General features: G+C 65.3%; 44 protein-coding genes (1 of these 44 running past the window's edge). 24 read left to right on the top strand and 20 right to left on the bottom strand.

What is annotated here, in order from left to right:
• Positions 1 to 652, bottom strand: the 5' portion of a protein-coding gene (locus CH266_RS14960; protein ID WP_094715606.1) for a septum formation family protein. It extends 431 nt beyond the left edge of the window; the window shows 652 of its 1,083 coding nt (coding positions 1-652); its start codon is at positions 650 to 652; its stop codon lies off the left edge, out of view.
• Between the two features lie 34 nt (positions 653 to 686).
• On the opposite strand from CH266_RS14960, the gene CH266_RS14955 reads away from it, so the two are divergent.
• Positions 687 to 1,079 (top strand): ankyrin repeat domain-containing protein, encoded by a 393-nt coding sequence (locus CH266_RS14955; RefSeq protein ID WP_032366735.1) that lies wholly within the window; start codon positions 687 to 689, stop codon positions 1,077 to 1,079.
• 11 nt (positions 1,080 to 1,090) lie between these two features.
• Positions 1,091 to 2,344 (top strand): serine--tRNA ligase, encoded by a 1,254-nt coding sequence (gene serS / locus CH266_RS14950; protein WP_094715605.1) that lies wholly within the window; start codon positions 1,091 to 1,093, stop codon positions 2,342 to 2,344.
• Positions 2,345 to 2,351: 7 nt separating this feature from the next.
• On the opposite strand, the gene CH266_RS14945 is transcribed toward serS, so the two are convergent.
• Positions 2,352 to 3,236 (bottom strand): hypothetical protein, encoded by an 885-nt coding sequence (locus CH266_RS14945; RefSeq protein ID WP_094715604.1) that lies wholly within the window; start codon positions 3,234 to 3,236, stop codon positions 2,352 to 2,354.
• A 100-nt stretch (positions 3,237 to 3,336) separates the two neighbouring features.
• On the opposite strand from CH266_RS14945, the gene CH266_RS14940 reads away from it, so the two are divergent.
• Both CH266_RS14940 and CH266_RS14935 read left to right on the top strand, forming a co-directional pair.
• A complete protein-coding gene (locus CH266_RS14940; RefSeq protein ID WP_032371702.1) occupies positions 3,337 to 4,077 on the top strand; it encodes a lysophospholipid acyltransferase family protein in 741 nt (246 codons plus the stop codon).
• 9 nt (positions 4,078 to 4,086) lie between these two features.
• Complete coding sequence (locus CH266_RS14935; RefSeq protein ID WP_094715603.1) at positions 4,087 to 4,572, top strand: GNAT family N-acetyltransferase; 486 nt, start codon at positions 4,087 to 4,089, stop codon at positions 4,570 to 4,572.
• Positions 4,573 to 4,597: 25 nt separating this feature from the next.
• Here the strand turns inward: CH266_RS14935 and CH266_RS14930 are convergent, their stop codons facing one another.
• Both CH266_RS14930 and CH266_RS14925 read right to left on the bottom strand, forming a co-directional pair.
• On the bottom strand, positions 4,598 to 6,013 hold the full coding sequence (locus CH266_RS14930) for a sensor histidine kinase (protein ID WP_255175920.1): 1,416 nt from the start codon (positions 6,011 to 6,013) through the stop codon (positions 4,598 to 4,600).
• Complete coding sequence (locus CH266_RS14925) at positions 6,010 to 6,693, bottom strand: response regulator transcription factor (protein WP_094715601.1); 684 nt, start codon at positions 6,691 to 6,693, stop codon at positions 6,010 to 6,012. Before CH266_RS14925 ends, CH266_RS14930 begins: the two co-directional genes overlap by 4 nt.
• Positions 6,694 to 6,820: 127 nt before the next feature.
• Here CH266_RS14925 and CH266_RS14920 point away from each other — a divergent pair, with 127 nt between their 5' ends.
• On the top strand, positions 6,821 to 7,414 hold the full coding sequence (locus CH266_RS14920; protein WP_141214536.1) for a hypothetical protein: 594 nt from the start codon (positions 6,821 to 6,823) through the stop codon (positions 7,412 to 7,414).
• Between the two features lie 80 nt (positions 7,415 to 7,494).
• Here CH266_RS14920 and CH266_RS14915 read toward each other — a convergent pair whose 3' ends face one another.
• From CH266_RS14915 to CH266_RS14890, 6 genes are all read right to left on the bottom strand, one after another.
• A complete protein-coding gene (locus CH266_RS14915) occupies positions 7,495 to 8,844 on the bottom strand; it encodes an HNH endonuclease signature motif containing protein (RefSeq protein ID WP_094715599.1) in 1,350 nt (449 codons plus the stop codon).
• Positions 8,845 to 9,153: 309 nt separating this feature from the next.
• Entirely contained in the window at positions 9,154 to 9,747 is a 594-nt protein-coding gene (locus tag CH266_RS14910; RefSeq protein ID WP_094715631.1) for a DinB family protein, read from the bottom strand.
• Between the two features lie 5 nt (positions 9,748 to 9,752).
• The gene (locus tag CH266_RS14905; RefSeq protein WP_027494825.1) at positions 9,753 to 10,496 is read right to left on the bottom strand and encodes a CPBP family intramembrane glutamic endopeptidase; all 744 of its coding nucleotides are present in this window, start codon (positions 10,494 to 10,496) and stop codon (positions 9,753 to 9,755) included.
• Between the two features lie 19 nt (positions 10,497 to 10,515).
• Positions 10,516 to 11,814, bottom strand: coding sequence for a YhgE/Pip domain-containing protein (locus CH266_RS14900; RefSeq protein ID WP_371828185.1), 1,299 nt, complete (start codon positions 11,812 to 11,814; stop codon positions 10,516 to 10,518).
• 147 nt (positions 11,815 to 11,961) lie between these two features.
• Positions 11,962 to 12,474, bottom strand: coding sequence for a peptide-methionine (S)-S-oxide reductase MsrA (msrA, locus tag CH266_RS14895; RefSeq protein WP_094715598.1), 513 nt, complete (start codon positions 12,472 to 12,474; stop codon positions 11,962 to 11,964).
• A gap of 55 nt (positions 12,475 to 12,529) precedes the next feature.
• Complete coding sequence (locus CH266_RS14890; protein ID WP_094715597.1) at positions 12,530 to 13,561, bottom strand: NADP-dependent oxidoreductase; 1,032 nt, start codon at positions 13,559 to 13,561, stop codon at positions 12,530 to 12,532.
• A 75-nt stretch (positions 13,562 to 13,636) separates the two neighbouring features.
• Here CH266_RS14890 and CH266_RS14885 point away from each other — a divergent pair, with 75 nt between their 5' ends.
• Positions 13,637 to 14,473, top strand: a complete 837-nt coding sequence (locus CH266_RS14885) for a Cof-type HAD-IIB family hydrolase (protein ID WP_027494821.1) — start codon at positions 13,637 to 13,639, stop codon at positions 14,471 to 14,473.
• Between the two features lie 78 nt (positions 14,474 to 14,551).
• Here the strand turns inward: CH266_RS14885 and CH266_RS14880 are convergent, their stop codons facing one another.
• Positions 14,552 to 16,738, bottom strand: a complete 2,187-nt coding sequence (locus CH266_RS14880; protein WP_094715596.1) for an N-acetylmuramoyl-L-alanine amidase — start codon at positions 16,736 to 16,738, stop codon at positions 14,552 to 14,554.
• 181 nt (positions 16,739 to 16,919) lie between these two features.
• On the opposite strand from CH266_RS14880, the gene cobM reads away from it, so the two are divergent.
• The 16 genes from cobM to CH266_RS14800 all read left to right on the top strand — a co-directional run bounded on the left by cobM (position 16,920) and on the right by CH266_RS14800 (position 41,153).
• Positions 16,920 to 17,663, top strand: coding sequence for a precorrin-4 C(11)-methyltransferase (gene cobM / locus CH266_RS14875; RefSeq protein WP_094715595.1), 744 nt, complete (start codon positions 16,920 to 16,922; stop codon positions 17,661 to 17,663).
• Complete coding sequence (gene cobF, locus CH266_RS14870; RefSeq protein ID WP_176457102.1) at positions 17,660 to 18,409, top strand: precorrin-6A synthase (deacetylating); 750 nt, start codon at positions 17,660 to 17,662, stop codon at positions 18,407 to 18,409. The genes cobM and cobF overlap by 4 nt, the downstream gene beginning before the upstream one ends.
• Before the next feature lie 67 nt (positions 18,410 to 18,476).
• The gene (gene glf, locus CH266_RS14865; protein ID WP_032366753.1) at positions 18,477 to 19,706 is read left to right on the top strand and encodes a UDP-galactopyranose mutase; all 1,230 of its coding nucleotides are present in this window, start codon (positions 18,477 to 18,479) and stop codon (positions 19,704 to 19,706) included.
• Entirely contained in the window at positions 19,703 to 21,610 is a 1,908-nt protein-coding gene (locus CH266_RS14860; RefSeq protein ID WP_094715594.1) for a glycosyltransferase, read from the top strand. The genes glf and CH266_RS14860 overlap by 4 nt, the downstream gene beginning before the upstream one ends.
• Positions 21,588 to 22,124, top strand: a complete 537-nt coding sequence (locus tag CH266_RS14855; RefSeq protein WP_176457101.1) for a phosphatase PAP2 family protein — start codon at positions 21,588 to 21,590, stop codon at positions 22,122 to 22,124. The genes CH266_RS14860 and CH266_RS14855 overlap by 23 nt, the downstream gene beginning before the upstream one ends.
• Positions 22,121 to 23,026, top strand: a complete 906-nt coding sequence (locus CH266_RS14850; protein WP_027494814.1) for a decaprenyl-phosphate phosphoribosyltransferase — start codon at positions 22,121 to 22,123, stop codon at positions 23,024 to 23,026. The genes CH266_RS14855 and CH266_RS14850 overlap by 4 nt, the downstream gene beginning before the upstream one ends.
• Positions 23,004 to 24,869 carry a flagellar motor control protein ZomB gene (zomB, locus tag CH266_RS14845; RefSeq protein ID WP_441347059.1) on the top strand — a complete coding sequence of 622 codons (1,866 nt, stop codon included), beginning with the start codon at positions 23,004 to 23,006 and terminating at the stop codon, positions 24,867 to 24,869. The genes CH266_RS14850 and zomB overlap by 23 nt, the downstream gene beginning before the upstream one ends.
• 213 nt (positions 24,870 to 25,082) lie before the next feature.
• Complete coding sequence (locus CH266_RS14840; RefSeq protein WP_174557192.1) at positions 25,083 to 26,093, top strand: alpha/beta hydrolase; 1,011 nt, start codon at positions 25,083 to 25,085, stop codon at positions 26,091 to 26,093.
• Positions 26,094 to 26,424: 331 nt separating this feature from the next.
• A complete protein-coding gene (locus CH266_RS14835; protein WP_027494811.1) occupies positions 26,425 to 27,438 on the top strand; it encodes an alpha/beta hydrolase in 1,014 nt (337 codons plus the stop codon).
• A 219-nt stretch (positions 27,439 to 27,657) separates the two neighbouring features.
• Positions 27,658 to 29,559, top strand: a complete 1,902-nt coding sequence (locus CH266_RS14830) for an alpha/beta hydrolase-fold protein (protein ID WP_052053692.1) — start codon at positions 27,658 to 27,660, stop codon at positions 29,557 to 29,559.
• A gap of 83 nt (positions 29,560 to 29,642) precedes the next feature.
• Positions 29,643 to 30,194: a DUF732 domain-containing protein gene (locus tag CH266_RS14825; protein ID WP_094715593.1), complete on the top strand. Its 552-nt coding sequence runs from the start codon at positions 29,643 to 29,645 to the stop codon at positions 30,192 to 30,194.
• 9 nt (positions 30,195 to 30,203) lie between these two features.
• Positions 30,204 to 31,157 carry a cutinase family protein gene (locus CH266_RS14820; protein WP_027494808.1) on the top strand — a complete coding sequence of 318 codons (954 nt, stop codon included), beginning with the start codon at positions 30,204 to 30,206 and terminating at the stop codon, positions 31,155 to 31,157.
• A 289-nt stretch (positions 31,158 to 31,446) separates the two neighbouring features.
• Positions 31,447 to 32,445 carry an LLM class F420-dependent oxidoreductase gene (locus CH266_RS14815; RefSeq protein ID WP_027494807.1) on the top strand — a complete coding sequence of 333 codons (999 nt, stop codon included), beginning with the start codon at positions 31,447 to 31,449 and terminating at the stop codon, positions 32,443 to 32,445.
• A gap of 179 nt (positions 32,446 to 32,624) precedes the next feature.
• Positions 32,625 to 34,523, top strand: coding sequence for a long-chain-fatty-acid--AMP ligase FadD32 (gene fadD32 / locus CH266_RS14810; protein ID WP_027494806.1), 1,899 nt, complete (start codon positions 32,625 to 32,627; stop codon positions 34,521 to 34,523).
• Between the two features lie 42 nt (positions 34,524 to 34,565).
• The gene (gene pks13 / locus CH266_RS14805) at positions 34,566 to 39,605 is read left to right on the top strand and encodes a polyketide synthase Pks13 (protein WP_094715592.1); all 5,040 of its coding nucleotides are present in this window, start codon (positions 34,566 to 34,568) and stop codon (positions 39,603 to 39,605) included.
• A 3-nt stretch (positions 39,606 to 39,608) separates the two neighbouring features.
• Entirely contained in the window at positions 39,609 to 41,153 is a 1,545-nt protein-coding gene (locus tag CH266_RS14800; protein ID WP_027494804.1) for an acyl-CoA carboxylase subunit beta, read from the top strand.
• A 163-nt stretch (positions 41,154 to 41,316) separates the two neighbouring features.
• Here CH266_RS14800 and CH266_RS14795 read toward each other — a convergent pair whose 3' ends face one another.
• The 5 genes from CH266_RS14795 to CH266_RS14775 all read right to left on the bottom strand — a co-directional run bounded on the left by CH266_RS14795 (position 41,317) and on the right by CH266_RS14775 (position 51,743).
• Entirely contained in the window at positions 41,317 to 42,288 is a 972-nt protein-coding gene (locus CH266_RS14795) for a hypothetical protein (RefSeq protein ID WP_032371690.1), read from the bottom strand.
• Between the two features lie 316 nt (positions 42,289 to 42,604).
• Positions 42,605 to 45,922 carry an arabinosyltransferase domain-containing protein gene (locus tag CH266_RS14790; RefSeq protein ID WP_094715591.1) on the bottom strand — a complete coding sequence of 1,106 codons (3,318 nt, stop codon included), beginning with the start codon at positions 45,920 to 45,922 and terminating at the stop codon, positions 42,605 to 42,607.
• A gap of 75 nt (positions 45,923 to 45,997) precedes the next feature.
• A complete protein-coding gene (locus CH266_RS14785; protein WP_255175919.1) occupies positions 45,998 to 49,168 on the bottom strand; it encodes an arabinosyltransferase domain-containing protein in 3,171 nt (1,056 codons plus the stop codon).
• A gap of 10 nt (positions 49,169 to 49,178) precedes the next feature.
• Entirely contained in the window at positions 49,179 to 50,948 is a 1,770-nt protein-coding gene (locus CH266_RS14780; protein WP_094715589.1) for a glycosyl transferase, read from the bottom strand.
• Between the two features lie 96 nt (positions 50,949 to 51,044).
• Positions 51,045 to 51,743, bottom strand: a complete 699-nt coding sequence (locus CH266_RS14775; protein ID WP_048319170.1) for a nitroreductase — start codon at positions 51,741 to 51,743, stop codon at positions 51,045 to 51,047.
• Between the two features lie 79 nt (positions 51,744 to 51,822).
• Between CH266_RS14775 and CH266_RS14770 the strand changes: the two genes are divergently transcribed.
• Positions 51,823 to 52,275, top strand: coding sequence for a winged helix-turn-helix transcriptional regulator (locus CH266_RS14770; protein WP_094715588.1), 453 nt, complete (start codon positions 51,823 to 51,825; stop codon positions 52,273 to 52,275).
• A gap of 42 nt (positions 52,276 to 52,317) precedes the next feature.
• Here the strand turns inward: CH266_RS14770 and CH266_RS14765 are convergent, their stop codons facing one another.
• From CH266_RS14765 to CH266_RS14755, 3 genes are read right to left on the bottom strand one after another with little or no spacing between them, the layout of a single operon-like run.
• Complete coding sequence (locus CH266_RS14765) at positions 52,318 to 54,276, bottom strand: galactan 5-O-arabinofuranosyltransferase (RefSeq protein ID WP_094715587.1); 1,959 nt, start codon at positions 54,274 to 54,276, stop codon at positions 52,318 to 52,320.
• A 5-nt stretch (positions 54,277 to 54,281) separates the two neighbouring features.
• Positions 54,282 to 55,046 carry a decaprenylphospho-beta-D-erythro-pentofuranosid-2-ulose 2-reductase gene (locus CH266_RS14760; RefSeq protein WP_027494796.1) on the bottom strand — a complete coding sequence of 255 codons (765 nt, stop codon included), beginning with the start codon at positions 55,044 to 55,046 and terminating at the stop codon, positions 54,282 to 54,284.
• Positions 55,043 to 56,494 carry an FAD-binding oxidoreductase gene (locus CH266_RS14755; RefSeq protein ID WP_027494795.1) on the bottom strand — a complete coding sequence of 484 codons (1,452 nt, stop codon included), beginning with the start codon at positions 56,492 to 56,494 and terminating at the stop codon, positions 55,043 to 55,045. Before CH266_RS14755 ends, CH266_RS14760 begins: the two co-directional genes overlap by 4 nt.
• A 47-nt stretch (positions 56,495 to 56,541) precedes the next feature.
• Between CH266_RS14755 and CH266_RS14750 the strand changes: the two genes are divergently transcribed.
• Positions 56,542 to 57,060 carry a GtrA family protein gene (locus tag CH266_RS14750; RefSeq protein WP_080729430.1) on the top strand — a complete coding sequence of 173 codons (519 nt, stop codon included), beginning with the start codon at positions 56,542 to 56,544 and terminating at the stop codon, positions 57,058 to 57,060.
• Positions 57,061 to 57,256: 196 nt separating this feature from the next.
• Here the strand turns inward: CH266_RS14750 and CH266_RS14745 are convergent.
• Positions 57,257 to 57,671 (bottom strand): dTDP-4-dehydrorhamnose 3,5-epimerase family protein (locus CH266_RS14745; RefSeq protein WP_094715586.1); only part of this gene is annotated, 415 nt, incomplete at its 5' end.

The raw sequence follows: 57,671 nt of genomic DNA, 5'->3' as shown, positions 1-57,671 counted from the left end.
TTCCGATGCACGTGCCCGTCGGCCACACCTTGGACTGGTCCTGGTCGAGGATCGAGCCGGTCATCTCGAGCAGCGCACCGGTGTTCGACGGCATCTGCACCCCGCACCGCAGCGTGCGCTCGCCCTTGGCCCATCCGGCCTGGCTGGGGAACATCAGGCCGACGCCGTAGCGGCCGTTCGGGTCGAACTTGGCACCGACGTAGCCGTCGACGGCGGCGGTGCAGTGCTCGTCGCGCAGTTCGCCGAAGCGCAGCGCTCCCGGGTACGGCGCGCCGGGGCCGAATTCGATACCGGGGTAGACGCTCATGTCGATGTCGCGGGCCACCTCGAAGCGGTGGGCGTCGGAGCACGGCACTTCGCTGAGGTCCTGACGATCGGTTTCGGGATCGTCGGTGGGCGTCCACTGCAGGCATACGCCCGGGTCGGCGGCACCGAAGGACTTCGCGGACACCGGTCCTGCGGTGGCGGGGCCACTGGCCGTCGAATGCGTGGTGATCTTCTCGGGAGTCGAGAATCCGCCGGACAGGAACACTGTTGCCCCCGCGGCCAGGACTGCACCGACGGCCACCATGGCGAGGCCGCGTCGAGCAGTGGTGGCCGAGAGAGTTCTCCGACTCTCGCTCGTCGTGGGGTCTGGTTCTGTAGCGGACATCGCCCTCCATCATGCCCGAGTATGTTCGGTCGACATGAGCGACCCAACGGGTGACGACGACCTCAGTGAGCTGGCCGGTCGACTGTTCGCAATGGCACGTACCGGTGACGCCGTCGGTCTGGCGAGTTACGTCGACGCCGGAGTTCCGGTGAATCTGCACAACGAGTCGGGGGACACCCTGCTCATGTTGGCCGCCTATCACGGTCACGCCGATGCGGTACGGGTGCTGGTCGAACGCGGTGCCGATGTGAACAAGGCCAACGACAAGGGCCAGAGCCCACTCGCGGGCGCTGTGTTCAAAGGCGAGGACGAGGTGGTGCGGCTGCTCGTCGACGGCGGAGCCGACCCACACGGCGGCCACCCGTCGGCGATCGACGCAGCCACGATGTTCGGACGCGAGGACTACCTGGGCTTGCTCGGCAAGTAAGGTTTGCTCTCGTGATCGACCTGAAAATGCTTCGCGAGAACCCCGACGCAGTGCGCGCCTCGCAGCGCACCCGAGGCGAGGACCCCGCTCTCGTCGACGCTCTTCTGGACGCCGACGCCTCCCGCCGCGCCGCTGTGTTGGCCGGGGATCAGCTGCGTGCCGAGCAGAAGGCGCTGGGCAAGAAGGTCGGCAAGGCTTCGGCCGAGGACCGTCCCGCGCTGCTGGCCGGGGCATCGGAACTGGCCGCGAAGGTCAAGGCGGCCCAGGCAGCCGAGGCCGAGGCCGACGCAGCTCTCGACACGGCTCACCGGGCGATATCCAACATCGTCGAGGAGGGAACGCCCGCGGGCGGCGAGGACGACTTCGTGCTGCTCGAGACCGTCGGCGACGTCCCCGAGTTCGACTTCGAGCCCAAGGATCACCTGGAACTCGGCGAGTCGCTGAACCTGATCGACATGGAACGCGGAGCCAAGGTGTCGGGCTCACGCTTCTACTTCATGACCGGCTACGGCGCGTTGCTGCAGCAGGGGCTGCTTCAGCTCGCCGCGCAGAAGGCCGTCAAGAACGGGTTCACCATGATGATCCCGCCGGTTCTCGTGCGGCCGGAGATCATGTCGGGAACCGGCTTCCTCGGCGCACACGCAGACGAGATCTACCACCTCGAAGCCGACGACCTCTACCTCGTCGGAACCTCCGAAGTTGCTCTCGCGGGCTACCACTCGGGCGAGATCATCGACCTCGCCGACGGCCCGAAGCGCTACGCCGGTTGGTCGTCGTGCTTCCGTCGTGAAGCGGGCAGCTACGGCAAGGACACCCGCGGCATCATCCGCGTCCATCAGTTCGACAAGATCGAGATGTTCTCGTACATCAAGCCCGAGGACGCGGCGGCCGAGCACCGGAAGCTGCTGCAGTACGAGAAGGAAATGCTCGCCGCAGTCGAATTGCCCTACCGCGTCATCGACACAGCAGGCGGAGACCTCGGGTCCTCGGCCGCGCGCAAGTTCGACTGCGAAGCATGGGTCCCCACGCAGAAGGCATACCGCGAGCTCACCTCGACCTCGAACTGCACGACCTTCCAGGCCCGACGCCTCGGCGTGCGATACCGCGACGAGAACGGCAAGCCTCAGACCGCCGCCACCCTGAACGGCACCCTCGCCACCACGCGGTGGATCGTGGCGATCCTCGAAAACCACCAGCAGGCCGACGGCACCGTCCGAGTTCCCGAGGCCCTCGTGCCCTTCGTCGGGACCGATGTCCTGAAGTAATTCAGGATCAGGCGATGTCGCCGATGCAGTAGCCCTCGCCGCCGACCGCCAGCAGGAACGTGCGGTTCTGGTACACCCCCGAGGCGTCGATGATGTCGGCATTGACCTGCGTGTAGACGCCGTTCTGGGCCGTCACGAACACACTGTCGGGATCGAACGAGGTGATGCTCGGCAGAATTGCCGGATTCTCGGCCAGAGGTGGGGCAGTAGGAGACCCGGTGCCGTTCGGATCCCACGTGCCGCGGCTGTCGCACACCAGCGGGTAGCTCTCTTCGACGTCGCCCCGATTGACGGGGATACCGGCGATGCGTCCCAGATAGCGGTCGACGGTATAGACCGCGTCCGTCGCGTCGAACACCGGCGTCGTGCCGGTGGGATAGACGGTAGGGCAGGCGTAGCCTGACGCGATCTCGCTGCGTTTGATGGCGACCGTTGCCGTGGGTCCGGTCCACGTCACCGCGTACTGACCGTCGATCGCGGGAGCCGCCACCGCAGCGAGGATGGCGCCGGTGTCGAAGTACATCGTCGGAATGTCGGTCGGCGGCACAGTCCAGCACCTCGCGGTGACGACACCTATTCCGCCGCCGGTGAGATCGTTGACGAACGGCCGTAGTGCCGCGGCGGCCGCAGGATTTCCGGGGGCTTCGCCGACGGGCGGACCCGGTGGGATGGGCGGCGGTGCCGGGGTGGTGGTGGGCTCTGGGGTGCTCGACCCGGCGGCATTCGCGGACTCGGCGGTGGACCCTGCACTGCCGCTGGACGGGGCTGCGGCCTGATCGGATGGGATCCCGACCGCGGAATCGCAGGCACCGACCAGCGCAATCAATGCGATCAGCGGCAGCGCGGTTCGGCAGACTCGGCTGCGCCGTGGTGAAGCCGCTCTGTTCTTCACGTGAATTCTCTCCCCCGTAGCTTCTCGAACTGCGCACGACCCAACCGCGCTCCTGGCCGGACCTTTCTCCGACCCCGTCCACCGACTACGCTAACCGACTGTGGAACCCGTCTACCGATCAGTCATCGGCATCGCTCGCACAGTGTTCGCGTTCGAGGGCCTGAAGTTCGAGGTCGAGGGCGAGGACCACATCCCTGCTACCGGTGGAGCGGTCATCGCCGTCAACCACACCGGATACATGGATTTCACCTACGCCGGGTTGCCGCCGCGGCGAGTGAAGCGCTACATCCGCTTCATGGCCAAGAAGGAAGTCTTCGACAACAAGATCTCCGGCCCCATCATGCGCGCACTCAAGCACATCCCCGTCGACCGCGGTGCCGGTGCGCAGTCGTACAAGGCGGCCGTCGACAGTCTGCGTAAGGGCGAACTCGTCGGCGTGTATCCCGAAGCCACCATCAGCCGGAGCTTCGAGATCAAGGAATTCAAGTCCGGTGCAGCGCGGATGGCCATCGAGGCCGGCGTCCCCATCATCCCGACGGTCATTTGGGGTGCGCAGCGAGTGTGGACCAAGGGCTACCCGAAGCGACTGGGCCGCACCAACACTCCGATCTCCATTGCCGTCGGTGAACCGATCGCGCCGGTCGGGCCGCCGAACGAACTGACCGACAAGCTGCGGTCGGTCATGCAGAAGATGCTGCTCGAGCTTCAGGAGGGCTACCACCACGAGCCCGGCGCGTACTGGGTTCCGGCCCGACTCGGTGGCAGTGCCCCGACCCTGGAGGAAGCCGACAAGCTCGACGCCCAGGATCTGGCGGCGCGCGCAGCCAAGCGCGTCGAGTAGTCGGCGGGCATGAACCTCCGCGGTGAACGGGTCGTGTTGCGGCCGATCAACGCTGAGGACGTGCCGGAGCTACGCCGAATACTGCACACCCCCGAGGTGCATGCGCGGTGGGGTGACGAGGACATCGACGAGAACTGGCCATTCGACAACCCTGAAGAGACCCGCCTGGTTGTCGAATTGGACTCCGCGACAGTAGGTTTGATCCAGTACGGCGAAGAGACCGACCCGATGTACCGGCACGCGTCGATCGACATCTTCCTCGATCCGGCGGTACACGGCCGCGGCGTCGGAAAGGACGCGGTAGGCACACTGGTGCGCTACCTGACAGTCGATCTCGGTCATCACCGCCTGGTGATCGATCCCGCCGCCGACAACGCAATGGCGAAAGCCTGTTACAGCGCAGTCGGTTTCGAGGCGGTCGGAATCATGCGCAAGTACGAGAAGGGGCCGGACGGCTGGCACGACAGCCTGCTGATGGACTTGATCGTCGAATAGCTGACATGTTCGCGATTTCAGGTGCTCACGCGTTCAGGGGGAGAGTCAGCCGGAATCGCGCGCCCGAAGGCCCTGCGAGGCAGACGAGTTCGCCGCCATGGGCGCGTGCCAGTGTTCGAGCGATCGACAGCCCCAGTCCGACGCCGCCGGACGCTCGGTCACGGGCGGAGTTCAGCCTGACGAGCCGTTCGAAGATGCGCTCACGGTCTGCCTCTGCGACACCCGGTCCTTCGTCGTCCACGGTGACGAATGCGTGGGTGTCCCTGCCGACCGCTACCCGAATCGTGCCGCCGGACGGGGTGAAACGACCGGCATTGTCGAGTACGTTCGACAGGATCTGTTCGATGCGTCCGACGTCGATGTGAACCGGAATCGGTTGCGCAGCATCGACATCGAACCGAATATCCGGCATCAGCAGCGCAGCTCGCTCCACGGTGCGGCGGGTGGTGTCGACGAGATCGATATCGGTTGCGTCGAGATCCGACGTGTTCTCCGCACGAACGGAATCGAGCATGTCGCCCACCAATCGTGACGCCCTGCTCGATTCCCCGACCAGCAGCTCGCTCCAGCGTGCGACTCGATCGGGGCGATGCTCGGCGTCGCGCTGCAGCGACTGCGCCAACGCCGAGATCCCGGCGACGGGAGTGCGCAGCTCGTGTGCGGCGTCGGCCAGAAAGCGCCGCATGTCCTCCTCGGCGAGGCGGGCTGTGCGCGCCGCTGCTGCCTCGCGGCGCTCGGCGTCCTCGAGGGCGTCGAGCATCTCGTCCACGGCCGAGGCAGTACGGCCGAGGTCGGTGTTCGGTTTGGTGGGAAGCAGACGTCTACCCCTGTCGCCGTTGGTTATTCGGCGTGCGACCGATGTCATCGAGTCCAGCGGGGACAGTGCTCGCCGCACGGCAAAGGTCAGCGCAGCGGCGGCCAGTAGCAGCGTCACAGCACCCGCTCCCAGCATGAGGATGCGCAGTTGTCGCCGAACATCGGCGATGGCGGTGGTATCGCCGAGGAGAGACAGCGTCGAACCGTCGGGCAACGGTTCGGTGATCTCTAACGAATCGGACGGGGGCGCAGGAGGATCCGGCGGACCAGGGGGACTGGGAGTTCGCGACTGGCCCGCAGGCGGAGCCGGGGTGGCAGGCCGGATGTCCGGGCCAGGCGGTCCGCTGCCGGGAGCGCCGTACACCGTGCCGTCCGCAGCCGTGACCCGAACTCGGATGGCGTCGCCCTGCAGGGCCTGCACCAGATCCCCGGGCCCGACGCCGCTCTCCACGAGCTCGACAGCCCGAGTGGCCCGGTCCGACAACCGCGCCTCCAGATCACGCCGAAGCTGTTGACCCAGAACGACATCCACCGACGAGCCGACAATCACCAGCAGTGCCGCGAACAACACGACGACGGTGGCGACCACCCGCATCCGAAGCGACGGGGTCGGCGTCCGCTTCACTGCGGAGCCCGCAATGCATAACCCAAGCCGCGGACGGTATGGATCAACCGCGGCCCATGCGCTTCCATCTTGCGACGCAACGCACTGATGTGAACTTCCACCAGGTTCCCGTCGTACGCGCCGTAGCCCCAGACCGATTCCAGGATAGAGGTTTTGGAGACAGTACGTCCGCGCTGTGCGACGAGGAACGTGGCCAAACGGAGCTCCGTCGCCGTCAGATCGAGAACCTGACCTGCCCGAGTGACCACTCCGGCGGGCTCGTCGACCAGTAGATCACCGACCTGGACCGCGTCGGACGAACGACCGCGACGCCGCAGCACGGATTTTGCGCGGGCGACCACCTCGTCGAGTTGGAAGGGCTTGACCACGTAGTCGTCAGCGCCGTCGCCCAGGCCCCGCAACCGGTCGGCCAGCTGATCTTTCGCGGTGACCATGATGATGCCTGCGTCGCTGCTCTGCCGGACGACGTCGATGAGATCGAACCCGTCCCGTGCACCGGGCAGCATGACGTCGAGGATCACGACATCGGGACGGAAGCCTGCCATCGTGGTCTCGAAGTCGTCGCCGTCGGGTAGGGACACGGCGGTGAAACCCGCGTCCTCGAACGCGGCCACGAGCGCTTCCCTGATGGGTAACGAATCCTCTACCACCAAAACCCGGGGAGCGGAACTGTATGTCATGCCTCGATTGTCACCCACCAGCTGAAGTGATCCTGAAGATGCGCTCGGCTTCAGGGTGACTTCAGCTAGCGGCGGCAGTGTCGGTGACAGACCGAAACGAACGACGCAGTCCGAACAAGGAGTGAACGTGAACGATCAGACCCAACCGATTCCCGCCGCATCGAACCCCGAGCCCGGCACCGCTCGGGAGAACAAGCCCAAGCGGTGGAAGGGACGTGTGCCGCTGGCCGCGACCGCAGCAGCGGGACTTGCCATCGGAGCCCTGGTGACGGCGGCTGTGTTCGCAGCCACCGGACCCGCCGCCTCGCCTGGCGTGTCGACCGTGGCGTCGTCGTCTGCCCTCGGACAGCGAACCGATGGCGGCGGCGGGTCCGATGTGCCTGCTGTACCGACAAGCCCCGAGGCGACGGATTCCGGCGACGGATCTACGGTCCCCGCGGTTCCGACGCCACCGGGACCCGCGGACGGAACAACTCCGGCCGTGCCGGATAACGGCGCAACTCCGCCTGCCCCGCCCGCGGGTGGTCCGGGCAAGGGCGGACCGGGCGGGCCACTGTGCGCTCCGGCCGGTGCGACGCCCCCGGCTCCGGCTGATGGTGCGACGCCTCCCGCACCGCCGACTCCGGGTGCCGAGGGTGACGGTGCCACGCCGCCTGCACCGCCCGCTCCGGCTGACGGTGCGACGCCTCCCGCACCGCCAGCAGCTCCCTCGGGTTCCTGAGCCCAATCTCTTCCAACCCCGCACCGTGTTCTCGGTGCGGGGCTGGTGTGTTTGTGTGGGGCTGGTGCGTTTGCGCGGGCCTAGGCGATGTGAGGGCCTGCTCGGGCGTGGGATTGTCTCGGTTGTCGGTAAGGGTCGACGGATGCCGGGGGTACGAACCAGGGGTGCTGATCGGTGCCGATGAACACTTCCCAGTCGGAGTGGTGAACGAGGCGGTGATGAAACCCGCACAGGAGGACGAGGTTGTCCATGTCGGTGGGTCCACCGTCGGCCCAGTGCCAGATGTGGTGACTTTCGGTCCAGGCGGCGGGTTTTCCGCAGCCGGGGAACGCGCACCCGTGATCGCGGGCAGTCAAGGCGCGTTTCTGTTTCGCGGTGACGGTGCGCGCGGTGCGGGCGAGGTTGAGTGGGTTGCCGTTCTCGTCCATGACGATGGCGGTGAGGAGGCAATCGCAGGCCAGTTGGCGGGAGGTCTCGCGGGAGAGGGGCCCCATCCAGGGCAGCCACCCGACCGAAGTGCCGTCACCGAACAGGTCACGATACGCACCACGATTCGCGCCAGGGTCACGATCTACACCCTCACCGTCACTCCGGCTATCACCCTCGTTGTCGGATTGTTCTGCAGCGCGGGTGGTTTCGTCGTCGGTGATGTCGCTGTTGTTCTGGCCGCTCTGGCTTTGGAGGTCTCGTAGTCGGATGTGCAGGTTGACGTGTGGTTTTTCGCCGCCTTCGGTGGGGCGGTCACTGGAGGCGAGGTAGCGGTCGAGGATGTGCCCGAAGGCGTCGGCTCTGCGCTTGGCGGGGCTGCGGTCGTCTGGGGTGCCGTCTGCGGCGGGTCGGGGTTCGGTCAACGGCGAAAGCGCGGTGAGCAGTTTCTCGCCGGTGATCGCATCGAAATCACCTTTCAACACCAGCCGCCCGTTCAAGGTCTTCGAGGCGAAGAGTTCGTTGCGGTCGGTGTCTTCGGCGGGCGGCTTCTTACCGGCGAAGGTGTCCTGCAACTTGGTGATGGCTGCGCGGATGCGGTGGGTACGGGCTTCGGGCCCGGTGGCGGCGGCGATCAGAGCTTTACGAGCGAGATCGCGGCCCTCTTGGGGGAGGTTCTTCGGGGGTGTTTCGGCGAAGGTGAGGATCAGGGCGGCGTGGTCGACGGACATGACGCCGGTGTTCACGGCGTCGGCGATGTCGGGGAAGTTCTTCAACCCGCGAGCGAGGGCCACGATCTTGTTCGCTTTGCTCGGGGTGAGGAGGGTGGTGGAGGTGAGCCACCCTGCGGGTCCGGGGAAGCCGAGCTTCTCGCGGCTCACGCGGGTGTCGATGTCGGCGACGAGAGCGATGCGCCGTGCTTCGAGCAGTTGGATCTTGTGGGAGACATCAGCAGCGTCGGCGAGGAGTTCGCTTTCGCTCAGTTGCCAGGTCTCCGTGGTCATGGAGATAAGTGTATCGAACGTGTGTTCGATGCGCAATGATGGTGCAATCGAAAACTATTGCTGTGCATAAGTATTCGGGAATCAGAACCTGTCGATGCTCTGTGGTAAGCGCGCCACGCAATTGTGTACATGCACTTCATTGACGAAGCCCGCGCCGTCGGACGGTCTGGTTCGGATCTCGGAACCTGCTGCACCACAGACCACTCGCCGCCCGTAGCAGGAGTCATCGGCGGACGATGTCCGCATCGATTGTGGTATGACTGGAATTTGTGGGTGCCTCTTCGTCGAACGGAAGGGCAGGTCAATCCGTCAGGTCGTCGGCGAATTCCGATCAGCTTCTTGCGCAACGGTTTCCAGCTCGGATCGGTATTGATCCCACCAGGCTGCGTCGCCGTCGGCCATGTTCTCGTTGCCATGACGCATTCCGACGGTCTGGTCGATGAGTTCGCGGACGATGTCTGCGTGCCCCGCGTGCCGGTTGGTCTCGGCGATCATCTGGACCAGGACTCGGTGCAGCGTCACTTCTTGTTTGTCCGCAGGCCAGTGCAGGACGCGTCCCGCTGCATCCAGGTCGAGTGAATCGATGGTCTTGTCGGCATACGTCCACGCCTCGCGGTACAGGGCGACAATGGATTCCGACGATTCTTCGGCGGTGGCCCACATGTCGGAATTCAGCCGGGCCATGCCCTCTGCTTCCAATTCCGCGAAACGAGCTGGAAACTCACGACCGAACGTGAGGCCGAAGTAGCCGTATTCGACGATGGCGAGGTGTTTGACCAACCCCAAGAGGTTGGTTCCCGTCGGCGTCATCGGTCGTCGCTTCTGGTATTCGGTGAGGCCGTCGAGCTTCCACAGCATGTTCTGGCGAGCGATCCGAAGGTATTGGTGCAGCTCGTTTTTCATGTCGTTCAGCTCGTGGATGCGTGCCACACGAGTGCTGCGGCCAGTGCGCCGAGTCCGTTCAACGACCAGTGCAGGGCGATGGGTGCGATGAGACTCCCGCTTCGACTGCGCAGCCAGGTAAAGACGACCCCGGCGGCGGCGGTCGCGACGACTGCGAGCGCGATCCCGACGATCTGCCCGAACAGTCCGCCGCCGAGAAATCCGCTGAGACCCACGTTCCCGGCGGTCAGGCCGAGCGAGGACGCGATGTGCCACAGACCGAAGAGCAGGGACCCTGCCGCGAAGACTCCGCGTGCACCGTAGATGCGGCCCAACGTGCCGTGCAGCACTCCACGGAACGCAAGTTCTTCCGGGATGACCGTTTGCAGCGGGATGACGATCATCGAGGCGACCAGCGCCGCGGAGATGGTGGCATAGCGATCGGCCATGAAGAAGGGCCGCGTCATCGGCAGCAATGCACCGATGGCGATGACGGTCAGGACGATGCCGACGGCACCGAGTGCGTAGAGCGAACCCGTCTTCCATTGCTTGGGTGACAGTCCCAGCTCGGCCCATCCGAGTCCGCGACGGTTCGACAGGATCACCAGGAGAACGGCGGCGATCGGAACCGTCGCGATACTCGCCCACACCGTGGTGAAGTGTGCGATGAGGTTGGTGCCCACGAGCACGAGAACGACGATGGCGACGTCGAGGTAAGCGCGGACGGCCCGTCGAGGTGCGACGCTCCCGGCTGGGTTGACAGCAAGCATTGGATCGAGTGTACCGGCGTCAGCTGATGACACCCGGAGAATCGAGGCTTCTGTCGAGGCCCTTACGGTCGTAGAGAAGGGTGAACACCAGGCCGAACACGAGCCCGATGAGCAGCCCGAGGGACGTCATACCCACCGAATGCAGCAGGCCGGCGTCGGGCGAGGCGTTGAAGTACAGGATCGATCGGGTGCCGAGGAAGATCTGATGCATCGGCTCGAACTGGGCCAGCCACGTGAAAATCGGCGGGCTCGCCTCGAGAGGAATCGTGCCACCCGAGGACGGCAGGGCCAGGATGATGAAGACGACCAAGTTGACCAGCAACCCTGCTGTGCCGAATGCGGACATCACCGCCAGCGCCGTGAATCCGACGGCGGTGATCGCGAACGCGCCGTACATCCACAGGGTCCACGCATGGGTGATGGGCATGCTCAGCAAGTGGCTGATCAGTAGGTACAGGGCGGATACGAGCATGGCCAGAACGAACATCACCAGCCACTTGACCAGCAGCGTCTGGAACCGGCTGATCCGGGTGGGTCCGCGGTGGATGTACTTCGGGCCGATTTCGGTTGGAGTGAACCCCAATAAGCCGTCGACGAGGGTGCTGACGATGGTCGCACCGGTGAATCCCGCCAAGACGAGCAGTAGCGCGTAGTAGAACGCAGACAGGCCACCGCCGGTGCCGTCGGGAAGTGGATCGTGCTGGGCAACAATCACATCGATCGGCTGCGCCAACGTCAGAGCGCTCGCGCCGGCCAGGGGAGTGTCGCCGAGCTGCTGGCGAACCTGATCGGTGATCTGTTGGCCCACGGTCTGATTCACCGATTCGAATGCCGGAGTGGCCACTCCGGTCACGAGCGACATTCCGAAGCTACCCGCCCGTGGATTGGTGTAGACGGTGATGATCGGCTTCTCGATATCACCGGGAATGATGCTGCCCTCGGCCAGGATTCCCATTCTCTTGGTGAAATCACTGGGGATGACGATGGAGCCGTAGACCTCGGCCGTGGACAGCAACGATTCGGCCTGCGCAGGGCCGACCTCGCGGAACGCGACCTTCTCGGAATCGACGTTCTGAATCAATCCGTCGACGATGTCGTTGCCGATATTGCGTTGCTCACCCGCAAGGGTGTCGCCCTCGTCCTGGTTGACGATCGCAATGGGCAGATCGTGCAAGTTACCCCGTGGATCGAGAACGCCGCCCAGATACAGTGCCGCGAGAAACGACATGAGGGTCGAGACGACAAGGATCGGAGCGAGCCAGAAGCGCGGCGAACGAAGGACGTCGGCCATCGACCGAGGGGTTCTGTCGGGTGTCACCGGATCAGTGTCGCAAGTTCGGCTGCTACGTGCGCGGTAGTTCTACCTGTGGACCGTCGACCGTCCGGAATGGGCGTTACGACCACCCATGTGAGTGGAACTTCGTAGCAGGCTACGAAGTTCCACTCACATGCGGCGCAGCCGCTCCTAGGCGGTTGCCCGACGCGGCAGTTTCCAGTCCGGGCGAACCCAGTGGCAGGTGTAGCCCTCGGGGTACTTCTGCAGGTAGTCCTGGTGCTCGGGCTCGGCTTCCCAGAAATCTCCTGCCGGCGTCACCTCGGTGACGACCTTGCCCGGCCACAGCCCCGACGCGTCGACATCGGCGATCGTGTCCTCGGCCACGCGCTTCTGCTCGTCGTTCAGGTAGAAGATGGCTGAGCGGTAGCTGGCTCCGATGTCGTTGCCCTGACGATTCTTCGTGGTGGGGTCGTGGATCTGGAAGAAGAACTCCAGCAGATTCCGGTACGACGTCTGGGTGGGGTCGTAGATCACTTCGAGGCCCTCGGCGTGGTTGCCGTGGTTGCGGTACGTCGCGTTGGGGACTTCGCCGCCGGTGTAGCCGACGCGAGTGGAGACCACCCCGGGCAGCTTGCGGACGAGCTCTTCGGCTCCCCAGAAGCATCCTCCGGCGAGAATGGCGGTTTCGGTGGCTGCAGACATGTGCTCTCCTAGTTCTCTATCGAGCGATACGTGGGGTTCAACGAACGAGTCGTCCTCATAATTCCGAATCGTGGGTGCGTTCGCCGACCTCGAGGACGAGTTTGCCGGTATTGGCACCGTCGAACAACAGGTTGAGCGTCGATCCGAACGCCGTGATTCCGCCGATCTCGATCTGCTCGCGCGCGGTCATCTTGCCGCTGGTGAGCAACTCCGACAGAGCGTCGACGCCTTCCTGGTAGCGGTCGAGATAGTCGAAGATGATGAACCCGGTCATCGACGCACGGTTGATCAGCAGGGACAGGTAATGCGCGGGTCCGGGCTGCGGTTCGGTGGCGTTGTAGCCGGAGATGGCCCCGCACAACACCACTCGCGCACCCCTACGCAGGCGCGAGAGCGCCGCATCGAGAATCTCGCCGCCGACGTTGTCGAAATAGACGTCGATGCCCTTCGGTGCGGCGGCCTTCAGGGCCTTGTACACCGACTCGTTCTTGTAGTCGATCGCCGCGTCGAAGCCCAGCTCCTCGGTGAGCCAGGCGCACTTCTCGGGTCCGCCGGCAATCCCGATCACGGTGGCTCCCTTGGCTTTCGCGATCTGACCCGCGATGCTGCCGACGGCGCCAGCCGCCCCGGAGATGACGACGGTGTCGCCCTCGGCCAGCTTGCCGACGTCCATCAACCCGAAGTAGGCCGTCAATCCTGGGAAGCCGAGGGCACCGAGCCAGGTGGGTGCCGGTGCGATCGATTCGTCGACCTTCTGCACTCCCGATCCGTCCGAGATCGCATGCTCGGTGACGCCGAACGACCCCGAAACAACCTCGCCCACAGCGTAATCCGGATGCCGGGACTCGAGGACGCGGCCGACGGCATGAGCACGCATCACCTCACCGATGCCGACGGGAGGCACATACGAGCGCGCATCGTTGAGCCAACCGCGCATGGCGGGATCGAGGGAAACGTAGTCGACGGTGACGACGAATTCGCCGTCGCCCGGGGTGGGGATGGGTTCCTCGGTGAGATCCCACGTCGACTCGTCGGGACGCCCCACGGGCCGCTGAGCCAAGCGGATCTGACGGTTCACGGATGTCATCTACCGTTCCTTCCACATCGAAGACGTGCATGTCGAAAACAAGGTCCTTCGACACTAGGGCAGAATGACGTCACGATGACCAACGCGCCGAACACCACCCGCCTCGCCCCTCGCCTCGTCGCCAGCGATGTCGACGGGACCCTGCTCGACCAGCACGAACGTGTCAGCGAACGCACCAAGCGAGCTGTCGCAGCCGTCGTAGCGGACGGAGTGCCGTTCGTGCTGTCCACCGGCAGGCCGCCGCGGTGGATCCACCCCGTCGTCGACGGTCTCGGATACGCGCCGATGTCGGTGTGCGCCAACGGTGCGGTCATCTACGACGCGGCCACCGATCGCGTTCTCAGTGCGGAGACCCTCGATGTCGAGACGTTGCAGTGGCTGGCCGACGTCGCGTACCGCGCGCTACCCGGCTGCGGTCTCGCGGCCGAGCGCGTCGGCCGATCGGCGCACGACGCGGCGACGCCGCAGTTCGTCAGCTCGCCCGGCTACGAGCACGCGTGGCTCAACCCCGACAACGTCGAGATGTCCGAGGACGACGTCGTCGACGTCCCCGCGGTGAAGCTGCTGATACGACTGTCGGGATCGACCAGCGGCCACATGGCAAACATTCTCTCGCCGCTGATCTCCGGCCGCGCCGACCTGACCTTCTCCACCGACAACGGCCTCATCGAACTGTCGGCCCCGGGCGTCACGAAGGCGTCGGGCCTGGCGAAGGTCGCCGAGACCCTGTCCGTGGACGTCGCCGACATCGTCGCCTTCGGGGACATGCCCAACGACGTCCCGATGCTGTCGATGGTCGGCCTGGGCGTCGCCATGGGCAACGCGCATCCGGCCGCCGTCGCCGCCGCGGACGAAGTGACCGTCACCAACGCAGACGACGGAGTGGCGCAGGTACTCGAACGCTGGTGGTGATTCGTTGGTAGAGCGGCGCATCGAACACGACAAGGGCCGAGTCACCACGGTGACTCGGCCCTTGTCGACTGTCTGAACTCAGCCCGCGGGTGCGGGCTCCGGTGCCGGAGCGGGCTCGGCAACAGGTGCCGGCTCCACCGGCGCGGCGACCGGCTTCTGCATTTCTGCGTTGTACGTGTCGTTGTACGTCTTGATCACCGTGGTGACGATTCCGGTGAGCTCGTTGAAGATCAACGAACCGTTCTCGAAGTCCGTGCGGAAGCCCTCCGGCACCTTGAACTCGTCGGTGATCGGCAGACCGAGGACGCCGTCGACGCCACCCTGCTGCAGGTACTGCTGGAAGATCTTGCCGATGACGGCCACAGCCTGTCCGGCCATGTTGGTGATGATCTCGCCGTTCTGGAACTGCGCCTTCTCACGGCCGCCGCTCACCTGCACCAGGCCGCTCACCGGCACACCGAGTGAGCCGGTCTCGCCGCCCGAGGCCAACCACTTCTGCGCGACGGGGCTCGTCGACGCCAGGCGCTGCAATTCTGCGACCAGGGCCGGGATGTTCTCGCCCAGAGTCGAACTGACGTCCGTGCCCGGGCGTGACGGTGCCGGGTCGGTCACCGCGGTATCCGGTGCGGTGGCATCGGGCGCGGTCTCGGGTGCTGCCGGTGTGACATCGCCGCCACCGCCGAGGTTCGCGGCCGCGATGTCGCGGATCTCCCCGAGCCTGGCGTATCCGGCATCACCGGGGCATTCGGTGTTGCCGACGTCGCGGTGACCGAAGATCACCGGCAGGTCGACGCTCTTGCCTTTACCGATGAACGTGAAATCCGTTCCCTCGGAGGTCATCGTCGTGGTCCCCTTGGGATCCAGACCTGCCTTGCCGAGTCGCCACCCGAGGAACTTGCCGACCGAATCGACGGTCTCCTGCGACGGATCCTGAGTGGAGTAGTCGCCCATCATGGCCACTCCGACGGTGTTCTCGTTGAATCCACCGGCGTGCGCACCCTGGACCGGCTTGTCCAAGCCGCCGGCGCGACCCTCGAAGATCTGGCCGTACTTGTCGACCAGTGCGTTGTAGCCGATGTCGCACCAGCCCAGAGTCTGTGCGTGGTACGCGTAGATGGCGCGGACGATCTCGGCCGACTCGGACTTCGAGTAGTCGTTGCTGCCTGCGGTGTGGTGCACGGTGGCACCGCCGATGAAATCGTCGATTGTCGGGTTGGCGCAACGGATCGACTCGTCGGCACCCCACTGGGCGCGGGTGATGACGTTGGGACCTGCATCGCCCGCCACCGGAGTAGCGAGGTCGCTCAACGCCGAATCGGCGGGGGACGTGCCGGGGGTGATGAGCACGGCGCTGATGTCGCTCACTGCCGACGCCAACTGCTCGGCCGACACCTCAGGAGCGGCGTCGGGCGCAGCAGGCTCTATCGGTGCCGGATCCTGTTGGCGCAGCGGCTTGCTCGACGACGCGGGTGTGTAGCCCAAAGGCTGCTCCGCAACGGCGGGAGCAGGCGCAGGTGCGGAGGCATCGGAAGGCAGCGGAACAACCGGGACCTCCGGAACCGGCCGCGTCGCAAAGCTTTCGGGAGCAGCGCTGCTCGTCAGCGGAGTCAACAGCACCTGCACGGCCTTGGTGAGTCCCACGAAGATCGGTTCGGTGCCGTGCTTTTCCGCAGCGGGAACGGCGTCGCTCGCAGTGGTATCCACCGGTGCGGTCTGCAGCCACGGGCCCCAGGATCCGTCCTCGAGCTGACGTCGAACCTGCGCGCTCGCGCCGTTCAGCTGCTCGGAGGTCAACGCCACCATGCTGAACGGGGTGTCCTGCGAGATTTCCTTGACTGCGGCTCCGAGCGGCGGCCCGGTGGGGTCGGCAGCTTCAGGATTGACCGGTGCCGAGGCGTCCACCCTGGGGATCGGGGCCTGCGCGGTTGCGCCACCCGGAGCCGGCGTCGTGAGACCCGGGATGTCGGGAATCTCGATCGGCGGGATCACGATGGAGTCCGGCAGCGGCAGGTATTTCAGATCGGAGAGCCGCAGATCGGGCAGCGGCAGGCCGGTGAGCTCCTGCAGCGGAATGACGATGTCCGGCGCAGCGCTCAGCGCGGTCTCGACGATCTTCGTCGGCACGGTGACCGGGGTTGTCTCGTTGGCCGGTCGAACTCCGGTGGTCGTGCTGTCTGTCAGCCCTGCGACCGCAAACGGGGTCGCGACGGCGAGTAGTGCGACAGCACCGAGAACGATCGACGGCTTCGTTCGACGGTTCGGCAAGGCGGTACTCCCTGGTTGGTGGTAGGTACGCGTCGTAGGATCTCCATTGCTGAACAACATGAATCACATCAGCAACATGAGTCCCATCAGACACAAGGCTAAACCTTAGCTTGACAGTTAGCCACAGCCGGGAAGTTCCAGTGGCGCGGCGCGTCGTACACGTCACCTACGCTTTCCACCTGTGACTGTGCACTTCATCGGAGCCGGACCCGGAGCGGCAGACCTGCTCACGCTGCGGGCCGTCGAGTTCCTGCGATCCAGTCCGGTGTGTGTCTACGCCGGTACCTACATCGACGACGCGATCCTCGAACATTGCTCCGCAGGCACCCGGCTGGTCGACACCGCGAAACTCGACCTGGATGCCATCACGGAAGAGCTGGTCGCCGCCCACGAGCGTGGGGAGGACGTCGCGCGCCTATGTTCGGGGGACCCGTCCCTCTACTCCGCTCTGGCGGAGATGTCCGCTCGACTCGACACCGCAGGCGTGCCCTGGGACGTCACCCCTGGCGTTCCGGCCTACGCGGCCGCAGCCGCCGCACTGGGTGTCGAGCTGACCGTTCCCGAGGTGACGCAATCGGTGGTCCTCACTCGCGCGCAGGCCCGCTCGACGGCGATGCCGGACACCGAGGCGCTGGCCAACTTCGCGGCTACTCGCGCGACGTTGGCTTTGCATCTGGCCATCACCCGCACCCGCATCATCGCCGACGAGTTGGCGCAGTTCTACGGCTCGGACTGCCCCGCCGCGGTCGTCTTCCATGCCAGCAAGCCCGACGAGATCGTTCTGCGCGGCACTCTGGCCGACATCGCCGACCAGGTCGAGGCCGCCGGCCTTCGTCAGGCCGCAGTGATCCTCGTCGGTCCTGCTCTGGCTCGTCGCGTCGTCGCCGAATCCCACCTGTACGACGCCTGCCGGGACCGCTCGTGAAAATCCATCTGATCGGCATCGGCGGTGGACATCCGGACCAGGTGACCGTCCAGGCCGTCGAGAAGCTGCGGGCCGTGGACGTGTTCATCGTGGCCGACAAGGGCGCGTCCGTCGGGGATCTGGCAGCAGCCAGGCAGGAGATCCTCGAGCGCCACCACGGTGGCAGCTACCGGGTCATCGAGGTGCCCGACCCCCCACGCGACCGGTCACCTCGGCAGTACGAGACCGCCGTCCTCGATTGGCACGACGCCCGCGCCCGGGCGTACGCCGACGTGCTCGACGGTCTCGCCGACGGCACCGTCGTCGGGTTTCTCGTCTGGGGCGACCCGGCGCTCTACGACAGCACCATCCGCGTCGTCGAGCGGTTGGCTGCACTGCGCGGCGACATCGAGTTCGATGTCACACCCGGCATCTCCAGCGTGTCCATGCTGGCGGCGAGTCATCGACTCGTGCTCAATCGCATCGGGGGCCCGATCGTCATCACCACCGGCAGGAACCTGGCCGGCGACGTCGCAGCCGGGCTGGACAACCTCGTCGTCATGCTCGACGGCAACCTTGCCTGCAGTGCGTTGACCGGCGCAGGGTGGGGCATCCACTGGGGAGCCAACCTGGGTACGACCGACGAGAAGCTGGTGGCCGGGCCGCTCGACGACGTGCTCGACGACATTCGCCGCGCCCGCGCCGAGGTCAAAGAGGCGCACGGCTGGGTGATGGATACCTACCTGCTCCGACGCCTGCCAGGTTGACACCGGACCGGCCGGGCGGTGCCTGGCGGGGTGGAGCCGTCACGATCGTCGGATACCCTGGTTGCCCGTGACTGCTGTAAGCCCCGAGACCACCTCTTCCGACGCCACCGCGACCGGCCGCTACGACCTCATCGTCGTCGGATCCGGGTTCTTCGGTCTGACCGTGGCAGAACGCGCGGCGTCCCAGCTGGGCAAGCGTGTTCTCGTTCTCGACCGACGGCACCACCTGGGCGGCAACGCGTACTCGGAGGCCGAGCCCGAGACGGGTATCGAGATCCACAAGTACGGTGCGCACCTGTTCCACACGTCCAACAAGCGCGTGTGGGACTACGTCAACCAGTTCACCGACTTCACCGGCTACCAGCACCGCGTCTTCGCGCTGCACAACGGTCAGTCGTACCAGTTCCCGATGGGCCTGGGGCTGATCTCGCAGTTCTTCGGAAAGTTCTTCTCCCCGGCCGAGGCGCGGGCCCTGATCGAGGATCAGTCCAGTGAGTTCGACTCCAAGGACGCGCAGAACTTCGAGGAGAAGGCGATCTCGCTGATCGGGCGTCCGCTCTACGAGGCGTTCATCCGGGACTACACGGCCAAGCAGTGGCAGACCGATCCGAAGGAACTGCCCGCGGGCAACATCACCCGGTTGCCGGTGCGCTACACCTTCGACAACCGCTACTTCAACGACACCTACGAGGGGCTGCCGGTCGACGGCTACACCGCGTGGCTCGAGAACATGACACGCGACGAGAAGATCGACGTTCGCCTGAACACCGACTGGTTCGATGTACGCGACGAGTTGGTCGCGGAGAGCCCGAACGCCCCGATCGTCTACACCGGGCCGCTGGACCGCTACTTCGACTACTCCGAGGGCGAACTGGGCTGGCGCACCATCGATTTCGAGACCGAGGTGCTCCCGGTCGGCGATTTCCAGGGAACGCCGGTGATGAACTACAACGACGGCGACGTGCCGTTCATTCGGATCCACGAGTTCCGCCACTTCCATCCCGAGCGTGAGTACCCGACCGACAAGACGGTCATCATGCGCGAGTTCTCGCGTTTCGCCGAGAGCGGCGACGAGCCGTACTACCCCATCAACACCCCCGACGATCGGCAGAAGCTCGAGGCGTACCGCAACCGCGCGAAGGCCGAGACGGCCTCCAACGGTGTGCTGTTCGGTGGTCGACTCGGCACGTACCAGTACCTCGACATGCACATGGCCATCGCGAGCGCACTGAACATGTACGACAACACCCTGGCCCCGCACTTCGAGACCGGCACCGCCCTGGCGGGGGACAAATGACCGCCAAGCACCTGCTCGAGGACGGGGTTGCAGACGTCGCGCCGGTCCTCGGAAAATCGCTGTTGCAGCGTGTACTGCTGCCCCGTTCGGGTGAGCCGCTCGACGTGCGCACGCTGTACCTCGAAGAAGCGACCACCAATGCCAAACGCGCGCACTCGCTCTCGCGTACCTCGCTCACCATCGGCGGCGAGTCCGAGGTGTCGTTCTGCACCTACTTCAACGCATTCCCGGCGAGCTACTGGCGTCGCTACAGCGTCCTGAAGTCCGTGGTGCTGCGCGTCGAGGTGTCCGGCCACTGCCGAATCGACGTCTACCGGTCCAAGGCCGATGCGTCGCGCATCCACGTCGAGGGCCGCGAGGCCGTGGACGGCGATGCGGCGCAAGAGTTTCTGATCGACCTCGGACCGTTCGAGGACGGCGGGTGGATCTGGTTCGACATCACCTCCGATTCCGAGGTGGTCCTCGAGAGTGCCGGTTGGTACGCGCCGATCGACGCTCCCGGTGAGGCGACCGTCGCCGTGGGTATCCCCACATTCAACCGACCGACCGACGCCGTCAAAGCGCTTGTCGCCCTTGGCTCGGACCCGTTGGTGCTCGATGTGATCCAGGCCGTGATCATGCCGGATCAGGGCACCCGCAAGGCGAAGGACGAACCCGGCTTCGACGAGGCCGCAGCTGCGCTCGGTGGCCGTCTCGCGATCCACGATCAGGCGAACCTCGGTGGGTCCGGCGGCTACAGCCGCATCATGTACGAGGCGCTGAACAACACTGCCTGCCAACACATTCTGTTCATGGACGACGACATCGAGATCGAGCCCGACTCGATTCTGCGGGCGTTGGCGATGTCGCGATTCGCAAAGGTGCCCACGCTCGTCGGCGGCCAGATGCTGAATCTGCAGGCGCGTAGTCACCTGCACGTCATGGGTGAAGTGATCGACCGCGGGAACTTCATGTGGGCCGGCGCGCAGAACGTCGAATACGACCACGACTTCTCCGAGGATCCGCTGCGCACCAGCAAGCTGCTGCACCGCCGCATCGACGTCGATTACAACGGCTGGTGGATGTGCATGATCCCGCGCGTCGTCGCCGAGGAACTCGGGCAGCCACTGCCCCTGTTCATCAAGTGGGACGACGCCGAATACGGCTTGCGTGCACGCGAAGCCGGCTACCCGACGGTGACGCTGCCGGGTGCCGCGATCTGGCACATGGCGTGGAGCGACAAGGACGACGCCATCGACTGGCAGGCGTACTTCCACCTGCGTAACCGTCTCGTTGTTGCGTCGCTGCACATGCCCGGCGACGGCAAGGGCCTGGTTCTCGACACCATCAAGGCCACCGTCAAGCACCTGCTGTGCCTCGAGTACTCGACGGTCGCCATCCAGAACCTCGCGATCCGTGACTTCCTGGCCGGTCCCGAGCACATCCTGGAGATCCTGCCCACCGCATTGCCGACGGTGCACGCACTGCGCAAGGAATTCCCCGACGCCGTCGTTGTCGGCAGTTCCACGGAGTTGCCGCTCGCATCGGGTGAGGAAGTCGGAGCCGTCGGCCTGCCGACCAACCCGATCTCCAAGGTCCGTCGTCTGGCCAAGGGCTTGCTGCACAACGTCAAGCCTGCGCACGAGCAGCACCACGAGCGTCCGCAGCTCAACGTGCCGACTCTCGACGCACGCTGGTTCCTGCTGTCCCAGGTCGACGGCGTCACCGTCACGACGGCGGACGGCCGAGGCGTCGTCTACCGCAAGCGCGACCGCGCGCAGGCGGCGGCATTGCTGAAGGAAGCGCTGTCGTTGCGCAAGCAGTTGGCAGCCGAATTCCCTGCGCTCAAGGCTCGCTACCGTGATGCCGTGCCGCACCTGACCAGTAAGGAAACGTGGGAACGTGTCTTTCGTTACCAGGCGTAAAGGCCAGACCGAGGTGCCGACCGAAGTGCGCATTCTCGAGAAGGTGCAGGCCACGGTCGGCAGCGCCTCCGGTGCGATCACCGTCGCGCGCGGGATGTCGCACTTCGGCGAACATGCCCTCGGCTGGGTGGCGATCGCAGGTATCGGCGCTGCTCTGGACGCGCCTCGGCGACGCCAGTGGGCGTCGGTGGCCGTCGGTGCCGTCGGATCGCATGCTGCGTCCATCGTCATCAAGCGCATCGTGCGCAGGCCGCGTCCCCACGATCCGGCCGTCCGGATCAATGTCTCGACGCCGAGCAAGCTGAGTTTCCCGTCGTCGCATGCGACATCCACCACAGCGGCTGCGGTTCTCCTCGGCCGCGTGACCGGGCTACCGTTACCGGCGGTCCTCGTCCCACCCATGTTGCTCTCGCGCTTGGTGCTCGGAGTCCATTACCCCACCGACGTGCTGGCCGGATCTGCACTCGGCGCGTTGACGGCTGCTGCCGTCGTGAAGTTCGAAGGAGACAAATGAGCGAGGATGCCGCACCCGTAGGCGCACCGCCGAAGAATCTGGCGGACGGCATCGTCAAGGCGCTTCGCCCGCGTCAGTGGGTCAAGAACGTGCTGGTCCTGGCCGCGCCGTTGGCGGCAGGCTCGGTCACCGATCGCGACGTGCTGCTGTCCGTCGCGCTCGCGTTCATCGTGTTCTGCTTCGCCGCCTCCGGTGTCTACCTGGTCAACGACGCCATGGACGTCGAAGCCGACCGCGCGCACCCCACCAAGCGGTTCCGGCCGATCGCTGCAGGAGTCCTGCCCGTCACGATCGCCTATGCGATGGCCGTGGTGTCGCTCGGACTCGCCGTCGGCCTGTCGTTCTTCGCGAACTGGAAGCTCGCGCTGGTCATCGGCGTCTACATCGTCATCCAGCTGGCGTACTGCTTCGGCCTCAAGCACCAGGCCGTGCTCGACATCTGCATCGTCTCGTCCGGCTTCCTGCTCCGCGCGATCGCCGGTGGCGTCGCTGCCTCGATCCCGCTCTCGCAGTGGTTCCTGCTGATCATGGCGTTCGGCTCGCTGTTCATGGCGGCAGGCAAGCGCTACGCCGAGCTGCAACTGGCCGAACGCACCGGGGCGAAGATCCGTAAGTCGCTCGAGAACTACACCACGACATATCTGCGCTTCGTGTGGACGCTGTCCGCGACGGCCGTTGTCATCTGCTACGGCCTGTGGGCTTTTCAACAGGACGCCGAAACGGACTCCAACTGGTTCGCCATCTCGATGATTCCGTTTACTATCGCAATCCTGCGATACGCAGTGGATGTAGACGGCGGCGAGGCAGGCGAACCCGAAGAGATCGCGTTGGGAGACAGGGTTCTCCAGCTACTCGCCATAGCGTGGATCGGAGTGGTTGGTGTCGCTGTCTACCTCGCCTGACCAGCGAGACACGCTAGAAGGCACCCCGGCACCGGCGGTCTCGACCAGGGCGGTCTTCTGGGTCGGGACCGTCGTCAGCGGTGCCCTGTTTCTGTGGGGTGCCTGGGAACGTCGCTGGATCGCCGACGACGGCCTGATCGTCCTGCGCACCGTCCGCAACCTGCTGGCGGGCAACGGCCCGGTGTTCAATGCGGGCGAGCGGGTCGAGACCAACACCAGCACCATCTGGACGTACCTCGTTTACGCGGGCAGCTGGCTCAGCGACGGCCGGCTCGAGTACGTGGTGCTGACGATCGCGCTCGTGCTGTCCACAGCAGCCGTCGTCATCGCGATGATCGGCACGTTCGCCCTGCGTGGGCGCACCGCGTCACGCACTCTCTTCCTCCCCGCCGGTGTACTCGTGTACATCGCGGTACCGCCGGCCCGTGACTTCGCGACGTCCGGGCTGGAGACCTGCCTGGTCATCTTCTGGCTGGCGGTTTTGTGGCTGCTGATGGTGCGGTGGGGGCAGCGCCGCGGAGGTGGCGTCGAGCTGCTGCTGCTGGCCTTCTTCGCGGGCCTGGGCCCGCTGGTGCGCCCCGAGCTGTCCATCGTGTCGGTTCTGGCACTGGCGATGATCTTCCTCGCCCCACAGACGTGGTTGTCGAGGCTGCGCGTGTTCGCATTCGCGGGCGCGGTTCCCGTGCTGTACCAAATTTGGCGTATGGGCTACTACGGCCTTCCGTACCCCAACACCGCAGTGTCCAAGGACGCCGGCGGTGCCAAGTGGTCGCAAGGGTGGGCGTATCTGACCAACCTGATGGGACCGTACCTACTGTGGCTCCCGCTGGTGCTGCTCCTGCTCGGTGCCGCCCTGTCGGTGACACGAGTGCGCCCGACGCTGCCCAGATCAGTGGGCGGCCTGCTCGCCGCGTTGCGCACGCCGACCGCTGTCGTCGTATTCGTGCTCGTCAGTGGATTGTTGCTCGCGGTCTACGCAATTCGAGTCGGTGGCGATTTCATGCACGGGCGAACATTGTTGCCCGCCCTGTTCACGCTGCTGTTGCCCATTTCGATATTGCCCGTCGCGCTCCCGCAACGATGGTCCGGTAATCGTGCGACTGCTGTTTTCGTCGCAGATGTATTCGTCTGGGGTGGGATCGTCGTCTGGGCTGTGATTGCGGCGAACACGACGGGAATGCCCCAGGGCTCGATCGTCGGACGAAGCGGAATCGTCGACGAACGAGCGTTCTATTCGCTCAACACCGGGCACGCTCATCCGATCCTGGCGTCGGACTATCTCGACTATCCGCGGATGCGGGCGATGGTTCAGGCGATCGACGACACCCCGGACGGCGGATTGCTGCTGCCGTCCGCGCAATTCACCTACTGGGATGTCGTCCCGCCGCCCCTCCCGATCCCCGAGGGTGGATTCGGTCACACCGTCTACTTCCTCAACCTGGGGATGACGAGCATGAACGTCGGCCTCGACGTGCGGGTCATCGATCAGATGGGGCTGGCGTACCCGTTGGCATCGCACACCGAACGCCTCGAGAACGGCCGCATCGGTCACGACAAGAACCTCTACCCGGACTGGGTCGTCGCCGATCTGGGGCTGGTCGGCATCCATCCGTACCTGCCCTGGTACATGGACGAGGACTGGGTGACCGAAGCTCAGGTGGCGTTGACCTGCCCGGACACCCAAGAAATGCTGACGTCCTACCGAGCACCGTTGACGAAGGATCTGTTCGTCCGGAATGTGAAACGTTCGTTGTTCTATGCCGGTTATCGATTCGACCGGGTGCCGAAATACGAAATACAGCGATGTGATCTTCCGGCACCTGTATTGAAGGCCGATAATTAGCCGACAGAACACGAGAAGATCACCGGGTTGCGCCGATTCGGTCTCGACGCGAAGATGAGCTGTCTCGATCCTGTAACGGACGACGTACTTCGTGCGATAAGTGCGGAGGATATGTATGCGCCAGACCCTGGGTCGGGCGCGTACATGATGAACTTGCGAGATCAATCGTTGATTGCGTAACCGATGTGACGAAGCTGCTGAGAGGTCGAGTGCATGCTGGGTAGATGGAAGAGCCGGTCCGGGGACAAGCGAGCGGGCTCCTGGGGACGCCGCGCCGCAACATCCATGCTGATGGCAGTGGTGCTACCACTGGGCTTGGCCGTGGCGGGCGGTGGCGCAACTGCCAACGCAGCGTTCGACGGCAACGCCATCGACGTCTGGACGGACTCGAGCATGGGCCCGATCAAGAGCCGGGTGTGGCGGGCAGCGGACGGTAACACCAACCGCGTCGTCTACCTGCTCGACGGCCTGCGCGCCACGACGGACATCTCGGGCTGGGAGCACGAGACCGACGCCGGAGCAGTTCTCGCCTCGTGGAACATCAACGTCGTCGAGCCGGTCGGTGGACAGTCGAGCTTCTACTCCGACTGGTACGCACCGTCCAACTTCAACGGTCAGAAGACCACCTACAAGTGGGAAACCTTCCTGACGCAGAACCTCCGCGAGAACCTGCGCGCGAACTACGGCTTCAACCCGAACCGCAACGGTGTCATCGGCATCTCGATGGGCGGCTCCGCAGCCCTCACGCTGGCTGCGTACCACCCGGACCAGTTCAGCTATGCCGGTTCGCTGTCGGGCTACCTGAACATCTCCGCACCCGGCATGCGCGAGGCGATGCGCCTGGCCCTGCTGGACTCCGGCCGCTACAACATCGACGCGATGTGGGGCCCGCCGTGGGATCCGGCGTGGCTGCGCAACGACCCGTTCGTCTTCGCGCCGCGCTTGCGTGACAACGGCACGCGCGTGTGGGTCTTCGCAGGCAGCGGTCTGCCCGGCGGTCTCGATCGCCCACAGAGCTTCATCGATTACTACAACACCGCGAACGGTATGGGCCTCGAGGCCATCGCCCTGGCGAACAGCCGTGCCTTCCAGATCCGCATGGCGAGCATCGGTGCCAACAACGTCACGTATGCGTTCCCGGCCGTCGGTACCCACCAGTGGGGCTACTGGGGCGAGCAGATCCGCGTCATGGCACCGGACCTGAGCGCCAACATCGGTAACTGATCCACCCGGCAGCGTTTGCTGTCGCAGTCCCCGCTTTCGGCCTTGTAGTGATATTTCACGACTTTTCAGGGCTGTTCAGCGGGGACCGCGCAGGATAGTCTCCTGTTTCAGAAACTCGCAGAGGCGAAACTGGGACGCTGATCACAGTTTTGCCTTGGAACCGCTCGATGGAATAACCTCCATCGAGCGGTTCGCCTGTTATGCAGCAGAACCTCGACGTTTCGACACACCACAGCTTCACCCCGGCCTCATGGGCCGTCAGTCAGCCCTGTTCGATTGCCGGGGGCCGCTACGACAGCGGAGACCGCGTAGATGAGAGAGAGCACGATTCATGCGATTTGCCGGCCTCAGCAGTAACCCGAAGGCGTCATCACGCTGGCGTCAGCGCCTGCTCGGCGTGGGTGCTGCCGCACTCGTTCTGCCGATCGCAGCCGGTGTCGTCGGCGGCGCAGTCGCAGTCGCTGCCCCCACTGCCGTCGTCCACCAGACCCCGGCCGGTGGCCGCGAGGATCTGATCGTCCCGTCCGAGATGGGTCCGATCAAGGTCCAGGTCCAGTGGGCGGCACGCGGCGGAAACGCTGCTCTCTACCTGCTCGACGGCCTGCGTGCCCGCGACGATCGCAACGCCTGGACCTTCGAGACCAACGCGCAGGATCAGTTCGCCAACGACGACGTGACGCTGGTCATGCCCGTCGGCGGACAGTCCAGCTTCTACAGCGACTGGTACACCTCGTCGAACTTCAACGGCCAGGAAGTCACCTACAAGTGGGAGACGTTCCTGACGCAGGAGCTCCCGGCGTTCCTGGAGAACTACGGCGTCTCGCGCAACAACAACGGTGTTCTCGGACTGTCGATGGGTGGTTCGGCTGCCCTGACGCTCGCCGCGTACCACCGCGACCAGTTCAAGTTCGCCGGCTCGCTCTCGGGTTACCTGAACATCTCGGCCCCGGGCATGCGTGAGGCGATTCGTATCGCGATGCTCGATGCCGGCCGCTTCAACGTCGACTCCATGTGGGGACCGCCCTGGAACCCGGCGTGGCTGCGCAACGACCCGTTCGTCTTCGCACCCAGGTTGCAGGGTCTGTCGCTGTACATCTCCGCAGCCAGTGGCCTGCCCGGCCAGTTCGACCGCCCGGCCGCGCCGATCGATTTCTACAACACCGCCAACGGCATGGCGCTCGAGGCACTCTCGCTGGCCAACACCCGTGCATTCCAGATCCGCATGGGCACCCTCGGCATCCCGGCGACCTACAGCTTCCCGGCCAACGGAATCCACGCCTGGCCGTACTGGGGTGCCGAGCTGTGGAAGGCACGCACCCAGATCCTGGACGCGCTGAACGCCTGATTCGGTTCCGTAACGTGCTCTTCGACAATGCCGCCCCACGCTCTCGCGTCGGGCGGCATTGTCGGTTCGAGCGCCGGCTCTCCGAGCCTCCCCAATTCACATTCGCACCACCAGTCACAGCGAGTCTGCTGTTCGTGGCCATCGGGCACGTGTAGAAAGACATACGAAGCATGTCTCGAGACGAGACCTTCGGTCGTCACAGGAAAGAGAGTCACCATCATGCGCACTGGGCTTGTTCGGTTCGGTCGTACCCCATCGGCCGGCACACGGGCTCGGCGAGCGGCAGCAGCAGTGACTGTCGCCTCCGCGCTGATGATTCCCTTCGCGACGACGACGCTGGCCACTGCAGCCCCGGTTGCTCATGCCGCCCCGATGGCGCAGACCGGCCCCGCCTACACCCAGACCGGTGGAGCAACCGTCACCTCGGTGGACTGGCTCTCCGATCGCCGCGTCGCGCTGTGGATCCAGTCGCCCTCGATGGGAACGCCCATCCAGGTGCAGCTGCTGCTCGCGCGTGACTGGAACATCAACCCGCAGGCCACGTTCCCGCAGGTGTACATGTTGGACGGACTCCGGGCGACCGACCAGGAGAACGGCTGGACGGCCGAGACCGACGCCGAGGCCTACTTCGCCGACAAGAACGTCAACGTCGTGCTTCCGATCGGCGGACAGTCCAGCTTCTACTCCGACTGGGTCGATCAGGACAACGGCAAGAACTACCAGTGGGAGACGTTCCTGACCAAGGAGCTGCCGCCCATCCTGGCCAAGGACTGGCGCAGCACCGACAACCGCGGTGTCGTCGGGTTGTCGATGGGTGGCACGTCGGCGATGTTCCTCGCGGCCCGCAACCCCGGCTTCTTCAAGTTCGCCGGTTCGCTGTCGGGCATCCTGACCACCACCTCGCTCGGCATGCCGCAGGCCATCCAGTACGCGATGACCGACGCCGGCGGCTACAACTCCAAGGCCATGTGGGGCGCACCGTCCAACTCGCTGTGGGCTCAGCACGATCCGTACCTGCTGGCCGACAAGCTGAAGGGCGTCAGCCTCTACATCTCGAGTGGCAACGGCTCGACCGGCCCGTACGATCAGCCGTCGCCGATTCCGGGCGTCAGCACCAACTACGCGGGTATGGGGCTCGAGATCCTCTCGCGACTCACTTCCCAGACCTTCGCCACCAAGCTCAACCAGCTCGGAATCCCCGCGCAGGTCAACTACCGCCCCTCGGGAACGCACTCGTGGCCGTACTGGCAGTTCGAGTTGCACCAGCTGTGGCCGCAGCTCGCCACGGCACTCGGCGTCGAGGTCGACAAGCCCGCCTGCAGTGTCGCGGGCATGATCGGCAATGCGAGCGGCGCGAATTCGTGGCTGGGTCCCTGCCTCACCGCGGAGTACAACGTCGCAGGCGGACGAGCTCAGGACTTCACGTTCGGTCGGGTCTTCTTCACGCCTGACACCGGGGCGCAGGTGGTTGCCGGCGCTATCGGCGGTATCTACCAGGGCAACAAGGGCCCCGAGGGTGCGCTCGGCTTCCCGAAGACCGGCGAGATCGCCACTCCCGACGGCCGTGGCCGCTTCAACGCCTTCCAGAACGGCATGGTCTACTTCACGCCGCAGACCGGCGCCCATGTGGTCAAGGGTGCCGTGCTCGACGAGTGGGCAGCCCAGGGGTACGAGGGCGGTCCTCTGGGATACCCGGTGCTCGACGAGGTGGCAACACCCAACAAGCCTGGCTCGGTGCAGGGCTTCGAGATCGGCGCGATCTACACCTCTCCCGACGCGGGCGTGCATTCTGTGCAGGGCATGATTCTCGGTAAGTACGGTGAATTGGGTTGGGAGAGTGGACCTCTCGGGTTCCCCAAGTCCAACGAGATCGGCCCCATCCGGGACGGCGGACGGTTCAATCAGTTCGAGACCGGCAACATCTACTGGAGCCCGGTCAGCGGAGCCTGGTCCATGCCTTACGGCCCGATCTTCGACGCCTGGGGATCGGTGGGCTACGAAGGTGGCCGCCTCGGCTACCCCACCAGCGATCAGTTCGACATCGACGGTGGCGGTAAGCAACAGAACTTCCAGTTCGGCATCATCACCGTCAAGGACGGCAAGGCCACGATCGCTCCGTGACCGGAGGCAGTCACGGCTTCAGAGTTCTCTCAGAGCGTGGCTGTACTCTCGCCTGCGACCCGACGACCGAAGGATTTCGATCGATGACGCGTAACTCTCTGGCCAGAACTCTGTCACTCGGCGTGCTCGCCGTGGCGGCGAGCTCGATGCTGGTGGCGTGTGGAAGTGACGACTCGACGGCCACCGGCGCGCCGACGAGCACCACCACGGCAGCTGCGACGACGACCGAGGCGAGTACGTCGACGTCGGCGGCCGAGAGCACCACCACTACTGTCGCTCCGACCACCAGTCCGGGCGAGGCTGCGACGGCACCGCCGGAGCAACCCCAGGCCGTGCCGGACGACTTCCCGGGGCCGACGGAGAGCCAGATCGACAACCGTGGCCAGCGTTTCCTCGACGAGCTGAAGAGCAAGGGCGTCACCCCGGCGGGCAACGGCGACATCGCGGTGTCGACGGCCAATTACATCTGTGCCGCGCAGGCGCAGGGCGTCGCAGCCGACGAAATCACGACCTACGTCACCGCGAACGTCGGCGTCGAGGCGAGTGCTGCCGGAACGCAGATGAACGAGACGCAGGCCCAGCAGGCAGCCCAGACCTACATCGCCGCTGCGCAGGCGACGTACTGCACGCCGTAGTTCGCGCTGATGGCCAAACGTAAACGCAGAGTTCTGCCGGTGATCGCCTTCGCGGTGATCATCGGGCTCGTCATCGTGGCCCTGTGGTACCTCCTTGCCGGGCGTCTCGGACCCGGACCGGGGCCGGTACCGCCGCCGGGACCCGAGCAGCCGACCTCACAACCGGCGGACTGCCCGGACGTCCAGGTCATTGCCATCCCGGGTACGTGGGAGTCCTCGTCGACCGATGACCCGTACAACCCGACCGCCAATCCGGTGTCGCTGATGCTCAACGTCACCCGGCCGCTGCAGGAGCAGTTCCCCGGATCTCGCGCGGACGTCTACACGGTGCCCTACGTCGCGCAGTTCTCGAACCCCATCGCGCTGCCGCCGGACGGCCAACAGTCGTACAACAACAGCCGTACCGAGGGCAAAAACGTTGCGGTGCAGAAGATGTCGGACGTCGCAGCGCGGTGCCCACTGACCAACTTCGTCATGGCCGGCTTCTCTCAGGGAGCAGTCATATCCGGCGACATCGCGGCCGACATCGGCGCGGGTAACGGACCCATCTCCGCCGATCGTGTCCTCGGCGTCACCCTCATCGCCGACGGCCGCCGCGACGGAGTGTCGGGTACCGACGTGCCGGGACCGCTCGACGGCGTCGGAGCCGAGGTCGCCCTCGGGGGACTCGACCTCCCCGGCATCACCATGACGGGGCGTCGGGACGGCGGATTCGGCGCGCTCGACGACCGGACCAATCAGATCTGTGCACCCGGCGACCTGATCTGTGCGTCCCCGTCGGATGGACTGTCGCTGCGCAACATCCCGCAGAGCATCCAAATTCTGATCGGGGCGGCGGGCAATCCGGTGCACGCGTCGTACAACAGTTTCGTTGTCGACGGTTCCGGCACGACGGCCACCCAGTGGACGGCGGCATGGGCGGCCGATCTGATCGAGAATGCGCCGACGCCTCCGCACTCGTGATCGGGTCGTGTGGACGACGGCGTGATCGGGGTCGTGGGTAGCGCAGTGACCGGTGTCATCGATAACGGACAGGTCACAACGCGGCGTGTCGCCAACTGGTGCAGGGCACAAACCTGTGGTCTGCGACCCCCAGTCGGTGGGATCCGCTCCCGCGAGCGGCTAGAGTGACGCCTTGGACCTGCGCGGATCGGCCCCGGCCGACTCCCTCGCACGGTGTGCCCAGACCCCCGGTACCGACCACCTCAGACCCCAGGTGCCGGCCGCTCCAGACCCCAGAGGAGAGCAATAGATGAGTTCCGCCGAGGCCGCGACCCCCGGGCCGCGCAAATTCCGCTTCGCTGCAGGCGGAGAGGGAAACGCGGAGGAGGGCGGGGCTCGGAAGTTCATCAAGCTGGCTCAGCAGGCCGAGGAACTGGGTTACGACAGCTTCATGATTCCCGATCATCTCGGTAATCAGGTCGGGCCGATCGCGGCGCTCGGAGCTCTCGCCGTCGCCACCGACAAGATTCGGCTCGGCACGGCGGTGCTCGCCAACGGCTTCCGCCATCCCGCGGTGCTCGCCAAGGACGCGGCAACCATCGATGTGCTCTCCGGCGGACGGCTCGAACTCGGACTCGGCGCGGGCTGGATGCGCGAGGAATACGACAAGGCCGGCATCACCTACGACCGTCCCGGCGTCCGCATCGAGAAGCTCGCGGAGACCCTCGACATTCTCGACGTGTTGCTGCGCGGCCAGGAATGCAATTACGAGGGCAAGCACTACACGATCACCGGTCTCAAGGGCAGCCCTCGTCCGCGTCAGGGACCGCGTCCGCCGATCTGCATCGGCGGCGGCGGCCCCAAGATGCTCGCGCTGGCCGCCAAGCACGCCGACATCATCTCCGTGGTGCCGAGCACCTCGAAGGAAGGCAAGTTGCTGCTGTCGGGCATGACCATCGAGAAGACTCTCGAGCGCGTCGAGCTCATCCGGGCTGCCGCAGGGGACCGGTTCGACGACATCGAGCTGAACTGGGCGATCACCACCATCGTGGTCACCGACGATCGCGAGCAGATGGCCGAGATGGCGTTGGCCGCGCTGGACAACGGTTATCCGCCCAACGTGGACGTCGACGTCAAGCTCACGGTCGAAGACATTCTGTCGTCGCCGTACCTCGCCTTCGGAACGTACGAGGAAATCGCCGATCAGATCCGTAACGTTCGCGCGCGGACGACGATGTCCTATGTCGGGGTTTTCCCCACACAAATGGAAGCATTCGCTCCGGTTGTCGACTTGCTGAAAGGCGAGTGACGCAGGCGCGTGTCGGTAGCATGGAGTCGGCCTCGAGGTCGACCGAAACCGCCACCGCTGGAGTTACCACTTAGTAACATAAAACGCTGTTCGGGGTCTGCATCGATGAACGTCGTCAATGCAAGGCCAGGTCACGCACGATGTGTGGCAGCGATTCGTGTCGGAGGAGATTGAAGCAAATGAGCCACACGTTCGATGATTTCATCGATGAGAACGGCCACATCACCATCGGTGAAGGGCAGACACTCGTCCGCCACGTCGAGGCGAATGTCGAAGAGAACGCCGACACGCTCGCGTACCGGTTCATGGACTACTCCCGGGAACGGGACGGTGAAGCGCACGAGTTGACCTGGTCACAGTTCGGCAAGCGGCTGCGCGCTGTCGCCGCCCGTCTGCAGCAGGTCACCGAGCCCGGTGACCGCGTGGCGATCCTCGCTCCCCAGGGCCTCGAGTACGTCATCGCGTTCTTCGGCGCGATCTACGCGGGCACCATCGCGGTGCCGCTGTTCGATCCCGACGAGCCCGGCCACACCGACCGGCTGCATGCCGTCCTCGGCGACTGCAAGCCCAGCGCGATCCTCACCGCCAGCAACTCCGCGGCGGGCGTTCGCGCGTTCTTCCGCGCGCTCCCCGCTGCCGAGCGGCCCCGCATCATCGCCGTCGACGCCGTTCCCGACAGCGTCGGCGAGACGTGGGTCGAGCCCAAGGCAGGGTTGGACGACATCGCCTACCTGCAGTACACGTCCGGTTCGACGCGAACCCCGGCCGGCGTCGAGATCACGCACCGCGCGGTCGGCGTCAACGCGCTGCAGATGGTCGACAGCATGGAGATCAACTACGACTCGCGCGGCGTCACCTGGCTGCCGATGTTCCACGACATGGGTCTGCTCACCGTCATCCTCCCGGCCCTCGGTGGCAAATACATCACGATCATGAGCCCGCGCGCGTTCGTGCAGCGGCCGTGGCGCTGGATCAAGGAACTCGCCGCTGTCTCCGACGGAGCAGGCACGTTCGCCGCGGCACCGAACTTCGCGTTCGAGCACGCCGCCCAGCGCGGACTGCCCAAGAACGGTGAAAGTCTCGACCTGTCGAACGTCATCGGCCTGATCAACGGCAGCGAGCCCGTCACCACGTCGTCGATGAAGAAGTTCAACGAGGCCTTCGGCCCGTACGGTCTGCCGAAGTCCGCGATCAAGCCGTCGTACGGCATGGCCGAGGCCACGCTGTTCGTCTCGACGAGCAAGCACGCCGATGAGGCCAAGGTCGTCTACGTCGACCGTGTCGAGCTGAACGCAGGCAACTTCGTCGTCGTCGCACCCGACGCTCCCGGAGCCATCCCGCAGGTATCGACCGGAACCGTCGCCCGGAGTCAGTGGGCCGCGATCGTCGACTCCGAAACCGCCACCGAGGTGCCCGACGAACACGTCGGCGAGATCTGGCTGCACGGCGAGAACATCGGCAAGGGCTACTGGGGTCGCGAGACCGAGACCAGCGAGACCTTCCACAACAAGCTCGTCCACCGCGTCGCCGACGGTTCGCACGCCACGGGTGCCCCCGAGGGCGCCAACTGGATGCGCACCGGAGACTTCGGCGTCTATCACGACGGCGAGCTCTACATCACCGGCCGCGTGAAGGACCTCGTCATCGTCGACGGCCGCAATCACTACCCCCAGGACATCGAGTTCTCGGCGCAGGAAGCAAGCAAGGCTCTGCGGCCGGGCTTCGTGGCGGCGTTCGCGGTGCCGCTCAACCAGCTGCCCGACGTCGTGTTCGAGTTCAGTGGTGCCGCGTTGACCAAGGATTCGGACGACAGCTCCGAACAGCTCGTCATCGTTGCCGAGCGCGCTCCCGGCTCGGGCAAGGCAGACCCGGCTCCGATCGCCGACGAGGTGCGCACCGCAGTCTCGGCGCGGCACGGCGTCACGGTCCGCGACGTCCTGCTCGTCCCGGCCGGTTCCATCCCGCGTACGTCGAGCGGCAAGATCGCCCGACGCGCGTGCAAGGCCGCCTACATCGAGGGCACCCTGCGCGGCGGTTACCAGCAGACGGCATTCCCGGACGCCGAACTACCCGACTGATCTCTGGGCCTCCCGTTCCTTCGATACATAGCTTGGTGAGTAATGGCTGAACAAGAGACAGACAAGATTCAGAGTGCCGACGGGACGGACCTCACGGTCGCCCAACTGCGGGATTGGCTACGCAACTGGGTTGCAGACGCGACGGGTCAACCCGCGTCGGCCATCTCCGACGACCGTCCGATGGAGGAATTCGGTCTGTCCTCTCGCGATGCCGTCGCACTGAGCGGTGAGATCGAGGAGCTGGTGGGGGTCACGCTGACCGCGACCGTCGTCTACCAGCACCCCACCATCGCGTCTCTGGCCAAGATCATCATCGAGGGCGAACCCGACGAGCCGGTGGGTACCGTCGACGACGCGTTCTACACCAGCGGAGTGCAGGCCGGCGACGCCCACGACATCGCGATCGTCGGACTGTCGTCACGCTTCCCCGGCACCGGTCACACCCCTGAGGAGATGTGGTCGCTGCTCATCGAGGGCCGCGACGGCATTACCGACCTGCCCGAGGGCCGGTGGAAGGAATTCACCTCCGATCCCGTCATCGCCGCAGCCGTCGACGCGACGGTCACCAAGGGTGGCTACCTCGACGACGTCAAGACTTTCGACGCCGAGTTCTTCGCGATGTCGCCCAACGAGGTCGTCAACGTCGACCCGCAGCAGCGCCTCGCGCTGGAACTGACCTGGGAAGCGCTCGAGCACGCGCACATCCCGGCCAGCTCTGTGAAGGGCAGTCAGGTCGGCGTCTTCATCGGCAGCTCGTCCAACGACTACCAGCTCATCGCCGTTAGTGATCCGGCCGTCCACCCCTACGCACTGACCGGCACCTCCACCGCCATCGTCGCCAACCGCGTGTCGTACTTCTACGACTTCCGCGGGCCGTCGATCGCCGTCGACACTGCCTGCTCGTCGTCCCTCGTGGCCGTCCACCAGGCAGTGCGCAGCCTGCGCACCGGCGAATCCGATCTCGCCGTCGCAGGCGGGGTCAACATGCTGCTCGCCCCGCCGATCACCGTTGGCTTCGGTCAGACCGGCGTCCTCGCTCCCGACGGCCGGATCAAGGCCTTCTCCTCCGACGCGAACGGCATGATTCGCTCCGAGGGCGGCGGACTCGTCGTGCTCAAGCGACTCGAGGACGCCGAGCGAGACGGCGATCAGGTGCTCGCTGTCATCGCCGGATCCGCCATCAACCAGGACGGCCGCTCCAACGGACTCCTCGCGCCGAACCCCGACGCACAGGCCGACGCACTCCGATTCGCATACCGCGACGCCGGCATCAACCCGTCGGGCGTGGACTACATCGAAGCGCACGGCACCGGAACCATCCTGGGCGATCCCATCGAGGCCGACGCGCTCGGCCGCGTGGTCGGCCGTGGCCGCGACGCGGACAAGCCGGCACTGCTCGGCTCGGCGAAGACCAACTTCGGACACCTCGAATCTGCAGCAGGCGCAGCAGGTTTGATCAAAGTCGTGTTGGCGATGCAGGAGAACAAGCTCCCGGCGTCACTGAACTACGTGGGCCCCAACCCGTACATCGACTTCGACAAAGCACACCTGAAGGTCATCCCGGAGGCCACCGACTGGCCGCGGTACACCGGCAAGGCCGTTGCCGGCATCTCCGGTTTCGGCTTCGGCGGCACCAACGCCCACGTCGTCGTGCGCGAGTACGTACCGGGTGAGACCTCGGCCGAATTCGACCCCGCTGCCGTGGATCCCGAGGCCGCGGTGGTGGAGGGCGTCTACGAGGAGCAGCTCGACGCCGAGACGACCAGCCCGGTCGCCGAGGCCGAGACCATCCTGGCGGAGTCCGACAGTGCTCCGGAGACAGTGATTCTCGCGGTGTCGGCCGCGTTGCCGTCGCGTCGTAAGCGCGCGGCGTCGGAACTGGCCGACTGGCTCGAGACCGAAGAGGGCAGCACGACGCCTCTCGTCGATGTCGGCCGTACATTGGCTCGGCGTAACCACGGACGTTCGCGCGCAGTGGTTCTCGCGTCCACCACAGCCGAGGCCATCGCCGGATTGCGCGCCATCGCGGCAGGCAAGCCCGGACCGGGCGTGTTCTCCGCGGACTCGCCTGCGTCCAACGGCGCAGTGTGGGTGTTCTCCGGATTCGGCTCGCAGCACCGCAAGATGGCATCGCGGCTGTACCGAACCAACGCCGTGTTCGCCGCCGAGGTGGACAAGGTGGACGAGCTGCTCGTCGACGAAGCCGGCTACTCCATCCGCGAGATCATCCTCGACGACTCGCAGACCTACGAGTTCGAGAACTCCCAGGTCGCTATCTTCGTCATCCAGATCGCCTTGGCCGCAACGCTTCGCGCACACGGTGCGGAGCCGTCGGCCGTCATCGGCCACTCGATGGGTGAGGTCGCCGCCGCGTACGTTGCCGGAGGCCTGAACCTCGAAGACGCCGTCCGCATCATCTACGCCCGCTCGCGGCTGCTGGCCGAGGGCCAGGACGGCCTCGGTGCCGCCTCGCAGGGTGCCATGGCACTCGTCGAGTACACCCCCGACGAGGTCAAGACCCTCACCGATCAGTTCCCGAACGTGGAGCCCTGCGTGTACGCCGCGCCGACGCACACCACGGTCGGTGGACCCCGCGCCGAGGTCGAAGCCCTTGTCGAAAAGGCCGAGGCCGCAGGCAAAATGGCCCGTCTGCTCGACGTCAAGGGAGCAGGACACACCGCGGCAGTCGACGTACTGCTCGGTGAGCTCGCAGCCGAGCTCGCCGGAATCGAACCGAGCAAGCTCACCGCCGGGGTCTACTCCTCGGTCGATCGTGAGGCGCACTACCGCGTCGGACATGCGGCGATTCACGGCGTCGACTACTGGACCAAGGGAATGCGTCACCCGGTCTGGTTCACCCAGGCCGTCAATGTTGCTGTGGGAGACGGGCACACGACGTTCGTGGAGCTCGCCCCGAACCCCGTCGCGCTGATGTCGGTTGCCGCCACCGCGTGGGCTGCCGGCCTGGCCGACGCCACGTTGATTCCGACGCTCAAGCGCAAGGAAGACGAGGCAGACACGTTCCTCGCCGCGCTGGCGCAGCTGTACGTGCACGGTCACGCGCTGGAACTGGCGACGCTGTTCGAGTCGGGTCCGTACGCTGCAATTCCGCGAACGGCGTACTTGCGCAAGGAGTTCTGGCTCAACTCGCAGGTCAGCTCCAGCGGTAACTCTCGCGTTCCCGGTGCCCGGGTGGCGTTGCCCGACGGCCGCCACGTCTGGGAAGTTCAGGCCTCGGCCGTCTCGGGATTCGATGCGTTGGTCACCGCCGCTGCCTCGCAGGTGTTCTCCGATGTGGCTCTGGGTGCTTCGGTCTCGCATGCATCGGTGCCCGCGGGCGGCACGGTCGTCACCACATTGACCTCGCACCTCGGTGGGGCGTCGGTCCAGGTCCATGCACACGAGGGCTCGGCGTTCACCCTGCTGCACGAGGCTGTCGTCACCTCGGGCGATGTGCGGCCGGAACCCGTTGTGGCGGTGGAAGAGCGATCCTCGTCTCCGATGGAAGAGTTGCCCGAGGTCGTCGAGACGTTCGGTGACCGCTGGGATCCCAACGGCAATCAGAAGCTCGAAGATCGGTTGGCGATCATTGTCGCCGAGTCGATGGGCTACGCACCCGAGGACCTGCCTCCCGAGGTGCCGCTGATCGAACTGGGGCTGGATTCGCTCAGCGCCGTTCGGATCAAGAACCGCGTCGAGTACGAATTCGACATCCCCACAGTGCAATTGCAGGCCGTGCGTGATGCGAACCTGCGTGAGGTGGAGAAGTACCTGCGCTACGCGATCGAGAACCGCGACGAGGTGCAGGCGCTGGCAGACAAGCAGGCCGCCGAAAAGGCTGCCGAGCAGGCTGCCGAGAGTGGCGCGACTGCACGCGACGAAGCGTTGGAGACGGCCGTCGCCGCACCGGAGACCGCGGTGCCGAGTGCGGAATACCAACCCGCACCGGTGGTCGCAGCGCAGACCGACCTGGGCGGCAAGGAAGCGTTCGCCGAGGCCGCCGGATCCGATGTGCCCCCACGTGACAACGCCGAGCGGATGACGTTCGCGACGTGGGCAGTGGTGACGAAGGAATCGGCCAAGGGCATCTTCAACACCCTGCCGATCCTCGACGACGAGACGGCTGAGAAGTTGGCCGCGCGCCTGACCGAGCGGGCCGGCGGCGAGATCACCTTCGACGACGTACTGGACTCGGAGACCATCGAGCAGCTCGCCGACAAGGTACGCCCGCATCTCGAGGACGGCGAGATCGACGGTGTCGTGCGCAATCTTCGGGCCCGTCCCGAGGGCTCCACGGCCACACCGGTATTCGCGTTCCACTCGGCCGGTAGCTCCACCGTCGCCTACGAGCCGTTGCTGCGGAAGCTGCCGGCAGGCACGCCCATGTACGGCCTCGAGCGCGTCGAAGGACCCATTGCCAAGCGCGCCGCGGAGTACGTGCCGTTGATCAAGGCGATCCAGCCCGAGGGACCGTACGTGTTCGTCGGATGGTCGCTCGGCGGCATCCTCGCCTACGAGGTGGCGCGTCAGATGGAAGAGGAAGGCATCGAGGTCGCCTACGTGGGGCTGCTCGATACCGTCATGCCCGGCACCAAGATCCCCGACACCAAGGACGAAGTCCGCAAGCGTTGGGAGCGGTACGCCGCGTTCGCCAAGAAGACGTACAACGTCGACTACCCGATCCCGTACGACAAGTTGGTCGACTCCGACGACGAGGGTCAGATTCGGATCATCACCGATCTGGTCAAGCTCAGTGGAGCAAAGATCCCCGGCGGCATCATCGAGCATCAGCGGACGTCGTGGCTCGACAATCGGGCTATCCAGACGGCCGAGCTCAAGGAGTACGGCGGGCACGTCACGCTGTACCTCGCGGACAAGTACCACGACGACGCGATCGCCCTCGAGCCCGCATACGCCACCCGCGAAGAGCACGGTGGTTGGGGACCGGTGGTGAAGGACCTCGAGATCGTCTACGTCGGAGGCGACCACCTCGCGGTCGTCGACGAGCCGTACATTGGAAAAATTGCGGCCCATCTGTCGAAGACGCTCGAGAACATCGAGTCTGCAAGAACCGGAGCGTAGATTTTGAGTGGCACCACTGCGGAGAAGCTGGCCGAGCTACGGGCGAGGCTGGAACTGGCCAAGGAACCGGCCGGCGAGATCGGCATCGCCAAGCGCGCAAAGAAGGGCATACCCAGCGCCCGAGATCGCGTGAACTCGCTGCTCGACCCCGGCAGTTTCGTCGAGATCGGCGCGCTGGTGAAGGCCCCGAACGATCCGGGTGCCCTCTACAGCGACGGCGTCGTCACCGGGCACGGAACCGTCGACGGCCGTCCGATCGCAGTGTTCTCGCACGATCAGACCGTGTTCGGCGGAACCGTCGGCGAGATGTTCGGCCGCAAGGTCGCCGGCATCATGGACTTCGCGATCAAGATGGGCTGCCCGGTCGTCGGCATCAACGACTCCGGTGGAGCTCGCGTGCAGGACGCCGTCACCTCCCTCGCGTGGTACGCCGAACTGGGTCGACGCCATGAGGCGCTCTCCGGCCTGTGCCCGCAGATCTCGCTGATCCTCGGCAAATGCGCCGGTGGCGCGGTGTACGCGCCGATCAACACCGACATCGTCGTCGCCACCGAAGAGGCGTACATGTTCGTCACCGGACCGGACGTCATCAAGTCCGTCACCGGCGAGGACGTCAGCCTCGACGAACTCGGCAGTGCCCGCGTCCAGGCCATCAACGGCAACGTGCACCACGTCGCGGCCGACGAGAAGGCCGCATTCGACTGGATTCGGAACTACCTGAGCTACCTGCCGTCGAGCTGCCAGGAAGAGGCACCGGTCATCAACCCGGGACTCGAGCCGGAGATCACCGAATCCGATCGCACGCTCGACTCGTTCATGCCCGACGCCGACAACGCCGGTTACGACATGCACGACATCATCCTGCGCATCTTCGACGACGGCGAGTTCCACGAGATCGCCGCCCAGACTGCACAGAACGTCATCACCGGCTTCGCCCGCGTCGACGGTCGGCCGGTGGGAATCGTCGCCAATCAGCCGATGCACCTGTCCGGGGCACTCGACGCGAAGGCAGCGGACAAATGTGCGCGGTTCATCCGCCTCAGCGACGCCTACAACATTCCGATCATCTTCCTCGTCGACACACCCGGCTTCCTGCCCGGCGTCGACCAGGAAACCCTCGGCGTCATCCATCGCGGTGGCCGCTTCATCTTCTCGTTCGTCGAAGCGACGGTGCCGAAACTGACTGTCGTGATCCGTAAGTCGTACGGCGGCGGATACGCGGTGATGGGCTCGAAGCAGCTCGGATCCGACATCAACCTCGCCTGGCCCACTGCCCGCATCGCCGTCATGGGTGCCGAAGGTGCCATCAACATCATGAGTCGCAAGCAACTCGCCGAGGCAGGCGAAAATGCTCCGGCACTGCGCAAGCAACTGATCAACTTCTACAACGAGCATGTCGCAACGCCGTGGATCGCCGCCGAACGTGGCTACATCGACGCCGTCATCGAGCCCTCGCAGACGCGCCTCGAAATTCGCAAGGCCTTGCACATCCTCAAGGACAAGGAAGTACACAAGAGTCCGCGTAAGCACTCTTTGCTCCCGATCTAGCCAAGCGCGCCGGTCCTGCGTCGGGGTCGCTTCGCTCCCTTTTGGGATCAATGTGGGTTTCAGTCGCTCTGACTGCAACAAAGCCGCATTCATTCGTCGGTCTCCCCGAGCCAGAAGCGAATGAATGCGGCTTTGTTGCAGTTGAAGTGCTTGCAAGAGACATTCATCCGGTCGACGTCGCGCTCCGTCGAAGAACGAGGTTCGGACGGGGCCGCGCCAGAGCCTGTTGATAGCCGGCCCGAAGATCCGCGAGCACGCGCTGGGGGTCGTCCCGGATGTCCTGCGGCAGATGTGACACCACGATCGCGCCGTGGCGTTGCAGGAGAGCTCGGCGAGCCATCGTGTTCGCATGATCGATCGGCGAGAGGTGATGAGCGAGGGAGTCGATCTCCCACCCGAAGCAGACTGTGTCGAGGAAGCCGTCGGGGCTACCGAGGAATGTACCGTCCGAGGTGAACAGCCGGGCATTGTGAATCATTGGTGGGAGTCCGCTCGATCGGTAGAGCCGTTGAGCGTCCGCCTCGGCGACGGAGTGAGCGTTTCCTTCCAGATCCCTGATCGCCAACCGTGTCGATGCGCTGTAGCGTCTCGGCCCCTCCGCCAATTCGATTGCCAGCTCTTCGAGTGATGCCGCACCCCGTCTGATGATCTCCGCAATCAAAGCCGTGCACTGAGATCGTCCGCGTAGTGCGCGGGTCGCGTCGACGACACTCCGGGATACCGGAGCGCAGCGCGGACCGTGGTCGAACACCGTTTCGGGCATGCGCCAGGTGCGTTCGGATCGGACGAATTTGACGGATGCTCGCTGCATCTCGTTCGGGACGAGAATGTGAACTTCATTCGACGGTGGATTCGGCCCCAAGCCATGCACACTCAATGCCGCGTTCCCAGTGAGGATGCTGTGTGGACCGCCGTACGCCAGGGCAGCAGCCATTCGCTGTCGGTGAGATGGGAAGCCGTTGTGCAGCAGCACCACCCCTGGGAGCAAGTGCTGCCAAGGTCCGCCGGCTGCGCATCGGCCGGCTACCGTCCCATCCGCGACACCGGCCGAGCGAAGCTGTGCCCTTGTCACGACGCCGTGATCGGCGACGTCCTCCAGCATCGATAGGTCTGTGGCCCAAACTCCCCGTTTCATGCCTCGACTGTCGAACGCGACACTGACACTTCGACGTCGAAAACGGCCGTTCAGGGAATCCCTGTGGATGGTCGACGAGGTTGTGCACAAATGTCTCGAGGGCGTGTCTTGTCCACCGAAAACTGTCGGGGGTCGGTGGTAAGCCCCCGCTCCATCGATCGTGTGCCGAACCCCGCTCCATCGGCCGTACGCCAACCCCGTCCGAATGAATGCGGGATTCAGTCAGTCAGAGTGCAACAAAGGGACATTGATCCCAAAAAGGAGCGGGCGACACCACGCGGAGGGCGGATGGGCGGGGCGGGCGAGGCTGGGTGGACTATTTCTCGAAGACTCGTAGCTTTCCGTCTTCGTAAAATCCCGATCGCGTGGCTTCTCCGGTTTGCAGGTCCGCGGGTACGGCGTTGGGGTAGTACTGCTCGTAGCGTTCCAGTGAGCCCCAGTCCCTGGCCCAGTCGTTTTTGAGGTAGGTGGGGACGGCGACTGGTTTGGCGAGTAGTTCGGACCATCCCAGCGGTCCGCCGTTCTCGCCGGATTGCCAGGTGTCGGTGGAGCTGACGGCCAGTGGGCGGTCGGGGAGGATGCGGTAGCCGGGTACCTCGGCGACGCCGTAGCGGTGGTCGAACGGCCGTTGGCACGGGAACTGGAGTCCGACAGCCCAGTCGAGCAGAACGGGCTGCTCACTGCCGATCATGGTGTTCAGATTCTCCATTACCGGTACTCGCGGCGGGGTGAATGCGAGCCACTGGTCGCCGGTGAGGTTGGGGTCGTTGGCGACGATGCGGACGGCGTCGGCGTCGGGTGCGATGTCTGCCAACGGAACTCGCAGGTTGCGCCACGAGGGTGCGGGTCCGATGTCCCGAGGCAGGTAGGTGCCCTGCGCCTGGACGCTTCCGTCGGGCTGACGCTTGCCGTATTCGAGCAGCAGCGACTGGCCGTAGGTGAGGGCACCGGTGTCGTCGTAGGACCAGATACGTCCGGCTGCGGAGAACACGACGAGTGGTGCGTCGTCGCTGCGGGCGGGTAGTTGGTACCAGCTCGAGGTGGCCTCGGCCGGTTCCTGGATTCCTTCTTGGTAGGAGCCGAGGACGGGTGTGGTGGCGGGGTCGAGTCCGAAGGGCAGGGCGGCGGTGGAGCCGTTGACGCCCAGTGCGCCGGTGCCTCCTGCTGTGCCCGAGCTCTGGCCTTCCTCGAAGGCGGGTCCGACGGCTTGTTGGTCGGTATTGCCTTGTCCTGGTTTGACTTCCACGGCGTCGGCGCTGAGGTCGCTGGGGATTCCGTTGGCGGTGAAGTTGCGCAGGGTGTCGCTGGCTCCGCCGAGGGGGCCTGCGACGGGATCGAATTCACCTGGGAGGGGGCTCAGTACGTCAGCGTTGGGATCGGCTTCGACGAGCACGTCGTTGGCGAGTCCGCACGAATTGCCCAGTACCGATTGCACATTGGAGCGTGCGAGCGAGTAGGCGGGATATTGGGAGACGGCACCCTTGACGAGGGAGAGGACCTCGAACAGCACCATGATTCCGGCGATGACGGTCAGTGGTGCGGCAGCGAACTTGCGAATGCGTCTACCGCGGGCCGACGTCGGTTTCGGTTGTGGCGGTGCGTATCCCTCACGTAGGTATTGGAATGCCGCGACGGCGAGAACCAGTCCGAAGAGGACGAGGAACAGCGAGCCGGATTCGTTGCCGCCGAGCGAGACCGTCTTGTCGAACCACGGCACGCCGTAACTCGAGACGTACCAGTAGCCGTTGATGCCCGAGAACGACAGTGCCAGAACGAACATCAGGCCGGCAGTGAACAGGGATCGATTCCGGCGTGAGCGCAGTGCACTGGCCGACACGGCTACTGCGGTCAGTGCGGCGAGCCCACCGGCGATTCCGGCGTAGGAACCGAAGTGGTGAGTCCACTTGGTGGGGTTGAACATCATGAAGAAGATGGTTCCGAGGACGACGCCGAGCAGTCGCCAGGCAGGCCCGTTCGCGATGCCGGGAATGCGCCGGCGGCGCAGGAGCACGAACAGCGTGGTGAACAGGCACAGGAGCATCGCGAGGAACGCGAAGCGGCGGGCCACGGAACCGTCGACGGTCTGGACGAAGAGGTAGTAGTACCGCAGGAAGTCTTGGTACCACGCCTCGTTGGGGCCGATGATGGTGCGCACTCGGGTGGATTCGATGACCGTCGCGAAGGTCTGGTCGGCGAACACGACGACGAGGACGAGGACTCCGGCAGCGGCCAACGGTGCCAGCATGGCGAGGGTGCCGACCTGCCGGTGGCGTCGGACCACGATGCGAGCGATGGGCCGGGCTCCGGCGAGAAGCGCTGCCACACACATCAATCCGGTGGGTGCGGCGGCCAGGGTGAAGGCACCGATGAGGCAGGCGGCTGCGGCGGGGAGCAGTCTGCCGGTGGCGATGGAGCGTTCGATCGAGCACCAGGTCAGCAATGCGCCGAGGGCGACGATCGGCTCGGGACGCAGTCCGTTGTTGTACGGGAGCCAGAAGGCGAGGAACACCAATCCGCCGGTCCACAACGCCACGTTCGATTTGCGCACCGCGCGTCCGAGTCGCGGCACCACCTCGCGGCTGATCACCATCCAGCACAGGACTCCGGCGATCAGGGCGGGCAGGCGCATCCACGGGCTTGCGGTCGAGATCTTGGCGAAGACGGCCAGGACGTCGTAGTACCAGCCGAACGGTGCCTCGGGGACGCCGAACCAGCGGAAGTAGTTGGCCATGTAGCCGGAATGTTCGGCCGCGCGGGCCATGGTGAGCAGGTAGCCGTCGTCGGAGGTGTTGGCGCCGACGAAGTGCCAGCCGACGAGGACTCCGAGAACCGTGACGTCGACGCCCGTGAACTTCCACCAGTGCGACGGGAAGAAGCGGCGGTGCGCGCGGCGATCGGTGCCGTCGAGCCGTGCGAGCGCGCCCATGGCCAGCAACGTGCAGGCGATCGCCAGCACCATGATCAACGACTTCAGGATGGTCGGAGTCGACGAGAAGCGGGAGTCGACGTCGACGGTGACCGACATGTCGGCCGGGGCCGCGCCACTGAGATCACTGAAGATGCCGACGACCTGCGGACGGAGGTCGCCGTCGAGCCGACCCTGCACGGGTTGGCCGCTCTCGTCGGTCAGCCCGGTGAAGGCTGCGGAGGTGTACTGGTCGTTCGAGGTGATCTCGATGGCGGCGCAGCGTGTGCTCTGGACGTCGGCGCGCGGTGCCGTCGCGACGACGACGTTGCGGTCGAGGACATCGACGTTCGACTCGCCGACGCGAACGAACAGGCTGTTGAGGGCGGCACCCTCACCTTGCGGGGGTGCGGTCGCCAGCAACAGCCCGCCCGACGCGGGTAGTGCGGCCACAGCAGAGCACGGGAGGGTTGCGGACAGTCGCAGGGGTGCCTGGGACACCAGCGGGGCGTCCACGTCCTGTAGGAGGCCGTTCTGCGGCCACTCGATACTCGCGGTGGTCTGCGTGACGGGTGCGAACGGAGTGATCAGTGCGAACAGCACGCCGAGTATGCCGGCCACCATCGCGATCAGCCGGGGAATCCGTACCTGAGCACGAAGTTCGTCCGAGGCTCCGAGCGGAGCGGGGACGGGGGGACCAGCTGATGAATCTGTCACGACGTCGGGCACGATTGTCGATGTTATGCGAGCGTGACTTCGAGGTCACACAGGCGCCGTCCCCGGATCCGATGGAGAAACAGGGAATCAGCCGGTCTTCATCGGTCCGTCGCTGGACAGTCCCGACCGAGACTGTTGCTCGACGGTGATCCGGGCGGTCGCGGCAGCCGGATCGAGTGGCGTGTATCTCTCGATCGACCCCCAATCGCGGGCGTAGTCGTCGGCCAGATACGACGGCAGAGTCTGGGCACCGAGCAGCAGTTCGGTCCACCCCAGCGGGCCGCCACCAAAAGAATCCTGCCAGGCGTTGGTGGATTCGGCTCCGGTTCGGTCGGGCAGGATGCGGTACTGCGGCACCTCGGCGACGCCGTCGCGATGATCGAACGGACGCTGGCACGGGAACGCCAGCCCGACCGCCCAGTCGAGCAGAACGGGGTCGGTGGACCCGACCAGAGAATTCAGCGTCTGAGTTTTCGGGACGCGTGGGGGAGTGACGGCGAGCCACTGATCTCCGGCCAGGTCGTTGTCCTCGGCGACGATGCGAACGGCGTTAGCGTCGGCGGGTAGGTCGCTCATCGGTACGCGCAGGTTGCGCCACGACGGGGCGGGGCCGATGTCGAGAGGCGTGACACGGCCGAGTGCCTGGACGTCGCCGCCGTCGCGGCGTCCGTATTCCAGTTCGACGCGTTGGCCCGGGGTGACGATGCCGTCCTTGTCCACCGAGCGGATTCGGCCTGCGGCGGCGATGGCGATCAGGTCGCCCTCTCCAGGCAGCGAATACCAACCGGAGGTCAGTGACGCGGGCTCGGTCGCTCCGAAGCTGCCGAGGACCGGGGTCGTTTCGGGGTTCAGTCCGAACGGCAGAGCGACTGTGCTGCCGTTGATTCCGACGTTCTCGTTGGTTCCGCCCGAGGTGCCTGCGGAGTTCGACGAGGTGGCCGACGCGCTCTCTTCGGAGTCCTCGGGGCGGATGGAGTTGGCACTGCCCTGGGCCGTGTCCTCGGAGTCAGCCGTCAGGTCTTCGGCGACGCCGTCCGGGGTGAATCCGGTGCTGCCACCTGCTCCCAGCGCGTCCGGGGCGGGGTCGATCGGCTGCAGGACGGATCCGTTGACGTCGGTCTCCACCTGCACGTCACCGGCGAGTCCGCACGAGTTGCCCGCGAGTGCGGAGAAGTTGGATCGCGCGATGGAGTACGCAGGGTATTGAGCCACAGCACCTTTGGCGAACGAAAGCACTTCGAATGCGACGACGCCGCCGGCGACGATGGTCAACGCCGAGGGTGCGAAGCGTCGACGCGTGGTGGTTTCTGCTGTGCGATAAGGCAATCGGACATGTTGGTACGCCGCATACAGCAGGGTCAGCACGGTCAGGCCGAGCAGGATGGTCGAGAAGCCCTTGCCGGCAATGGACGGCGGCTTGTCGAACCACGGAATGCCGTAGCTCGAGACGTACCACCAACCGTTCGAGCTGGTGAACGCCACGGCCGTCAGGAACAGCACCGCTGCCGTGAACAGCGTTCTGTTACGCGGGGATCGGACGGTGGCCGCCGTGACGGCCACCGCTGCCAGTGCGCCGAGGGACGCGGCGAGACCGGCGTACACGCCGAAGTGGTGGGTCCACTTGGTGGGGGTGAACATCATCAAAGCAAGTGCGCCCAAGACGATTCCGAGTATCCGACGCGATGGCCCGGTGGCGGTACCGGGGATGCGTCCGTTCTTGCGGAGCATCACCGCGATGCAGACGACGATGCACAGCAGCATCGCGAACATGCCGAATCGTCGGGCGAGCGAGCCGTCGGGGGAGATGGTCATCAACGCGTCCCAGCGCACTCGTTCCTCGAACCAGGGCACGTTGGGTCCGAGAGCCGAGCGCACCCGGGTCGCTTCGAGCACGGTGCTCAGAGTCTGGTCGGCGAAGATCGCGATCACCACGGCCAGTCCCGACGCGATCAGCGGCGCGAGGACCGCGAGCAACCCCACCTGCCGAGCTCGTTTGACGATGATCATCACGATCGGGCGGAGTCCGGCGAGCAGCGCGGCGACGGCGATCAGTCCGGTGGGTCCGGCGGCGAGCGAGAAGGCGGCGATCAGTGTGCCGACCGCGGCGGGCAACAGTCGTCCGGTGGCGATCGCACGCTCGATCGAGCACCACGTCAGCAGCGCGCCCAGGGCGATGACGGGTTCCGGGCGCAGTCCGTTGTCGTAGGGCAGCCAGAAGGCGAGGAACACCAGGCCTGCGGTCCACAGCGCGACGCGGTTGGTCAGTACCGCGCGCCCGAGGCGGGGGATGACCTCGCGGCTGATGACGAGCCAGCACAGCAGTGCGGCGATGGTGGCGGGTAGGCGCATCCAGATGCTGGCGGTGCTGACTTTGGCGAGGGCGGCCAGCATGTCGTAGTACGGCATGCCGAACGGTGCTTCGGGAACGCCGAACCAGCGGAAGTAGTTGGCCATGTATCCGGCGTGCTCGGAGACGCGTGCCATGTTGAGCAGGTAGCCGTCGTCCGAGGTGTTGGCACCGATGAAGTGCCACAACACCAGCACTCCGACGACGACGGCGTCGACGCCGGTCACCGACTTCCAGCGCGACGGCAGGAAGCGGCGGTGACGTCGACCGTCCACGCTGTCGAGGCGATGCAATGCGAACAGGGAGGCGACGACGCCCAGCGCGCCGACGATCATCGCCAGCAGCTTGAACGTCGTCGGGGTCGAGGAGTAGCGGGAGTCGATGTCCACGCGCACGTTCAGACCGTCGACCGGCGCGGTGAGGTCGGTGAAGATGCCGACGACCTGGGGCCGGACGTCGCCGTCGACAGTGGTGGCCGCGCCGCCGAGGTCGACCACCGTGCGGGCGGCGTTCGAGGAGATGGTCAGCGCGCAATCGGAGGCCAGGTCGGATACGGGAGCCTCGGCGAGAACGCGATCGCGGAGCAGCACCTGCAGTCGATCGTCGTCGACCCGCACGGTCAGTGCTCGCTGCTCGGTTTTCGCCGCCGCGATCGGAGCGGTGGACATCACCGTGCCGCCGCCCTCGAGCCGAGTGGCAGTACTGCACGGGATCGTCGCGTTCAATTCGAGCGGGGAGTAGCTCACCAGCGGAGCGTTGACGCTCCCGAACGAGTTCTGCGGCCACGACAGGGTGGAGACGTCCTGCTGCACCGGCAGCAGCGGAGTGGCGATGGCCAGAACGGCACCGATGATGCCGGTGACGATCGCTATCAGCCGGGCGGTCGTGATGTTCGGAGCGGTCGCAGGCACACCGGCGATGCTATTGGACGAGCGAGCGCACATCCCACACCCATACGCCGCCGGTGTATTGCGGCTGGACGTCGAGCAGCTCGGTGACCGTGCTGCGCAGGGCGACGGTGTTCTTGCTCGGCGGAAGTACCACGACGTCGGCTTCCCAGAAGCTCATGTCCTGCGCCGCCTGGCTGCGCTGATCGGCGGTAATTTCCGGAACGGTGCCGGAGTCGTAGACCGAGCCGAGCAGCAGCGCCGTCGGGCGGTCGACGGCGCCGTACTTGGCGACCTTCTCTTCCTGATCGCTCGGTCCGACGAAGTATCCGGCGGCCAGCGTGAAGCCCATGTCCGCGTCCGTCTGCCAACGCAGCGGCCGGGCGTCCTCGGGCCGTGGGAGAGGAACGGTGACGACGGAACCGTCGTCGACGTAGTTCTGCCAGTCGCCGTCGGCGAAGAACCGGGGTGTGGGGGATTTGTCGACGGTGACCAGCGGCGTCGGGATCAGCGGAACCAGGGCGAGGGCGAGTCCGGCGATCCAGAATGCAGGCAACGGCCGTAGTCCGTTGCGGAACGTCCGGTCGGTGGCCAGGACGAGCAACAGAGCCAGTGCGGGGACCGCACCGAGGGCGAAGCGGGTCTCGAGGACGGATTCGACGAGTGGGTATTCGGCGAGTTTCGTCCACGGCAGGGTGATGCCGGTGTCGTTCTTGCCGATCGTCAGCGTTGCGCCGAGCGAGAGCACGCTCATGACGATGGCCGTGGCAGCCGCGGCTCTGGCGCAGGCAACACGCCACATCCACACTGCCGCCACGAGGCACAGCACGAGCAGCGGCCAGCCGAAGTAGGCGTTCTCCTCGGTGGCGTTGATCCGTACGTTCTGTCCCGGGGTGGCGACGCCACCGATGGATTGCGTCGGGAACTGGAACAGGGCTTTGGCGTCGTTGCCCATCGGGCCGTGTTCGAGGAAGGAGTACGACTGCGGTCCGAAGAACTGCCACCACAGCGGCAACGCGACGATGGCCAGCGCGATGCTCGCCGATACCGCGAGTCGGGGTACGGCATTGCGGACGGCCGGCCACAGCGATCGCGGCCGGGACAGGTAGTAGACGACGGCGAAGATGGCGAACGACATCGCGAAGATCAGCAGCGGTTCTTCGCCGAGCAGGATCTGCAGCGCGACGATCAGGCCGAGCCCGACGGTGTTCTTGGTGGTTCCGCCGCCGTGTGCGATGCGGGTGACCAGCATCGCGATGACCGGGAGCAGGAACAGCACCACGAAGTTGGGGTGGCCGTTGGCATGGGAGATGGCACCGGGCGCGAAGCCGCACAGCGCGCCGCCCATCGCGGCGGCACCCTTGGACGCGTTCAGCTGACGCGAGAACAGCCAGTACCAGGCGAACGACGTGCCGGCGAGGCCGGCGGTGAGGGCGATCGCCCAGGTGACGGTGGGTCCGAACATCAGCGTGATCGGAGCGAGCGGGATGGAGATGCCGAACATCGCCGTGTTCGCCATCAGATTCACCCCGAGCGGGTAATTCTGCAGGTCACTGGACAGTGGATTGTCCAGATGCGCGACGGCGTGGGCGGCGACGGAGAAGAACCACTCCCACATCGTCTGGTCCTGGCCGCTGTTGTAGAGGTAGCCACCGTTGAGATTGCGCCACTGACCCTGCAGGACGTACACGGCGGCGATCAGAAACCCGACGGCCGCCACGAGGTCGCCACGCCCGACGCCGGAGTGTCGAGCCGGTGCCGTGGTCGGCTGCCGCTCGAGAACGCTCTGGTCGTGGGTGGTCATCGCGTCGAGGTTACAGAAAGATCACGGTGGGCGAAAACTCGAACGTGCTGGGTCACACCGGCTGGAGTGCGACGCCGCCCCACCCGTATGTACGGATCAGTCACCGATCCAGGTGGCCACGTTCGTCACGTCCGCCCGTTCGGTTCGGAACGAGTTGATCGGGTGCTCCAGGTCCGCGTATCCGAACGAGATTCCGAGCACGACGCGACGGTGCTCCGGTATGTCGAAGTAATCGTGCAGAAAATCGGAGTACGACGCGAGGGCGGCCTGTGGGGCGGTGGCGATGCCGAGGCTGTGTGCGCTGAGCAGAAAGGTGTTGACGTACAGACCGCAGTCGATCGCTCCGTACTCGCCGAGATCGGCCTCGGTGGTGATCACGGCGACGTGTGGCGCATCGAAGAAGTCGAAGTTGCGGAGCATCTGAGCAAGGGCGCGCGGATCCCCCTTCTCGATGCCGACACTGTCGTAGAGCTGCAGTCCGCACGCACGGCGACGGTCGCGATAGTCGCCGGCGTACTGGGTGGGGAAGGGGATGTCACTCTGCACGGGGCCGCCGCCGCGGACGTGGTCCTGGAGTGTCCGGCGGAAGCGGTCTGTCCCTTCCCCTTCCGTCACGATGACCTGCCACGGCTGGGTGTTGCACCACGACGGTGTGCGCTGGCTCAGCGCGAGCACACGCTCGATATCGCCGCGTGGCACTGCATCCGGCCGGAACTGTCGGCACGTCCAGCGTTCTTCGAGAATTCCGGCGAGTGCCGAGAATTGCTGCCCTCGATCGTCTGTCACAGCGTCCATGTACACCCCTGGTCTCATTTCGAGACTACAAAGTAGCAGCAATAGTCTCGTTTCGAGACTGCTGGGTAAGGTCGACGGTATGCGTCATGCGGAGCTGGCCGATGTGCCCTGCTCGATTTCGAGGTCTCTGTCCGTTCTGGGTGACCGGTGGACGCTGGTGATTCTGAAGTGGTCGTTCGCCGGGGTTCGCCGTTTCAACCACTTCCAGAGCGCCATGGGGATCTCACGAAGTCGGCTGCAGGATCGACTCGACCGCCTCGTCGAGCACGACATTCTCGCCAAGGTGCAGGCCGATTCCACCTACGCGGAATACCGGCTGACCCGCAAGGGCCACGACATCTATCCGATTCTGATGGCCTTCAAGGACTGGGGCGACGCGTACATGGCACCCGACGGTGTCCCCGTGCACTACACGCACCGCGACTGTGGGGGCAATGCACACGTGAGGCTCGAGTGTGACTCGTGCGGCGATGAGATCACGGCTCGTCAGGTGCTGCCGGCACCTGCCGCGGGTAACCCGCTAGCTCCGTGACCTACTCGGCCTGCGGCCGCGGTCTCGATTCGGCGCGCGGCGTTATGTAGTACGTACGACCAGTGCGAACGGCCCGATGTCGGTCACCGTGAAGCGTGGATCCTCGAACAGTGACTCGGGGAAGGTGACGGTGTAGCGCCGCACATTCGGATCGTTCGGGTAGACGTCCTCCGCCAGTCTCAAGGTGTAGCCGTCGGCGCCGCGGCGGAACAGGAAGGCGTCGGGGGCGCGCCACTGGCTGGTGTCGAGCGCCTCGATCATCTGGTCGGGAGTCTCGAGCTCGGTCCACCGCTCGATGGCGTCGGCCCGCTGATCGAACTGCGCCAGTGGATTGGCGTAGTGCGACGTCAGTCCTTGGAATCCGAAGTACGGGTAGTAGCTCAGGAACGAGGTGTCGGCGGTGAGCAGGACGGTTTCATCGCGTGGTCGACCGGTCTGTTCGGTCAGGGCGTCGTCGACCTCGCGGTAGTACGAGACGGCGCTCGGCGGACGCATATCGGCACGGTTGCCGTCACCGTCGGTGTCGGAGTAGGCGACGGTGATCTCGCTCTGCAGTACCTGGGGGATGTTCTGCGCGAAGGCCATTGCGCCGATGGTCGCGACGACGACGGCAGCGATGCGGAACTTCGGTGGCTCGTTGATGGCCTGGTAGATCGCGTGGCTGCCTTCGAGGAATCCGAAAACGCCTGCGCTGCCGAGCAATACGATGAGAACCGCTTCGAGTCGGAACGAGAGCAGTGTGGTGCCCGCAGCCGTGGCCGCCATGGACAGCAACGTCCACAGGTAGACCGCGACGACGCCGACTCCGAGTGCCTGTGCTCGACGCGACGACGAGAAACGTACTGCCACCCATACCGTTCCGAAGAGGCACAGAATGCCCATCATCGAGAACTCGAACATCGGGAACGGAAGCGTTGCACCGGCCTCGGGCAGGTAGTGCAGTGCGGTGCCCGATGTGGACGGTGCGCCGCGGAGGAAGTCGACGAGATACGGCAGCCATACCGTCGCCGCTATGAGGCCCGAGATGACGGCGATCGCAGCCACTTTGAGTGCGATAGGAATCAAGGCCCGCCAGGTTTTGCGCTCGCGATAGGCGAGAACGGCGGCGAACAAGGCCATCAGCACGACGGTGAACGCGGCCAGACCCAGGTACAGGGTGTAGAACGTCGCGGCCAGACCGAGGAACAGGCCGGTACCGATTACCGCTCCCCAGCCGCCTGCTGCGCGTCCCCCCGTGGGGATGAATGTCCCATTCTTGCCGTCTGACCGACTGGATGCCGCATTCATCCCGACGGGGCGATGCAACGCGCCCCAGGCCAGGAGCAATGCCGGGGCGAACAGCAGCACGATGACGGCGCTGTAGGCCTCGGGCGAGGCGTAGGCGACAACCAATGCAGTCGTGACAGCGCTGACGGCGACAGCCCAGTCGCTGCGGATCAGGGCCTTCCACAGTACGAAAGCGACCACCGACGTGACGGCAAGCAGTCCGATTGCGTACGGCTTGAACACTTCCCAGCCGTCCATACCCAGCAGGTTGCCGACCCGTCCACCGAGCCAGAACCAACCGGCGGGGTAGAAGGGTGGGATGTCGGCGTACGTCATGTCGCGCAACGACGCCGAATCCGTCAGACGCGTCAGGTATTCGGTGCGAAACTCCTGGTCGACGGAGATGCCGAACAGGTACAGCTTGGTTGCCGCCAAGGGCATTCCGAGGGTGACGGTGACGAAGCCGGACAGCCCGACCCACGCCGACAGTCGAGCGATCCACGGCCACTTGCGGATTCGGTACAGGTAGATCGACGACGCGAACAGAGCCGCGGCTACCACCTGGCCCAGAGTTGTCAGAGCGCGAGTGACGTTGGACGAGTTGAACGCCGGCCACTGAACCAGTGAGAAGGCGTACAGCCCGACCGTCGCCACCACGACTGCGACGAGCGCACCGAGAACGATCTCCCCGACGGCAGAGGCGGTTCTGCGAGCCGGTGCAACCCCGTCAGTCATCGAGATCAGATGGGCAGCTTGCGGAAGATCGGCCGCGGCACGTGTCGCAGCACCATCATCACCAGACGCCACGGTGCGGGAGTCCAGATGAGCGGGGTGCCCTTGCGCGAAGCGTTCACCGCGAGCTTCGCGATGACCTCCTTGTCGACGGTCATCGGCGCTTCCTTGACGTGGGCGCTGAACTTGGTGCGCACCATGCCCGGACGAACGACCGTGACCCGAGGGCCGAACTCGCGCAACGCTTCTCCGAGTCCGAGGTAGAAACCGTCGAGGCCGGCCTTGGTGGAGCCGTAGACGAAGTTGGAGCGACGGACCCGCTCGCCTGCCACCGAGGACATGACAATGATGCGGCCGTACGCCTGCGCCTTCATCTTCTCGCCCAGCAGTACGCCGACCGACACGGATGCGGTGTAGTTGATGTTCGCGGCCAGGACGGCCTTGCGCTGGTCCTGCCAGAGCTGCTCGGCATCGAAGTCGACGGCGAAGGCGACGATCGCGACGTCGACGTCACCCTTGGCCCAGGCCGCGTCGATGACCTTCGGATGCGACGCGGTGTCGAGTGCGTCGAAGTCGATGACGTCCACGGACTTCGCGCCCTTGGCGGTGAGCTGTGCAACGGCACTCTCGCGCAGCGGATCGTTGGGCAGCGCAGCGAGAACGACGCGTGCCGGAGACTTCGAGAGGTACTCCTCGGTGATCGCGAGACCGATCTCGCTGGTGCCACCCAGAACGAGAATCGTCTGTGGGTTACCTACGGCGTCTATCGTCACAGCAGTTCCAGCCTTCTAGCCATATCGGAGGCGAAAACGCCTGTGGGGTCTACAGATCGACGAACCTTGATCCATTCGTCGATCCGCGGGTACATCGAGTGGAACGTCTCGGCGTCGGTGCGCGAATCCTTCGCGGTGTACAGACGACCGCCGAACTCGAGCACACGCTTGTCGAGTTCGCGGACGAACTCGTTCAGGCCCGGCTTGATCGGGAAGTCCACGCAGATGTTCCAGCCTGGAATCGGAAAGCTCAGCGGCGCTTTGTTTCCCGGCCCGAACAGCTTGAACACGTTGAGGAACGAGTAATGCCCCGACTTCTGGATGTCGACGATGATCTTCTTGAACTCGTCGACGGCCTCCGGCGGCACCACGAACTGGTACTGCAGAAATCCCTTGGAGCCGTAGGCGCGGTTCCACTCACTGAACATGTCGAGTGGGTGGTAGAACGCTGTAAGGGACTGAACCTTGTTCCGATAATTGCCGGCCTTGCGGTACCAGGCCTCGCCGACGGCGGAGAACGTGTACTTGTTGGCGAGCCCGTTCGGAAAGATATCGGGGAACTTCACGAGCGGCTTGGCGTTGAAGCGCAGCGGATCCTTCTGCAGCTTCTCGGGAAGCTGGTCGAGGCGCGCCAACGATCCACGTGAGAGAGCTGCGCGGCCGAGCTTGGGGGGCGGAGCCACGGCGTCGAACCAGGCGCTCGAGTAGTCGTAGTTGTTCTCACTGCCGTCGCTGTGAAGGGCAATGGTCTCGTCGAGGGTGCTGGTGACGTCGCCGTCGGCGATGAAGTAGGCCGTTTCCGTGGGCGTCATCTCGATCGTCGCGCGCAGGATGATGCCGGTCAGGCCGTTGCCGCCGACCGTCGCCCAGAAGAGCTTGGCGTTCTTGCCCGTCGGCGTCAGGTGGCGGATCTGACCGTCCGCGGTGAGCAGTTCCATCGAGCGGACGTGGTTGCCGAAGCTGCCCGCGCTGTGGTGGTTCTTTCCGTGGATGTCCGTGCCGATTGCTCCGCCGATGGTGACCTGACGGGTACCCGGAAGCACTGGAACCCACAGACCGAACGGCAGTGCAGCACGCATCAGCTGGTCGAGGTTGACGCCACCGTCGACGTCGACGATGCGCGTCGACGCGTCGATGCTGTGAATGCCGTTGAGGGCATTCATGTCGATGACGAGTCCGCCGGAGTTCTGCGCGTTGTCGCCGTAGGAGCGGCCGAGGCCGCGGGCGATGACGCCGCGTCGGAGGTAAGCCGGCTTGGAGTCGTTCTGCTCGGCGACCTGCTTGACCGCGTTCGCGATGAGCTCGGGGTCGGAGGTCGAGAGCACCTCGCCGGTGGAGGGCGCAGTGCGGCCCCAACCAGTGAGTGTGCGGGTCTGCGTGGGTAGCGGCGCAGTGTTCCCGGCCTGTGGTTCCAGGGGGAAGAGTGCGTCGTCGGCTGTCGTGGACATCGCTCAAGAGGGTACCCGCATTGCGATAGCAGCTACTGTCAGTCCTCGTGTCCACCCCTGATCGCTCCATCGAAGACGGCTCCGGGAACGACGACTGGTCGCCCGAGGACGACGAGCTGCAGCATCACGTCCCGCTGCCCGTCGAGCTGCCACTGACCGAGAACATCGCCGACGCGGCCCTCGATCTCAAGACGCAGGTAGTGCGGTTCTTGGCGACGGGTGTGTTGTCGGCGATCGTCGATCAGGGCGTCAATCTGATCCTGCATTTCGTGTTCGGCGTCGGGGTGACCCTGGCCAAGGCGATCGGGTTCGTGCTCGGCACCACCACGGCGTACCTGATCAATCGTCGGTGGACGTTCAACGCGGCACCGTCGCGGGCCCGGTTCCTCGCTGTCGTCGCGCTGTACGGAGTCACCTTCGCCGTCCAGGTCGGCATCTATACCTGGCTCTACCAGGTTCTTCCCGACGGCTTCTGGTACGCCAACGTGGCATTCGTCGTCGCGCAGGGAACGGCGACGGTCATCAACTTCCTCGTTCAGCGGTTCGTGATCTTCAAAATTCGGTAACAGCCGTCGTGCGCGTTTTGCGTACCTCCAGGGGCGCAAAACGCGCACGAGGGGGGTGGCCGGTTCGGTCAGTTCCGCAAACGCGAGCGCGTTTGCCACACGCTCGCGGATTGGTCAGCGATTCCACGCGCGCTTGACGAATGCGCTCGCGTTTGCGCCGGATGCCCAGTCATCCAGCTGACCCACGGACGAAGGATCACACCTCGAATGTGGGCAGGGTCCCTGTTTCGAGGGCTTCGGTGAGGGTGGGGGCGGCTTTGTCTTTGGCGGAGAGCTCGTAGGTCAGGGGCGATCCGTCGCGGCCGGTGGTGGGCCAGTCGATGCCCAGGGCGGGGTCGAGGGGGTTGATGTCGCGGTCCAGGGCCGGGGTGTACTCCAACGAACACAGGTACATGACGGTGGAGTTGTCTTCCAACGACAAGATGGCGTGCCCGAGGCCTTCGGAGAGGAACACTGCTCGCCGGTCGATGTCGTCGATCAGCACGCTGTCCCATTGCCCGAACGTCGGGGATCCGACGCGCAGGTCGACGATGACGTCGAGGAACGCTCCGCGGGCGCAGGTGACGTATTTCGCTTGCCCGGGTGGGTTGGTGGTGAAGTGGATCCCGCGC

It is taken from the genome of Rhodococcus sp. 06-1474-1B, from assembly GCF_002258885.1.
Lineage (GTDB): Bacteria > Actinomycetota > Actinomycetes > Mycobacteriales > Mycobacteriaceae > Rhodococcoides > Rhodococcoides fascians.
The sequence above is the reverse complement of the archived record's forward strand: the minus strand, read 5'-3'. Positions and strand labels throughout refer to the sequence as shown.

Coding starts and splice junctions, on each gene's coding strand:
- CH266_RS14915 (WP_094715599.1), bottom strand. CDS start 8,844: ATGACCACGGAGACCTGGCAACTGAGCGAAAGCGAACTCCTCGCCGAC.
- fadD32 (WP_027494806.1), top strand. CDS start 32,625: ATGAGCCACACGTTCGATGATTTCATCGATGAGAACGGCCACATCACC.
- pks13 (WP_094715592.1), top strand. CDS start 34,566: ATGGCTGAACAAGAGACAGACAAGATTCAGAGTGCCGACGGGACGGAC.
- msrA (WP_094715598.1), bottom strand. CDS start 12,474: ATGTCTGCAGCCACCGAAACCGCCATTCTCGCCGGAGGATGCTTCTGG.
- CH266_RS14780 (WP_094715589.1), bottom strand. CDS start 50,948: ATGACCACCCACGACCAGAGCGTTCTCGAGCGGCAGCCGACCACGGCA.
- CH266_RS14925 (WP_094715601.1), bottom strand. CDS start 6,693: ATGACATACAGTTCCGCTCCCCGGGTTTTGGTGGTAGAGGATTCGTTA.
- CH266_RS14905 (WP_027494825.1), bottom strand. CDS start 10,496: ATGCTTGCTGTCAACCCAGCCGGGAGCGTCGCACCTCGACGGGCCGTC.
- CH266_RS14955 (WP_032366735.1), top strand. CDS start 687: ATGAGCGACCCAACGGGTGACGACGACCTCAGTGAGCTGGCCGGTCGA.
- CH266_RS14815 (WP_027494807.1), top strand. CDS start 31,447: ATGAGTTCCGCCGAGGCCGCGACCCCCGGGCCGCGCAAATTCCGCTTC.
- CH266_RS14885 (WP_027494821.1), top strand. CDS start 13,637: ATGACCAACGCGCCGAACACCACCCGCCTCGCCCCTCGCCTCGTCGCC.
- CH266_RS14890 (WP_094715597.1), bottom strand. CDS start 13,561: ATGACATCCGTGAACCGTCAGATCCGCTTGGCTCAGCGGCCCGTGGGG.
- CH266_RS14765 (WP_094715587.1), bottom strand. CDS start 54,276: ATGACTGACGGGGTTGCACCGGCTCGCAGAACCGCCTCTGCCGTCGGG.
- CH266_RS14825 (WP_094715593.1), top strand. CDS start 29,643: ATGACGCGTAACTCTCTGGCCAGAACTCTGTCACTCGGCGTGCTCGCC.
- CH266_RS14840 (WP_174557192.1), top strand. CDS start 25,083: ATGCTGGGTAGATGGAAGAGCCGGTCCGGGGACAAGCGAGCGGGCTCC.
- CH266_RS14755 (WP_027494795.1), bottom strand. CDS start 56,494: ATGTCCACGACAGCCGACGACGCACTCTTCCCCCTGGAACCACAGGCC.
- CH266_RS14795 (WP_032371690.1), bottom strand. CDS start 42,288: ATGAAACGGGGAGTTTGGGCCACAGACCTATCGATGCTGGAGGACGTC.
- CH266_RS14835 (WP_027494811.1), top strand. CDS start 26,425: ATGCGATTTGCCGGCCTCAGCAGTAACCCGAAGGCGTCATCACGCTGG.
- CH266_RS14850 (WP_027494814.1), top strand. CDS start 22,121: ATGAGCGAGGATGCCGCACCCGTAGGCGCACCGCCGAAGAATCTGGCG.
- CH266_RS14910 (WP_094715631.1), bottom strand. CDS start 9,747: ATGAAAAACGAGCTGCACCAATACCTTCGGATCGCTCGCCAGAACATG.
- CH266_RS14860 (WP_094715594.1), top strand. CDS start 19,703: ATGACCGCCAAGCACCTGCTCGAGGACGGGGTTGCAGACGTCGCGCCG.
- CH266_RS14775 (WP_048319170.1), bottom strand. CDS start 51,743: ATGGACGCTGTGACAGACGATCGAGGGCAGCAATTCTCGGCACTCGCC.
- CH266_RS14820 (WP_027494808.1), top strand. CDS start 30,204: ATGGCCAAACGTAAACGCAGAGTTCTGCCGGTGATCGCCTTCGCGGTG.
- CH266_RS14770 (WP_094715588.1), top strand. CDS start 51,823: ATGCGTCATGCGGAGCTGGCCGATGTGCCCTGCTCGATTTCGAGGTCT.
- CH266_RS14830 (WP_052053692.1), top strand. CDS start 27,658: ATGCGCACTGGGCTTGTTCGGTTCGGTCGTACCCCATCGGCCGGCACA.
- CH266_RS14935 (WP_094715603.1), top strand. CDS start 4,087: ATGAACCTCCGCGGTGAACGGGTCGTGTTGCGGCCGATCAACGCTGAG.